This is a genomic window from Cytobacillus oceanisediminis (assembly GCF_004366035.1).
In the GTDB taxonomy this organism is placed as follows: Bacteria; Bacillota; Bacilli; order Bacillales; family Cytobacillaceae; genus Cytobacillus; species Cytobacillus oceanisediminis_C.
Genome location: NZ_SOEE01000009.1, coordinates 1 through 57671 on the forward strand (window position 1 = coordinate 1; position 57671 = coordinate 57671).

Below are 57671 nucleotides of genomic sequence, written 5' to 3' on the forward strand. Positions count from 1 at the left end.
CCCACGCACCCGTACGTTCTACCCTGGCTACTGAAATAATAGGTCCTATAAAAAAAAGAGCAACCAGTAAAAACTGGTTAACTCAATAATACGAAGCACCCGTTTGTTGAAGAATTTCATTAAATTGAGGGTTTCCAAACAGGGTCTTTTACGTCTTTCTCATTAGGTTTTCTTACAAACTCAATACACCCATCCTCACAAGCTCCAAACACAAGATAATTTTTTTGTGCTTGCCTTAAAGAAGGGTTATTAGCACCACCGACATAATCTTGATCACTATATTGAACTCCATCATCTTCCCAAAAACAAATACTGCAAATATCATATGTTCCAGGCGGTTCTTCATCTAATGTTTTATAACCGCAACAAGGACAAGTATATTTCATACAAACACCCCAATACTTATATCATACCTGTTCTTCAACTATCCTGCCCCTTTTGTTGCATAAGAAAAAGCTGCCTGATTAGCAGCTGATCTTGGACGAAAGCACCCTTTAGTTGAATAAGGTAAATGCGACTAATAGCTATTGAGCTTCACACCTGATACTAGAAGAAAAATGACTTGACCATTATTCTCTCTTCTCGAAGTAGTGGATAGGGCGGATTTCAATCCTCCAGTTAAACTGCTCACCTGCATCCAATTGTGTGGTCGGATGTAAGGAGGCCACCCTAATTGCTTCCTTAATGTCAAGTGCCTCTATGATGAACACACTGCCTATCATCTCATTTGTTTTGGCAAAAGGCCCCTCAGTAACCTCGACCTTTCCGTTCATCCGCTTCAAGCATTTTACTTCTAAGTCAACACCAACATCCATAATTACTTGACCGCTCTTGTAAAGTTCCTTTAGGTGGGGTTGACATTCGCTCAGCACAGTTTCGATCTCCGCCTTGGGCAGGGCATCCATTTTCTCTGGGTTGAAGTAACCCAAACACAAGTATTTCATTTTAACGTCTCCTTTTTATAGAAGCAGTTTTTGATTCTAATGGTAATCTGTACTATTAAAAAAATTCGACTAGTCTTTATAAAATCCTTCTTGAACTATCCTGCCCTATAGTTGAATAAAAAGAACGGCTATAATGGCAGCCGTTCTTTAAGTAATGCGCCCGTTAGTTGAATAACTGATAAGCCTTTACAATAAGACATAAGATAATTAAGCTCCAAATCAAAACTATTAGTGAACCAACTATCCAATTTTTCGGCTTACCATTTTTCATCATTTCTTCTGCTTTAACTTTACAGTCAGACATTACATTTTTTGGTATCATCTTTAATGCAAACATAATTCCCAACGGAACAATAATTACATCGTCTAAATAACCAAGAATAGGTATGAAGTCAAGTATTAAATCAATAGGGCTGAACGCATATACAACAACACAAGCTGTAAATGCCTTAGCATACCAAGGTGCTCTTTCATCTTTGTAAGCAAAATAAAGAATGAATACTTGTCGCTTTAAATTCTTCGCCCAAGCCTTTATTTTCTCCATTTTGTCTCCTTTTTACTGTTAAGATTATCTTTTCTATCATAACAACTTTAGTAAACAATACTTCCCCGTGTACAACAGTAAAACCATTCCGCCTATTACCTCCGATGCCTAAAATACTTGACGCAATTCAATCTGACCTTCCCCATGTCCTTGAGGGTCCGGCATCCGCATGGTCCATTCGATGGCATCTTCCCTCGACTTCACATCAATCAGAATGAACCCGGCAATCAAATCTTGCGATTCTGTAAATGGGCCTTCGGTAACCACCGGCCTTTCCCCTGGATTCGGAAAAGAAATGCGAATTCCATTTGAACTTGGATAGAGCCCTTTAGCCATAACCCGCACGCCTGCCTTGACTAATTCCTCATTGTACTTCGTCATGGCTTCCATAAGCTCAGGGCCCGGGAGCTGATCGGCTTCCGAATTCTTCGAGGCTTTGACAATCAGCATAAATAACATATAAATTTTCTCCTTCTTGTTTAGAGGCAAATCACTATTTTATTTCTTCTTCAACTATCCACTTCGTTAGTCCAATAAGGAATTCAACAATAAAGGCGGTTAATCCTTCTTGGATCAACGCACCCTTTAGTTTAAGTAGAAACCCTCACAATCTTTTCTTTACCTAACAATATCTAATCTCTTAAATGTGTTGGGGCATTACAAAAAGACGTCCTCTTATTAAAGAACAGCGCCCGAATACGGAATTTGAATAAAATATTACTTTGTCTGCCTATTTTACCTAAAGCTTTTTATGGGCAAAAAGCGATTAAGCGTCTTTTAGGTACTTAACATGTTTTTTCTTATGGCAACAATTGTTATCAATCATTCCCTAATTGTTCTCATTCTTACCATTTGAATAAATATTCATATGAAACAAACAATATAAGTAATTAAGCTGAAAAATCAGGAGGGATCACATGCTAAATGTATGGGAAACAGTTATGGATACCATGAAATCGATGACAGATCAAGATGAAGATCAACCTCTTCATGTAGGAGAAGTGATGGCATGCTGGATTTATTTAGCAGGCCTTGAATTAGCAAAGGTTTCTGTTCAAGCAGGTATAAACACCACTACGGATAACGAACTAAAAGCAATACTTGAAGAAGACATGAAACTAGGGAACAGTCAGAGAGAACGACTTCATGATTTTATGATTAAGGAAGGAATTACATTACCTTCTGCCCCTGAAGATATGCCAAAATCAGACCCTAACAGTGTTCCGCTCGGTGTTAAATTAACGGATGATGTAATTGCAAACGAATTATCTTTAAAAATTATTAGCTTAATTATGCGTGCTGCTAGTGCTGCTTCAGAATCGATTCGTTCAGATGTAGGTATATTGTTTATTCAGTTTCAAGCAGAAAAATTAGCTTTCGCGACTAGATTAAAACATTTAATGCGCAAGCGCGGATGGATTAAAGTCCCACCTTTTTACGTCCCACCTGGTTCTCAACAACCTTTAGGCTAAAATTCTATAGTGATATCTACATGAGTGATAAAGGTAGAAATTAGGAAAAACAAAAACAATCAAAGGAAATTTTAGGTTTACATAAACACAACTTTAAAGGTAGAAAAACGCCAAACCCATATGGATTGGCGTTTTATTTTTTCTTATTTTATGTAGAATTTTAAAAAACGTTGACGAGTCCCTTTTTCTGATTTTTTATAATACTTTTTACTACAAAAAAAGTAAGGATTTTTTTCAACCACTTAACTCATTACAACTACTTTCTAAATTATCCTAAATAATATGTACCTGGCACAAAAGACAAAAAAGGTACAATATAAGCCTTACCTCGATTTTTAATTTTAGAGCCCCCTTTAGTGTGTCAATTCTCCATAAATTCAACCCAAATATCCTTTATTAGAGTTATTCCACAAAATGGCCCTTTAATTAAAGAATACTTCATAAGCAGAAGATCATTTATACAACATAAAAGTTATTATTAACTCTTTACGCAAATAAAAGACGCTTTCTTTATTTCAAGAAAGCGTCTTCTTTTCAGAAATAATCTTCCGTATTCTCGCCGTATTGCTAAGATCCTAAAAACAATATGTTATTAAGTTACGTGCCTGTTTGTTTAAGTACATTTATTCGCATTCTATACGTTTTTGTACTAAATGATCTGCACAGGACTTGCGACACCTTCCCCTGCCAAGATGTAAATTCAAAAGATTATAACTGCATGAAATTGTTTTACAATAAATGATTTATACCGAGGATATTCACGGCAGCTTGTTTTATTCTGCCGCCATCCCATCACCGTTTTTTTCTTTTACTATAGTCCAGAGAACACATGGGAGACTGAGGGAAAGAACGTATACAAAAAAAATCTATTAATCTCTAAATTTCCCCGCTCCCCCTTATATGTCGTTACGGAAGTTGCCAAGCTACATTATAGTCATCGTATCCACCATAGTACTGCCAGATTTCTGCCTGTTCGTCAGTACCCGGGAAATCCAGCCAATCTGGATTGCTCGTTGTTAAATCTGAAGGAATGGCAACTGGGTAATAAGCAACCCAATACGCACCCGGAGTGATTGGTGAGAAGGTCCCCATTGTGATTTCCCAGCTCCATGGAGACGAATAGGTACCAGGTTGTACACCTTCTCCATGTTGATTTAGATATTCAACAAATGCGTTATATATCGATTGATTATTTGCATAGTCATATTGATTCATCCCCGTTAATGCGGGTTCTACATCAATAAAGATAACAGGTCTGACTTTCGAACCATAGACACTTTTCATAACTTCATAGGTTTCCAGTGCTAATTTTGCCTGTTGTTCCCCCCATAAAGTTGGAGAAATTCCTTCTGGCGACATTTGCATCCCGGATAAAAACCAATAACCATAAAGGTAGCTGGCATCATCTGCTCTTACACTACTAAAATAAATTCCACCGCCAGTGCTTGCGTCAAATTGCACCTTGCTGCCATAACCTAATTTGCCAATATAAAAATCTTCACCTTCAGGATTCGCTGATGTAGCGGAATCCGATCCGAATGCATACTCCGTCATAACATCCGGTTCATTCGAATCTTCCACTGGGTCATTGGAAAAAATGGCTGATTTTTTGGCTGCATGTATGACCGCTGTTTCACTTGCATGCTCACTTGCCTGCGATTTTCCCTTTTTGTTTTCTACCTTATGTTGATTCTCTGCTTTTCCTTCTGCTTTAGAGTGTGCAGGGACCTCAGGTCTTGCAGAATCTGCAGGAGCTGATTTTTCACTTGCATGCTCACTTGCCTGTGATTCAATCTTTTTATTTTCTACCTTATCTTGATTCTTTGTTTTCACTTTTTCTTTGGGCTGTGCAGGAACCTCAGGTTTTGCAGGGGCTACTGGAGTTGCTTTTTTGCTGGCAGTTTCGGGACTGTTTGCTTGTACAGCTCTAACAGGTTCCCCTTTTGTTTTATCAGGTCCAGCCGCTGCAGTGAAATGGCCTCCTGACAACAATCCAAATGACATTACTGTAGTGACTATAAAAGATTTTACAATTTTTTTTGTGTTAAGGTATTTTTTCATTCCAATTTTTCTCCTCTTCAATATCGTTACATGTCGCTAAATACGTAGTAAACGTTAAGAAAAAGGAGCTGCTTTTGGAGGTGGTGAAGGTGGAGCGTTCATCCATTGAGAATAGTACTGAATCTCGCGGGAATGATAGATTTTGCCAAGGTTCAAACCGAAATCCCAGTCAAACCAATGTGCATCAAAGCTTATTGTGCCTGCACCCGGTTTGAATGGCTCATGTGATTCCCCTCCAGACGTTTGCATGCGTTGTGGAGGATTAGTTACGATCTCAATATCCCCAGGGTGATTCCTATTTTCAGGTGGCGTCTTGTTTTCTTGGTCTTTTAACGGTTTCTGCGACCCTTTAAGAGAACCACTCGTCTTTATTGAAACGAAAGATCCAGTTTCTTCAATAAAGTCTTCTGACTTAGCATTTAAACTTGGAGTCTGGATGTTGGTTTCTGATGCCTCAGACTTTGATTGGTTTGAGGAGAGTGACTCAGATGACATAGGGACCACTGGAAGCTTGTTCGTGACATCCAATGGCATCGCTCTTCCTGTTTTTCCTGCATCTTTCACCTTTGCAGCCGTTTCTGCAGATTCACTAGCCTTTACATTCTTATCTAAAGACGGAGGCACTACCTTTTCAACCCGCCTATTGGTCTTGTCTGGTGATTTTGAAACAGGCTTTACTGGTACGGTTTGATGGGTACCAGGATTCGTCACTGGTTTTTGACCTATTCCACCTTGACTTTTACTTAGGTTTTTGGGTGTAACGGAAGCTGCTTTTTCCGTAGCCTTTGGTTTTTCGATAGTATCTAAAACGTGAGTATGTACTGCAGAGTTTTGAGGTTCCGTTTGATCGGCTGCTCTGTTTTTCTCTGCAAATGCATTATTTGGCAGGAAAGCGGCTGCCCCTAAAAATAAACCCATCAAAATAAAGTGTCGGGTATGCATGATTTCACCTCCTTTCAAAAAGCAGAGAGTGATCACTTCTATAGACAGCATTCGACATTTTTAGTTAATTTTTGTCGGTTGTTTTGTTCCTTCAACAAAGAAAGAGTTCTTTAAACCTAAGCTTGATCTATAATAAATAAGGCGAATTTCCTTGAACAAAAAAGGAGGATTTATTTATAAGTTATGACATTAGTTGTCTATCAAAATGAAAAAAAACGATCTTCAAATTTGAAAATCGACTCAAAATATTTAACCTAGACACCCGATCGTATTATAAAGTCAACCAGAAATAAAAATATTTCTGGTTGACCATTATTTAAATCGATATATGATAACCATAGCCGGGGTAGAATGTAAGCACCCTTGGGACTTGATCCCGTCAACTAAACCGTTCACCCCCTACTTGTAGAAACTGAGGCTGGTTGGGACGTTGATCTCGTTGAACACACTCTTGAAGGTCTGGAAAAACTGCATTCCTTTCTCTCAGAAGTTGAGAGAATATCTGGGGTAAAACCTCCATTAGTCATGGAGTCAACCAGTCACTATCATACTCCGGTAGTCCATTTTTTTGAGGAAAGAGGATACTTGATCATTATTGTTAACCCTTATTGGGCAAAGAGTTCAAGTTTAAGAAAGGTAAAGACAGATATAATTGATGCCAATCATCTCTGCGAGATGTATTACAAAGAGGATTTGGAACCTTATAAAAAAAGCGGTATCCAGCTCTTGAACCTTCGAAACCTGACTAGACAGCACGAAAATATTACGGGGATTTATGTGCAAACAAAACTGCAATCCAAGCCGTCTTGGATCAGGTGTTTCCAATATATAGAGGAGTGTTTGGGGACTTATATTCTGTTGTCTCTCTACTCACCTTACTTGAATTCCCTACATCTCAAAGTATCTTAGAAGCAGGTGAAGAGACAGTTACTAACACAATAAAATAGTTATGTCCAAGGCGCTCCATCAAGTGGGCTAAGACAAAAGCAATAGCCCTTTTAGCTGCCGCAAGCCAAAATCCCTTTAGGGAAAATCTCTACCAAAGCCACATTTTAAGCGTGGAAATGTATATAAAAATGCTTCTGGAATACCAAAAGCATCTATCCAAATTTGAAGAAGAGATAGATGCCTTAGCAAAAGATATTGAAGAATATAAAATCATCCATTCAATCCCTAAGATCGGAGAAAAGACCGCTGCAACGATCATTTCCGAAATTGCCGAGATTGAACGGTTTGATCACCCTAAAAAGCTTGTCGCATTCGCTGGTATTGACCCGAGTATCTTTGAATCAGGTAAATTCAGAGGAACCGTAAACAGGATTACCAAAAAAGGTTCAAGCCGACTCTTAAGCATACACTGTATATGGCCGTTAGGTGTGCTATTCGGGATTCCAGGAAAAGCAAAACGACGGAGGAACTAATCCCTCGCAATAAAAGGTTGAGAGAATTCTATAAAAAAACGGGAAGAAGGAAAACCCTTTAAAGTAGCAATAATAGCTGCCAATAAGTTTTTACAATGGATTTATGCCCTTTTGAAAAGCAGAACGACTTCCCAAGATCTAGCTTAGTTACCCAAATGGACTAATAAAAGCAAAACCTCCCAAACATCTAGGTTAGGAAGGTTCTTTGGCATGCTTATTTTTAGCATACCATAATATAAAATCCTATTTCATTGAAAAATGTTGACAAACTATTAGCTGGTTTAGTTTAAGTGCAAAATTTCACAAATACTATAAGATTTTCAGTTATTACAGAAATGCTGCCCCTTTAGTACAATAAAAACAGCCACCTGTGATGTCAGCTGGATCTAAAAGTCGCACCCTATAGTTTTAAGTACACATCTTCACAAACTCAAAAACTGTCGCTCTATAGATAACAAAATGATACATACAGAAATACTTATAATTAAAATACATATGCTTTCTTGTGATTTTAATTAAGTTAAATTTAAATGTCTGACATAGCTACTTGTAAATTTTAAAAAAGCTCTCTATCTAACCCGTAATGCATTAGATTTTTTTTGTTGGTTATACAAATTTAAACCATTTTTCTTAAAAACCTCTTTAATACAACGTTCCGAAAGATACACTATACACTTCAAGAATCTAAATAAGAGGTTTTGTTGCCTTACTATGGACCAATTTATGACTTATTAAATAAATAACTAGAAAGAAAGGGAAGGACCAAACGGAATTCCACCCTGGGTATTTGTAAAACCCTAGCCATAAAAATAAGGGTTCAGCTAGGAAGGCTGTCATAGCTGCAAAAATTAGACCTTTAATAATTGGACTAACCTTCGGCTTAACCTGTAGAAAAAACATGACAGTTACTGGCATAAGTGCAAAATCCCATGCAATATAATCTGGCATAAGTGGAATCAGTTTATTATAGTATTTCCATAAGCCCAATGTTACCCCGATGTAGTCTAACCATGAAGATACTAGCATTGCCCAAAGCCCACCTAATAGTAGACGAGTTTGACTATCCTTATCTCTAAATATAAACCATACAATCCACGGAACCACCGTTAACAATAAACTTGTAAACCAGCCAATAGAAAGCACAATATGTTCCGCCCATATTTGACTTAACCTTGAATGGGCATCGTCCACCATTTTGTATTGTTGGTCAATTAATTCTCGAATATCTGAAGGAACTATCATTACATAACCTCCCTTCCCCTTATAGGTAGCGAAACCTATGAAATAAAAAAAGAGACGAATTAATATTTGTCTCTTTTTTCATTACCTTATTTAATCAAACTGCCCCGTTTGTTCAAAAAGAAAAAGCCACCTGAGATGGCAGCTGGATCTTAAAGTATTGCACCCGCTAGTTTAAGTATAGTTATTCACAAACTTATCTTTATTTCAGGGATGCTGCCCCGTTTATTCAACAACAAAAAATATAAAGCTACATTTCATCTATCCGTTTGTATTAAGTGCCAACAAGTGTTTTAGGTTGTCATCAATAAATTTATTATCGGCACTGTTGATTCCGCGACCGGCAAAATGTCCCCAAATAGACTCAATAGGATTAAAAACAGCATTAGGTATAAGCTTAGCTTCATATTTGTTATCTTCAGCGGTACAGAAGAGATCCGTGCTTCCTGGCATGATGCAGGCAAGCGCCTTAATGCTTTTGAGCGCCTTCTGGAATTCTCCGTTATATGAGGGGTTTGCACTAATATCTGCATACTGTCCTGTCCATAACATAGCCAGGACATTGTGCGGATCCATTTTCATAAAGCTATCTTCCCAGACGCCGGCCACAAAATCATCTATAGAGTCAAATCCCATATCTCGATAAAGTTCCTCCCTGTAATAGGCCTGTGATAAGCCCCATCCCGCATAGACACGCCCAACAGTGCGCATGTCTGCAGAGGTCAACTGGTTTAATTTACAAGAATCTAACCCAACTGCAGCCATGAGTGCAGCTTTCATTCCGTCCAGGACCACATACGTTTGCGGCCAAGTCTTTGCACCTCCACAAAAAGGTGCAATTCGTTCTACCATGTCGGGATAACTCGCCCCCCATTGGAATGATTGAATTCCTCCCATTGACCATCCAACCACCAGTGCAATCTTTTGAATACCGAATTTTTCGGTCACCAGCCGATATTGGAATTTAACGTTGTCATAGATGGTTACCTGAGGGAAATTAGCCTTGTCGAATGGAGCAGGTGTGTTACTAGGTGACGAAGATAATCCATTTCCCAGCAGATTTGGTACGATAATGAAATATTTCTGAGGATCTAGTGCCATGCCGTTTCTAATCAACCATTCATTCTGAATATGCTGGTCACCAAAAGCAGTTGGATAGACAATCACATTATCTTTCTTTTCATTCAATTTCCCATAAGTCTTATATGCAAGAAAAGCGTTCGGTAATGTCACTCCTGATTGTAAGGTTATGTCACCCAAATCAAAAATCTCATATTCCATTGGATTGTCTCTCCCTTCAAGATGAAACACAAACATTTAGATTGTATTTCTTGTTACTAGTTTAAAGCTATGCTACCATCAAAAAAAGTGAATGGAATTCAAAGTAATATTCAATAAGATTGAAAGTAAGATGGGGGTAGTATGATGGAATTACGGCAACTGAACACGTTTCGTATGGTTGCATCTACATTAAATTTTACTCGAGCTGCGGAAGTGCTGAACTACGTCCCCTCAAACGTTACGATGCAAATAAAAGCATTGGAGGAAGAGCTTGGTGTTCGTCTTTTTGATCGCTTGGGCAAGCAACTCGTTCTCACAACTGCGGGTAAACGCTTTTTAACTCATATACAAAGTGCTCTAGACAAATTGGACGAAGCCCGCAGTGTCGTTCATGACAATGACAATGAAAATCTAAGGGGCACCCTAACGATAAGTGCCAACGAGGTTCTTTGCGCCTATCGGCTTCCAGTTGTCTTTCAGCTATTTCGTTCGCGTCATCCAGGAGTTCGTCTCATCTTCCGCTCTGTTCCAAATCAGGAACTCAAGCAATCGCTATTTGAGGGAGCCGCGGATATCGTCTTTATGCTGGACGAAACCATTCTCTCAACGGGGCTTACTGTGGAACCGTTACTTGAAGAAACTTTCCGATTTTTCGTCGCTCCAGACCATCCTCTCGCGAAACTAACTGTACTGCAGCTTGAAGACTTTCACGGTGAAGTGTTCCTAGTCAATGAAAAAGGTTGTACCTACCGAACCATGTTTGACCGGTCATTTGAGAAAAAGGGCATTGATGATATTACTTATTTAGAGTTTCAAAATGCCGAAGCCATTAAACAATGTGCAATTACGGGAATAGGTATTGCCTTTCTTCCGGAAATAACAGTGAGAGCAGAAGTTGATCGGGGTGAACTGGTTGCTCTTCCATGGCAAATTCCCGACTTGCACGTTTATACACATATTGCATGGCATAAAGACAAGTGGCTTTCACCAATCATATTATCTTTCATAGAAGCAGCAAAGGAAATTATAGCTATAGAGAAGGAAAATAAAACGATTTAGCCTATTCAGCGATTTATTGCATAATTCTATAGATTATCTAATTGATACTTTTATAAGGAAATTATTTTCTTTTCAATCAGTTGTATGGCATCTTGGTGTGATAACTAAGGTGCCTTATTTATGCCTCTATAAACAATGAGGTGTTTTTTGTGTTTTTTCAATAAAAGAAGATTCTCACAGCCATTTACTAAGGTTTCGTGAAGAGTTTCACATAAACCATTCTGCCCCATTAGTTCAATTAAAAAAAAGCCGCTATTGGCAGCTTGATCTTAAAGTAATGCACCTGTTAGTTGAAGAAGGAGTTTTATTTAATTCTCTTGTTGCTTTTTCTTATACATCTCTTAGTACATCTGGTCCAGGGATATTATTTACTATCTTTATTAGTTCATCTCCACATTTATCGCTGTAAAGTCACCTTTTCCGTCTTTTGCCATTTCCAAATAAGCGGCGGTCATCATTTCAATGGTTTTTAGCATCTGATTCATCTAAGGCAATGATTTTTTCTTTTGTTTTTCTAAATCCAACATAAATTATCTCCTTAGTTCTGATTGAAAGTATAGTTCGCTATAAGGGGTAGCGTCAGGAAAATACAGATTTACAACGTTAAGGAAGTTTCAATATTAAGATAATTTGTTGAAGTTTGCCGCTGAAACGTATTGATCCTGATCCATTGCTGGGAGTGGTGCACTTTCATTTCGTGCAATGGCAAGCATTCGATACGACATTACACGTTCCGAGTCGGTCATATGCCCAATCACTTCTTTTAAAGTCCATTTCCCTGGTGCGTACGCCTTCCTTGCTGACTCCTCTGATACGCTGCTTAAGAGGGTAATGGTCTTAGTTCGTTGCTTACCAAGTATTTCTTCAATATCTCCATCTGGCACAAGACTAACATATCTATCATGCTCTGGATTTTCAATAAATAATGGTCGTGGACGCACAAGAATCCTCCTCATCGGAATAGTTAATGATGATTCTAGGCTAATATTCGACTGTCAAGAAGATATTTCCTTTATTTTATTTAATTTCATTACCGCAAAAAAATTGCAAATTAAACAACTTTATTCTCTCTTTACAACTGATTTATGCAGTTAACATAATACGGATAATAATGGATTAATTCTCTATTTATTCCACTAACCTGCCCCTTTTGTTAAATAAGAAAAAGCTGCCTGGTTTGGCAGCTGGTTTTTAATAATAGTACCTATTGTTATATATGCTCTCCCGCTGATGTTAGTTTCAATTCCTCAGAAAGTTCCGGAATGATTAGCTGTTTGAATTTATAAAATATCCTGTATTCGCCTTAACCCACTCTTCGAAAGTAGACGGCTTATGTCCTGTAACTTCCTCAACGGTCGACAATACCTTATGAGCGGATGGAGGCGGGTTAAGGTGCCAGTTAATCACATAGTCAATGGCATCCTCCTCAACACCCATCTTCCTCATTTGCTCACGTTCTTCTTCTTCGGAACTTTCAACAAATCGGATTTCCCGTCCGATAACCTTGCTAATAATCCCAACTTTATCTTTAACTGACAAACTCTCAGGCCCTGTTAAGGTATATATTTTCCCTGCATGACTGTCCTCAGTCAGTGCGACTGCTGCGACCCTTCCAATATCAGCTTCATGAACAGGAGCAATTGGTGATCCCCCAAACAGATCTCGAACCAGCCCCTCTGAGCGTATGGAGTTTGCCCATTTTCGTGCATTTGCCATAAATTCAAAGGCTTGAAGTTGAGTCCACTCCAGGGAACTTGCCTCAACTGCACTTTCAAATGGGCCCTTTTCGCCGTTCCATAAAACAGTAACCCTGCGTACTCCAGTTTTCTCAGCAAGCTTAATGATTTCCGGTCCCGTTTGTAACGGAGTATATTCGGCGCCAGTAGTAATCAAATGCATACCGCTTACGTCAACCAGAGCAGAACCGAGCGTACCTGGTTCGCTTAAGTCCCCCGAAACAACCTCCACACCTGCAGGCAGATTGGCCTTTAGCGGATTACGTGTCAATGCCCTCACTTTTTCTCCCTTTCGAATAAGTTGATCTACGACATGCCGCCCTACGGTTCCCGTCGCTCCTGCAACTAATATGGTCATTCCTTTCCATCCTCCCATTCTTGTTTCATCCCACTAATTTTCTCAGCCAAATTTAACCTTGTAAAAGCAGCTATTTTTGTTGGTTTGGCCTTATTTATTTTCTTCTCAAATATTTTCGAAAATAAATCCCTTTAAACATTTATATAACCTTCTTTATTTATTTTTACATTAATACGAAATTATTACCTCCAGGTATAGTTTGAAATCCCCTACAACTATAGATGTAGAATTATAAGGAGCCTAACTTCCTTATTAAATAAACCTGCCCCTTTTGTACAATAAAAAAAAGCCACCTGAGATGGTAGCTGGATCTTAAAGTATTGCACCCTTTAGTTTAGGATAATTCACAATCTGTTCATAAATGATTTAATATTCTCTCCTATTTCCCGTTAGGAGGACTAATATTAAATTACTTTATGCCACTTACTAGAAAAGTCATAGACACAATGCAAACAAACTCTACAACGACATACGATGCAAACAAAAACCATTCAATTTAGGATGGTTTTTGTTTTTGAAGTTCTTTTTGAGCTAACCTGCCCCTTTAGTTGAACATAAAAAGCCGCCTGGATCGGCAGCTGATATTGAACATAAGCACCCTTTAGTTTAAGTGAAAGTATTCACAATATTAAACAAAATAAAGAGCGACCTGCAGAATGCAAATCGCTGTATTCGTCTATCGCTTACCATTACACACTTCTATTTCTTAATGCTTCCCTGTCAACATTTTGTGGTGGTTGTTCCATCCACCTGTTTTCAATCATCAATTTAACGCCATCATTTGCATATTGGAGTATTTCAGCCACTAGTCTGGTGTAATGTCCTCCTAAATCCTTTCTAAGGCTTGCCCCAATCGCTGCACCATAACCCGCTACACTAATGGCAGTTAGACTATTGGTTTGAAACATCATTAACTTATCTGAAAATGGGGCATCAAGGGATTGAGAAATGGTTGAATCCCAAGTGCTTGGCAATGGCACTCCATCTTCTATTAGAACCTCCCTAAACACTGTTTCGTGCTTTGCAGCTATCTCCGTACCTCTCTCCATATAGTTTCTCACTTCAGGTGATTTAGCTGTTTGGGAAAAGCCTGAAACAAAGGTTCTGCCAATGGAGTTAGTTTCTGTATTTTTCGAAATATGGGCTAGTTCAATAGCAGTCAAAGGCCGGTGCTTGCCCAATAATCCTGATAAAAATGATTCACTTTGAAGGTATTCAGCTTTTTCCATTGGGGCTATGGTAGGTGAACGGACAAATGCCCCCTTCTTTAAAAGTAAATCACAAGCCTCATTGTAAAGTTCCATAAACATTTTTGAAGTTTTCGAAAACAAATCTCTGGCATCTTTCCGTGCCAATACTTCGAGCAAAGCTGCAGCAGCCGCTGTTCCAGCAGCAGCCATGTATTTTATGTATCTCAAGGTAAACAAATCTGAATATAATCGACCCGCTTTTATGTTTACATCTTCTTGTGTGAAACCAATAGGTATTGCATGATTCTCATTTTCAAAGATTTGTTTGACTTCGTTTACAACAAAATTACAATTTGTTAAAGCTGTTTGAATAAGGTCTATAGCATCTGAATCTTCATTAACAGCGGCAAAATGCTGAACTATACAGTAAGCCATTGAATTTTGCATATAAGCATGCCATAATGCTGCCACTTCTGAAGAAACAAGCTTTGCGTTATGCTCCATTTTTACTCAACTCCTTTATTTTTGCACATATTATGTTCAAAAATAAAGGATATTATTTATTTGATACATGCTTAAATGGTCTATAACCCTTGTTCCGCAAACCTGCCCCGTTTGTTGAACAAAAAAGTCGCAGATTTGGCAGCGGATCTTGACCATAAGCATCCTTTAGCTTACGGAGTAACTTGCACAACTTTCTTATATTTCACTAAAAAAGGAGTGAACAAAGAACCAATAATTGCAATGGCGATACATAAAACAATTGTAATAAAAACATTATTAAAGGGGGATAAAAACAAGCCATAAATCCACATTGGTATTATTGTGAAAGAGACGCAAATAAACCTTGAAGGAAATGTTATCTTATATTCTGTGCCGCATCTGTCGCAGTTTATTGTGATATAAAACCAATTAGCCCTAAAAATTTTAATCCACTTAAATGGAATGTTGCAAGTATCGCATTTTTGTATTGTAATCACCCCTAAATTACTTTTTAGAAATATATATTCGTAAGTCTTATTACAATGTCATACCTTATTTCACTAACCTGCCCCGTTAGATAAGTAAGAAAAAAAGCCGCCATTTAGCAGCTGGATGTTAAAGTAATGCATCCTATAGTTTAAGTGCATTTCTTTACAAACTTGCTTATTTCAACTATATTTATCAGGAATATTTACAATAAAAAAGCGTTAAACCCGCTTGGATTAACGCTATTACTATACATTTAGTTCAAAATTTTTATTAAACCCATTCTTTCCCATATTCACGAATGAATTGAAGTTCCTTTTGATAATGTTCAAAATGTCCTTCATCGATCATTTTTTGAAACGCCATATCGCCATCTACTGCTTTCCTTTGCATGGTTTTACATAAACCTTCTACTCGGAGCAACACCATCTCTAAAAAACCATTTCCTATCCCCTTTATACCATAGGATTCGAAAAATAATTTAATCCTTTGTTTTATACTGTCGGCATCCTTTAATGGATCATAATAAACTGCCTCACCTGTTTCAGTATGATAAAGTCTACTTAAAGGAACGCAAGTGTATAGAGTATAGGCTATATCCCAAAGTCTTGGACCAGGAGCAGCAAGATCAAAATCAATAATCCCTACTGGCTTTTCATGATTAAAAATAATGTTATAGATTGCAAAATCATTGTGACATAGCACCTCTATTGGCTGAGGCGTGTTATCTATTGGCTGCCAATTCTCGTCGATTGGAAAATTACTCACTGCATCATGATAGAGACGAAGCATTTTCGCTATCTCTATTAAAGCATCATTAGACCACATATATTTCTTTAAAGGATAATTACCAGCTTCTCCTTCAATAAATGTTAATATCTCTCTATCTTTTTCATCAATACCTAAAAACTTCGGTGCATAGTCGAATCCTTCACTTTCTAAATGCTGATATAACTTATGGACTTTTACACTATTAGGTTTTAATTCTCGTCGAACAGTATCTCCCGAACGATATACTTTTGAGACATTTCCTCCTGTTAGCACTTCTTCGTTTCCGTACTGACTTTTCATTAGAATTCCCCCTATTTAGGGACGTTATGACTGTGTCAATTGAGATGTATTTTTACCCATAAATAAAAACAGATAAATAAGGATATCTGCTTGGCAATGGGAATTTAATTGTCCACACCATGTATCCCTTGAATGATTTCAGATAGACAAATAAACGCATCCTTAACGATCAAGGACCGCACCCTGTCTCTATCCAATTAAATAATCATTTCAAGGTATTCCACATGTGTAATCTAGATTCCCCTTTCTTTTACATCTCTTTAAATTATACAATACCAAATATTAGTAATTCAATAAAGGTAATGTGATCTGCCCCGTTTGTTCAAAAGAAAGGCACCCTGTTACATTAAGGAGCTACCAATTCAACTTTAATCCTATCAGGGTCTTCAAAATATACTGCGTAATGATTATATCCTCCAGCAAATGGATGTTTGTTTTTATAAAGGATATTTATCCCTTTTGATTCCAAAATTTTCGTAATTTTATTAACGTGAACGCGTGATTCAGCATAAAATGCTAAATGATTCATACCTACTCGGCATCTATGATATTGGATATCAAGGAAACGTTCCTCTGCCTGCACAAACACAATATAGGTTTCACCTAGTCTCCAGCTTTGCCCTCTATCCCATTTTTGAAAAGAACTATACCCTAATTCCTGAAGAAACCATCCCCAAAATTCTAACGATTTTTCCAAATTTGATACGTACAACTCGATATGGTGAAGCAATCCTTTTGACAAATTAATCCCTCCAATATCAATCAAAAAAATCTCACAAAAATAAGCTACCGTGTTGGCAGCTAATCAAAAAATTTAAATTAAGATACTTAACTTATATTTCAACTTCTTTTTCAAATATCCCTGTTCAACAAGCCCCTTAAATACAATAAGAGCTGCATAATAAAGGATAAGCCTTATAAGCTTATCCCTGTTACTTCCTTATCTATTAATGAAGGTAATTCTAAGATGGATTTTAAATTAGGACTTTCTTTATAAGGTAGCATATCAATGCTTCCTATTTTGGTAGCAACATCATACTCTCCAATAACAGTGTCTAATAATATAAAGGCAGCATTTTCCCATTCTTCAAAATCAGAGTCATAGCCTCTGAGATATAGAACAATGTCTAAAGTATCACCATTTTTTCTGTAAGTGAAATAAACATCATCAGGCCCTAAACTTATATCCTCATATTCTATAGTGGATATATCATCAACAGCACTTTTTTGGCGAAAGGCAATTATTTTAAATCCTTCAAGTTGGGGTGCATTTTCAACAAGGTCAATGACGTCTGGAAAGGCAGACAAGATGCCATCAGCGCTTATTATAAACTCTCTCTTTCCTTCAATAAAATCTGCACTAAATTCAAATGCTAAATCTTCATTTATCTTAGATAACTGTTTGCTTAGTTTGTTGAACAATGAATTTAAATTTTCTTCTCTTAACCGATAATAGTCTTGTGAATTCTTTTCAAACCAAATCCAGAAGTCAGCAACTGTATAGTTTTTTCCAAATAATTTTTTGAACATGGTGTCCATCCTTTATAAGTAATTTAAATATTTTTACTCAAAGAAAAGTTAAATTAAAATAAAAATTTTGGAAACATAAGATAGATATTCCTTTAACTAAAAAAGACAGGATTTCTCCGGCCCACCCACTTTAAATAACCATACACTACCTTCAAACTCACAGTTTACTCATAAGAAATTTTCTGTGCCACTAAAAGAATTCCTTTTTTTCGAGACGTACCCTTTCACTAACCTCCCTCTATAAAAGAAGAAAAAGCCGCCATGTTAGGCAGCAACTAAGGAACCCGTACGCCCAGTTATGGATTTCATCTATAAAGGACAATATTGATTTACTATTTTTAAAAGACGCTCTGAGTTCTCAGACGGTACAATCTCCGACAACCTTGCCGCCGCAACAATTGGTGCCCATTGTAACACTTCATCTTTTACCAAACCACTTTTCTCACAGTAAAGCTGCAAATACATCTCAGCAAATTCATGTGAAAATTGAGAATATAAAAGATAGGTACGGTAAACGTCAGCACAAATATCCCCTGCACTGGAATCCACCCAATCAATTATAGCCACGTTGTTATCCAACATAATTAAATTAAACAAATGATAGTCTCCATGACAGAGCCTACTCTTAAATGTCATCCTATCTAACCTTTGTATTAAAGTTGACTTTTGCTTATTATCCAAAATATTAGCTGATACAATCTGACGGCTTAATTTTTCAGTCATGTTTTCAATCGAGTGAGCCTCAACCTTATGAATTTTTTGTTGAATGTCAACAGAAATATTCATGTAATATTCTGCTTGCTCCATGTTTTCGGAAAGAATATCACCTATTGATCTACCCTTGATATATTCCATTATTATAGCTTGTTTTCCATCTATTTTCGTAAGATCTATTATTTTGGGTACGGAAAGTCCACACGAATAAGCATATTTTTGCTTTTCGCATTCAATATGAGATTCCGTTTCGGACAAGTAGTCATTAAATACTTTATAAATCCTGTTTTTATAGAGATAGATTTTTGCTGTATTTCCTTTTGCTATTGGAGTACCTAAATTCATTTGTATCTCTCCTTAAATCCCTAAATTACAACAACTGGAATATTATATTCCCCTCCCCTATCTTTAGAATCCTTGTAAGCTTGGAGTTATACACAAGGGATTTTTGTGATAAATAGAGAATTACCCTTATTATAAAAGGCTATAAAGAGAAAGGTGTTTTATGGTAAAGACTTTATATATTATAATTCTTTTATTAGTTTCAATCGTTGGATGTAGTAATCAGGAAGGGGAACAAGTTAATATTGAGTTTGAAAATAAACTAATTGTCGAAAAACATACTGGAACAGAGTGTCAATATGTACAAATCAAGGAGATAACAGAAAGAGAAACAGTTGATATTGTTTATAAGATTTTCAAGAATGCAAGATGGGAAGGTGCTAGTGACAAGAGCACATATCCTGACTTTAGGATTAACGATAATTATGCAATTTGGATACTTTTACCTGATAATCGAATTAAAATGAGAATTGAAAGTTTAGATAAAAACACTTTTCTATTTGGAGGTCTAAATCATTTAAAGTCCCATTCAATATTTATCTGATTTTCTCGGCCAACTCTAAAATAATTCCCTCTGGACCACGAACGTAGCATAGCTTATAACTTTCTTCATATTGCTGTATCTCACTAAAGATTTCCGTGCCCTTCGTTTTCAATTTTGCAACAATAGCTTCAATATCTTCAACAGCAAAGCAAATATGTCGGATGCCCAGCGTATTTGCAAAAGGCCGCTGAATACCTTTTTCATCTGACGGCGTATAAAATTTGACTAGCTCTATCCATGCCTGGCCACCTGGCATCCCCAATCCTACACAGGCTGTTTTAACATCATTAAGCCCAACTATTCTATCCAACTGTTTTCCATCCAATTCCCATTCCGCTTGCACTTCAAGTCCTAAATCAAGAAAAAACGCTTTAGCCTCTGAAAGATCATTTACGTTTATACTCACATGATCTATTCTATTGATCTTCATATCTCATACCTCCTATATTCCTGTTATTTTCAATACCTATATTCGTGTAAGGTTTGTTTCAAATTCTAATTCGCTTAAAACAGAAAATATCCTTCTTCAACAAACCTGCCTCGTTAGTTAGGTAAGAAAAAAAGCCGCCTGAAATGGCAGCTAGCTTTTAGAGTAATGCACCCTATAGTGTAAGTACATTTTTTCACAATGTTGTTCTTTATTTCAGGAATGCTGCCCCTTCACTTGAAGAAGAATGATAATTTAAGGATCTGTATCCAAAACTAAAGAAAGAAAAGTATATTACTTACATTAAATACGGGGAAAATCATCTCTTAATAAAATATTATCTTTTTAATCTCAAATTTCTTATTAATTCTTCAATATTCTCATATGTATCTCTTTCAAAATCTTCTAATTGAACTATTCCACTATTGTTCTCAATTACCAACAACAAACCATTTCCCTCAATCCCAATAGGTATCTTCTCTAAACTATCCCCTTGATTTTCTTTATATCCTTTCAAAGATTCCTTGAATGAACTTATCTCATTATTAGGTATGACAGGTTCTAATCTAATATAGTGTTCTTGATAAAATCCATCTAAGTCTGCAAACCAATATGAGTTAAAATAATCAACAATTGTTTTATGCAATTTTATGTCAAATTCACCTTCTAAACTTGTAAAATCTTGTGAAACAGTCATTTCTACAGGTTTCCATGTGATATATTCTTCCTTATCGACTTAACCTTCATAAATTATTAGGTTATCTTCACTACTGATAGGTGTTTTAAATAAAAAATCCAAACCTTCCTTAGCTACCTCTTTCCTCAACTTAAAGTATTCTTGCATTGCTTCTTTTATTTTCAATGTTATCATCCTTTACTTTTTTAGAAATTTTCCAAGTAATTCTGCATATTGACTATCATTTCCCCAAATACCTGCAGCTTTTTCTGCGTTATGAATTCCACCTGTCCCAGGATGTAACTTTGAAGGGACTGCAACTGCCTGTCCCCCCACCTACATGGTGATGGATTAAAGTATCATTGTATAATTCCTTTATATCATATTGCGGGAAATGTTCTCTAAACGCTTTATCATTAATAGGAGAAAAACCCAAGTTGATTTTTTGTTTATTTGCTTTACTTAAACTCTCTGGATGTTTATTCATTATTTCTTTCCAATAAAAGTCTTTATCACGTAGCCAACCTTCTGCATTTGTTCTTGATTTCCTCTTACCTACATATGGCATTTCAACGGTAATTCTAGGGTCAGCAGTATATTTTTCTTCTAGTTTTTTTAAATTAGCATTTCTATAAGTTCTTATAGGCTGGTTAGTACTACCTATTCCCTTAACCCCAAACACATCTTCAGTCACCATCTTGATTTTCGTCAACGGATCAAAAAGAACATTATAAGGGACCGGCCCTCAAGCTAGTCCCCCTCCTGCCATGGCTGGTGTCTGAACCGGCGTGTAAATCGGTAGTGCCTTCTCTCCTTTACCAGCCTGGCGAACTGTCTTGGCAATGGTTCCAGCCTTCCCAATCCCCTTATCCCCCAAGAATACCAATTCCCAAGGAAGTCAGGCCATAGGTAAAGAAAGCTGTCCGGCTTTTGGCATCACCATTTATGACATCCCGCTCCCAGGCGGTGGTGACAGCGGACCATATATATTTCGGCATATCCAAAGCCTGGCGTACTTTTCCTATACGGTCATTAATAATGCCTAAATAAAATTCCTGGTGCTTCCTTTGGTTTTCAAGAAGTTGGTCACGGTTAAACAGCACTTCATTGCCCAAAAACAGCGGACTGAACGGTCCCATGATGGTTCTTCCCAGCTCATAGGTTGACTTCAAGCCTTCCCATGTATCTCCTACAGCTTTGCCAGTCCCTTCAATGGCACCTTCAGCTATATCCTGAAGAATACTTTGCTCATTCTCTGGGTTGGGATTCGATATATCCTCGTGGAAATCCTTCCAGTTGAGAGATTTAGGCTGATATTGGGCCAGAGATAAGCTGCCGCTTTGGAACATGCCCGCCATTTTTTGGATGTACTGGTTCATGAGGGATAGATCTTGCAGTAGAGGCTCCAATGCAGCCGTTTCCTGATGGTCTAAGTCCTCCAGTTTCTCAACGGTTTCTCGGCTTGAATCCTGAGCTCGCTTTGATGCCTGGATAAAACGGCCATCCTTCAGCCGCGGAAGCACAACAATATCGCTTACGGACTTCATAATCTCATTTGCTTCCTGTGTTAGATCTGCGGTAATCTGCAATGTGCTTCTCAGCCCCCTGTTTGAGCTCATGCTCAAGGAATTCCTGACGGATAAAGCCTGAAGGGGAGGGTTCAAGATTCAGCAATGAACCTATGAAACTTTTTAAATAGGATTGATACTCGTCAATCCGGGATTCAAGGAATTGCAGAAAAGGCTGGTGGCATTCCTGGTAATATGCACGTATAGCCTGGCCGCCCTGCCCTTTAAAAGCATCTTCAAGAGACACCAGCTCAGCTCCTGGATTGATACCTGAACTTGATTTACCTGATCTTTAAGGATCGATAATTGAGTGCTCGTCTCGTTGATTCCTGCAAGCAAGGAATCTGCTTCTAATACCTTCAACAGAATCAGCTCCGCATTGTAAATTCCATTTTCTTCTATTTTATCTTAAAGGACTAGGGTAATTAGTTGAATAGGAATTTTGGCATGACATAGTGTAAAAAGTTCCTTAAAAATTGTTTATTCCTTTAAATATGCTGTAGTCATCATTGATCCCGACTTAAGATAAATACATAGTTGCATAACCCTCTCTTTATTTTTTAGGCTGTTTTCGTAAACATTGTTGCTTACCATCAGGTTATAACAAAGAAAACTCGCATTAGAAAATTGCGAGTTTTTGTTATTTAAGGATTTGTTAATTCAACTAAACCACCCTATTGTTGAATAAGCAATGTTTACTTCATAATCATAAAAAGCATATCTGATAGGAATTCTTATTGTTTGTTATACCTTTCTTTCTGAGACCACATTCGACTATTAAAAGTAACTTGTAATATGCAAAGAATGTGCTCCAACAATTACTTTAAGAATCTTTGTTATAAAACATGCCGTTTTTCTTTATAGACATATTGACAGGAATTAATTTATATCATAAATTATACATATAAAAACTATGCATAGATTTACTATGCATTTGGAAGGTGGACTGTTTATGAAGATTAGCAAAGAATTGCTAAAGGGTAGTACCACTACTCTTATTTTGAGTTTGCTTAATTCTAAACCAATGTACGGCTATGAAATTATCAAAGAACTAGAATCGAAATCTAATGGAATTTTTAGTTTTAAGGAAGGCACGATCTATCCCATCCTTCACAGCCTTGAGGAAAAAGAATTAATTGTATCTTACTGGGGCGAAGGGACCGGAAAGAGAAAAAGGAAATATTACAAGATTAATAACCAGGGCAAAGAAACTATTGTAGAAAAAAAAGAAGAATGGTCCGTTTTCAAGAATGCTGTTGACGAAGTTTTAAGTGGGGAGAAAATCGTATGGGATTAGATAATAAGTTTGAAATGTATATTAGAGATTTGTGTAAACGGATAAAAAATAAGGATGTACATGCCCATATAAAACTGGAAATTAACGATCACCTTCATACGCTCAAAGAGGAGGCCATGAGTACAGGACTTTCAGAAGAAGAGGCTATAGATCAAGCATTGGCACGTATGGGAGATGCAGTAGTTTTGGGAAAGCAGCTTAACAAAACACACAAAGCCCCTATGGATGTGAAAACCTTGTTGCCAGTGCTGACAGCTTCTCTATTTGGGCTACTGGTTATGTATTATTTGCAATTCCATTCGGCTTTTACAGAGCTTCAAGAACTGAAAGTTTTCAATAATAGTCTTAGCTTCTACTCGTTGGGTGTCGTGCTCATGCTAAGCCTATTTATGTTTGATTACAGAAGATTGATGAAATACTCCAAGCACTTCTATGCGGCAACAATCCTCATACTTTTATTGACCGTTCTCATTGGTGTTAGAGTCGATGATGTGCCATTTTTAAATGTAGGCTTTGCCACTATTAATTTCACCGAAATCACTCCATTCCTTTTGGTCATTGCCCTTGCTGGAATCTTTCATTCCTGGGATTGGGATGATAATCGAAAGTCTTGGTTTGGATTAGGTATTATGTCAATACCAATTTTACTAATAGCGACTACAGGAGCCTTCGCAGCTACTATTATTAGCATCATTGTATGCGCTGTAATCATGCATACGTCAAGGTCCAGCCTTAAGCAAACTATAACATTCGTAGTTGTTGCTTCTATATGGCCCATCTGGAATCTGCTGTCTCTTTCTCAAAGATATTCCATGGTAAACTCCTATACAGATCTTAAAATAGGTGAGGCTTATTTTATAGGAAGTGCCCTTCAGGTGACCCCAAGTTTCATTTCTGAGGTCCATACAGATTTTATCTTGGCGTACATCATCTATTCGTTTGGGTGGCTAGCCGCAATCACGGCTTTAGCTCTGGTTATATTTTTTATTTGTAGAATATCGATTACCGCCAAAAGTGTGAATCCCCCTTATGGAAAATTGCTAATTACAGGATTGGCAGCAGTCTTTTCAGCTCAGTTTATACTAAGCCTACTGATGAATCTCGGTTTATCTCCACTGAGTGGTGTACCCGTACCATTCATGAGTTATGGAGGTTCACATTTATTGCTGGAGATGATATCCGCAGGACTGATTCTAAGCGTATATAGAAGACGAAAAACCAAGGAGACAGTTTCCTTGACTCACGGTCCGCAAAGTAATTAAAAGCAACCCATAATGGATTCAATGCTGCAAGAAGCCATTACTAAAAATCTCAGACTATTTGCCAGTCTGAGATTTTTTAATGGATTACTTTATTAGTGATAAAAAAGTGCCAGATCCTTTATACTCAAACTGTTCTTACCGATGCGGTCTTTAATTACCTCTTCCACGAACTGCTACATCTTTTAATAAATTCATTAAAAAATGCGTTTATCCTTCTTGAATTAACGCCCCCGTTTGTTTAAGTGCATTGCTTCACGATCTTCTGAAATTAAGAAGTTTTTAATATCTGTTCTTTATTTGCTTCCAAGTGTTTGATAATTTCTTGAATTTGGGGATCATAGCTGCGAATTGTTTCTTCATTCGGTACGGAATTTCCCTGAAGAAACTCTTTCCATTCCATTTCAAGATGCTCTAATTTTTTTCCATAGACCGTATGTATTACATCAGTTAAATTCGGGCGGTCATATATTTTCAGAAACTCTTCCATGCCATATTGATTAATAAGAAAGTCTGAGAATGAAGCCGATTCAATATATCCCAGCCACCTTAAAGAATAGGAGTCTTTATTTAATTTTGAATGGGTGAAAATTTGATTCTCTCTTAGCAGCGTTTCCAGAGGAATACTGATTTCTTGGGTCATTAAATATTTCATAATATCGTGCACATCTTCCTGAAAATTGGGGAACGCTCCTTTGTCCGAATAAGAATCCTGCATAAAGATCGCAAGACCTTCCTGTGTGACATGCCCTTCAGTGTAGCCAAATATTACATGGGCAAGTTCGTGAATAAGAGGATAATTTCCTTCTTTCACCCAGTAAAGATGGATGGTGTTGTCGCTCGCATAGCTTACCTTCTTCTCATCATACAGATGTATATATATTTTCGATGGAGAAGAATTGGGTACAATTCCTTTTTGCAGTGCATTGAAAAAAGAAAGAGTTTCCTCTTTTATTTGCTTTAAAGTAGCTTTGGAAAAACTGCCTTTATTGAAAATATTTATTTCTATTTCTCCATCTTCCGTTTTAAATTTCTGAAAGTCATTCTCTTGTGAAGGAGGTTCTTTTATCGGATGCAGTTGAATCTGTTTTATGGTCGCTACAACCAGCAAGAAATAACAATATCAAAAATACAAAAGAACCAAATTTTATATATCTGCTCAACATCCTTCTCTCCCGCTTTCTTTAGAAAATATAGCTACATGAAATTTCTATCCTCATAATCTTTATGTAAATATGCAACTATACTTTTTACTAATTATACGGTTTAACTTTTAATCGGTTTCAATTTTCCAGCAATTTTAGGTATTCTTTACAGCGTCCAACATTAATTCAAGATGTTTTAATCTACAACATTATTTTAAATCCTTAAAGCCTTCTTCAACTAAACTGCCCTATAGTTCAATAAAGAAAGCCACCTGGATGGCAGCTGGATCTAAAAGTAACGCACCCCTTAGTTGAAGAAGAAGTTTTATTTAATTCTCTTGTTGCATTTTCTTATAGGGGTAGCATCAGGAAAATGCGGGTTACAACGATAAGGAAATTCCAAATTAAAAGCCCAACTTCTCTGCAAAACAAAATAGAGAAAGTGAGCTTTTCAGTTACTTCATTATTTTTATTTGAACTAATATAAAACTGCTAAGTTGATTTTTTAGCTCAGCTATTTATTGAATTCATTAACTGGAAGAAGTATTCAGGTTTATGAGTCTTATTTAGGTTATACCATGAATGTAATGTTTCGGGTGCAAATACATCTAATTTTTTCAGTACTTCCATCGTAAATTCTAGTGGTGCTACTCCTGATGCTGTAATCAAATTTTCACCAGATACCGCCGGTCTCATCTCATAAAATTTTTCTCCTTTATAATTAGGACAGACCATTTTAATATACTCTAAGTCATTGCTTGTGTGTTTTCTAGAATCTAAGTATCCCACATTCGCAAGGGCCTCAGTTGCACCACAAATTGCAGCAACAATAGTGCCGAGCTTTAGGGCTTCGCCAATTTTCTTCATGATTGGTTGATGAATAACTTCTCGCCAAGTAGTTCCTCCAGGCAAAACTAAAAGATCTTCACTCTCAAGAGTACACTCATCAAGTGAAATATCTGGTTTTATGCTCAGTCCCCCCATCGTAGTAATCATTTCTTTATTAGCTCCTACTGTAACTACTTTTAAAGGTACTATATCTCTTTTGAAATATCTTCCTGTGTTTAGTTCGGCAATTAAATATCCATATTCCCAGTCTGACATTGTGTTAAATACATATAGATAAACTTTTTTTGTTTGCATCCAATAACACTCCCAATCACAATTTATATAGCAATTATAAGATAACTTCCCTGACAGCTAACGTCAGGGAAGTTATCTTACTTGATGAAATTTTATTAATTCCGACAGAACTTCAATAAGTCTTTTCTTTAGACTTATTGGCTCGATAATTTGAATAGATTTACCGTACGGTAAAAGTAAATAAGGTATATATGTATGTACTATATCTTTTTCAAGAAGGAAAACTGCTTGATTTGAATTTCGTTCATGTAAATAATGTCCTAAAAACCAATGTTGGCAAACATCATTCAGCGTACTTTTATTTCCATTAATAACCAAATAAGTAATCCCTTCCTTATCCTCTATAGTTGGAAGGAGGTTTTTCATAAAAAAGTCACGTGCTGAAAAATTTTCTGGCCGGTTAAACTTATTTTCGGTTAGCATTAGACTTTCAATTCGATCTACTCTAAAACTACGGATATCATTCCTAAGATGACAAAATCCAATCACATACCACTTATTTTTCCAATAGATAATTCTGTACGGATCGACCAATCTATAATTTAATTGCTTTTCGCCACTATTATGGTAAAGAATTTTTACTGAGTACCCGTCAGCTACGGCCTGCTCCAACTCCTTCAAAAAAGGTTCTATAGAGAGTGAACTTAATCGACTTATTACTTCAAGACTAGTTAAATATTGGTTTATCTTTGTTTCCTGCTCTTGATTTGAGTATTTACTTAGTTTTGAAATGGCCCTCTTTAGTGCTTCACCTCCATAATATCCGGCTTCTTCTGCAAAAACAGCAGCGTGAAATAGTGAAGTTTGCTCCTCAAAATCAAAAAAAAGAGGAGCCTCAATAAAATTGTTCAATAAAGTGTATCCACCGTTATGTCCTGGTTCTGAAATTATAGGTACGCCACTTGTTGAAATTGTATCAATATAACGATACACAGTCCTTATATTCATCTCTAACTTTTCTGAAATTTGTTTTGCAGTAATTTTTTCACCTGAACGAAGCATCCATAGAATTGCTAACATATTGTCAATTTTAGGCATATAATTCCACCTCTATATGTAATTTATTTTCTAACAACTTATACAATTCCTTCATAAGGTCCTACTACACAGTTTGCACCTATCCAGAAAAGAAAAACTTCTTTAACTATCCTGCATCTTATGTTTAATAAGGATATTCTACAAAAAGATCGTTTCTTCTTCCTGGGTCAACGAACCTTTGCTTCATGTGTATTCATTTGTTTTTTAGTTTTCTAAGAGCTTTATCCAGTATTAGACCTAATAGAAACCAAAATAATACAGTCAAAACATAAATTACACTCATTGGAATATCAGAAGGAGAGTAAAGTTTACTACAAACCAATGTGTTTCAATTAACCAAAACGGTGGGCTTGTTAAGAACATAAGCAAGTTTTTATCATCAAAGCCTAATAGGTTAAAAAGACAAATAGAAATAGACAATATCAAATCCAAAAACTAAAATATCTATATATCTTCATTATTCACTCCACCTTAACTTTATTAGTGTAAATTTACACTAATTATAACACATGGAATAATATAGGAATAAAATTCTTACAGAAGTCTATTTTCTTATTAAACTAACCTGCATCTTTTTTTAAATAAGAAAAAAGCTGCCTGATTAGCAGCTGGTAATGAAAATAAGCTACTTATAGATGAATATGCTAAACTTCAAAAAATCAGTTTATATAAAACAAACCCACCTATTAATACAACAATTAATACTCCTGTACCTTTCCAGCCCATACCACCAGTTAAATCATTTAAATTCCCATTACTTCCTCTATTTAATGAATCTTGTAAGGAACCAGTTGGATTATTTTTTAATTCACTTTGTCTTATTCGTTCTCTTTTTTCTTCAGGTGTTTCATCGTGATTATTCAAATTAAACACCCCCTACGAATAGTTTGTAATGTGAATATATTCTATATTTCATCTTCTATACCTTTTTAAACAAACCTGCCTCTTTTGTTAAATAAGAAAAAGCCGCCTGGTTCGACAGCTGATCTTGATTAAACACTTTGTTTAAGGTACATTTCTTCACGAAGTTCTTCTTTTATTACAGGAATGCTGAATCGTTTGTTCAACGAAAAAATCCTCCTAGAAGCAACCAATTGGTAGAACATTTATTATTACAAAAATAATTTACCTATAAGTATAAATATTATTGATATAGAAAAAAAGCAAATGAAGAAATATCCAAAATATCTTAACGGTTTAGGTAATTTCTTTAAATTTACATCTGTTGGATAACCCTCAATGTTACTCATATGTTCCAATGCATCATTAATAGGTTTCTTATCAGACATTTTTCGTCCTCCCGGATTCCAAATTTCCCTTTATTTTCTTATTAAACAAATTTACACCTATTCCTTCTTAAGCTAACCTGCCCCGTAACTTCAATAAAAAAATAGATGCCTCAATGCAGCCTTGGTCCTATACTCTTGCATATACTACTTGAAGAAACTTACTGTTCATGCAGATCATACACTCAGCACATTTTATTCAAGTAATATTGCCTCATCCCCAACACTTACCTCACCACATTGTTCAACTTTTGCCCAAACACCAAACATTGCAGCATGATTAGTTACCAAGGTTTTCAATATTCGAGCATCCTGCTGTAGTTCCGCCTGAGGATTGTTGACCATAATGCATCTTTGAAGTGGGGCAACAATTTTCAGGGTAACACTTTTTCCTACTTGAATTAGTCGATCCACCCATTCATCCTCAAGATAACCTGTTGCTTCTGTTTCGATTAACATGTTTGCTCGGAATCGGCGAGGGTCTACTATTTCTCCTAAATCCTTACTTAACATTTTTAACGCTGAGGTTGTGATGATACTTATTGGCCCTTCATCGAAATGTGATATTGACTCTTCCTTTGCCAATGTTACTGGAAACCCTAACAACTCACTTAATGCTTTGTTTACCCCTTCCTGATCACCTCTATATTCTGTTCCATCGGGCATAGTTAATAGAGGGGTGTTCCTCTCATATCTTGCTTTATAGTTAAATAAACTTTCCATCTGTTGAAAGCGTCGTGTAGTTTTACCACTGCCAAATTTTCCATTCTCATTTTTTATTGCCCACAAACGGTCTCCAAGTATGCCTCGGCTATCAACTAGGGCAGAGGATAAAGACTCCCCCAAAATTGATTTCACAGGAAACCTATTGATTTCTTTGACTCTTCCTATACGATCCTTCTTTTGATTCAAAGTTTATCCCCCCGTATTTGTCCCAAACTGCAAGTTAGTACGATTTACTCTCCTGCATTTTATTTTATATCTCTTTAAACTATTCCTTGTCCTTCACCAACTAACCTGCCCCTTTAGCGCAAAAAGAAAAAGCCGCCTTGTTTGGCAGCTGATTTTGAGCATAAGCACTTTTTTGCTTAAGTACAAGTATTCACAAAGTCGTTAAAAAGATAAAAAATGGTAGCTTCGCAGCATTACATTTTTCTATCTATATTCTCAAAAAACATTGCTGCCGTGGCCGTTCTTTCTTAATGGGTTTCCTTTGTCTTAGGAATTAGGAGAGGAGTTTTCCGCTAAAGAATCTGAACTTCCACTTTTCAGAATTTCATTGATTTCGCCAGCATCGCCTTTGGCATTTATTATTTCAAATATCTGATTCAGCCCTTCGCTAGTTTCCTGCTCATTGTTTTTCATTCGAATCCCTCCTTATTGAATTCATTCATTATAGGTTTTCCAACTCTCTCTCCTATATCCAGAGCAAACACTACTTTTTAACTCACTTCACCATAAAAACCCATAATTGTTATGGAAGGTTTATATAAAGTTTTAATAACTTTATTGCTTCTTCACTGCATATATTGATTAGCTTAGTGATATCTTTTGTATCAATAATTTATGCCAATCCCCAAACAGTCTCCATTCCATTTAAAATTGCTTTTGTCCATTTACATTAATAATCCTGTGAAATATCACCCATAAGAAGAATAATAGATGGTATATCCATGTTGAAAGTGGAAGATCCCTATGTAGTCAGAGAATCGCTCTATTCCAACACTTATTAACGCCCATATCAAAATGAATAACGGAGAAAAGTTTGGCTTTATATTAAAGAAGTCATATATATAAAAGAATAGATAGCTGAATGGTGCATACATCACATGAGATAAAAAATCCATCAATTGAAAGGAAGAATTATCATTTAAATCATAATAACTAACTGGCAGCACACTTAAAATGTGATCGAAAAAGAAACCAGTAAACACGCCACATAAGAGTATAGTAACATCCTTTAAAAGTTGGCAGATACATGTAGTATTCCCAGAACCCATAACAACATTTATAAATATAAAGAAACCGAGAAAGAAACAACTCTATTCCCTCCTTTACTAACCTGCCCCATTAGTTAGACAAGAAAAATAGCCGCCTGTTGGCAGCTTGATGTTAAAGTTAATTCCTTGTCTTGTAAGTTGTTATGATTTACGTTTGTGTTTCTCAAAAACTATTTTTTTGTTAAGTATTCTAACTTCTCCAACCATAAGCAATCTCATATCCTCTGCAATATACTTCGCTAACTCCTCATCAGTTATGTCGTCACCATCAATATCAAGACGAAAATCCTGTCCTTGTAATCCACCGCCATTAGTAAACTCGATTTCAAAGTCAAATATCACTCTTTTATCCATTTTTAATTCACCTCATATTAGTCTCGGGTCGATATTATATATATTCCTGTTTAATGAAACCATTCCCTTCTTGAACTGCCTGCTCCATTTGTACAATAAAAAAAGGCCGCCAAATGGCAGCTGGATCCCTATATATAATGGATAATATTTTTCATAGCCATATGCGCAAGCATTTTCCAGCAATCCTTTCTCTCCAAGATTCCCTATCCGCCTCGTACATATTAGGGGAACCTTTTTAACTAAACTGCATCATTTATTTTATACGAAGAAAGCCCTTCTCAGGCGAGAGTGGCATCAAAAATTGCAGTAATCAGGATGATTTCTCTCTATCAGCTGCTGTTGGAGCTTGTTCAAACCATCCTTTCTCAATCATAATTCTTGCTGCATTCTCAACAAAATATGAATTTTTCATAATTGCCTTCAAATAAACCATTCCTATATCGTGCCGGCCATTTACAGCCACAGAATTTCCGAAGGATCTAATTTTCATTGAAAACATATCCATCTTATGAAAGAGCATTAACTTATCAGAAAAAGGTGAAAAAGTGGAATTAGTTATTAAGTCATCCAGAAAAGATGGCGATGGCAAATTTTCATCATGCAGTTTTTGCATATAATCTTCAATATTATTTGTGGTCAGATCTTTTCCTCGTTCGAACAATTTGCGTATTTTTTCATCCTTTGCTACTTGTGCGAATGCCATAATGAGTGCTTTACTTGTTACATTATTTTCAATGTTATCGTAAAGATGTGTGATTTCCAGAGCATGCAATGGGCGTTTATTTCCAAGGTAGCCGTTTAAAAAATCCTTATGAACAAATTTCACTTTTTCTGGAACGGGAATTAATGGGGGTTTAATTATTAATCCTTTATACATCAATATTTTTTTAATTTGCTCCATCAAATCCATGGTGGAATCCATACAATGCCTAAAAAATTTTTTTACGTCCTCTCTATACACAAGAGGTATTGCAATACTATAAATACTCAATCCAGCTTTCGATGCATACTTCAAGTAGTGGACATAGAATTCATCCAGAAATAGTCTGGGAGCACCTAAATTTACATCCTCTTCCGTAAAACCTTTAGGGATAGGATACCCCTCTTTCTCGAAAATACCTTTAATGGTTTTCATGAATTCTTCTGATAGTTGTAAAGCATTTTCCAATAAGGTTTTAATATATTTATCATCAACATGCTGGAGAAAGTATTTTAAAATACAGGATGCCATGCTGTTTCCCATATAAGTAGCCCAAAGCTTACCCATTTCTGCTGATGTTAGTTTCTCGGAGGCATTTGTTTTATAAGAACTTAATTTAATGGGTTTAATCTTTTTCATGTTAATACCTTCTTTTTTACTTAATATTTACTTCCCTTAAATTCATATACTTAAAAATATCCTTCTCAAATGGCTAAAAAGGTGATTTGCAAATTCAATCAAAAATCCGGCAGCTGCACCTATCAGTCCCCAATAGGCAGGGTCTCACGCCAACTTAAACCCTATACTGGCACCGACCACTGAAAATGCAGTCGCTAGTGCTGCTCCAATATTGATCAGTGATGTCCCATCTGACCGATGGAGATTATAAAGGAGCAGTATGCTGAACAATCCATTATCCAAAACGAGCCTTATAAAAGATTAATTAAAAGAAACACAATCATAAAATTCAGGTACTATAAATACATTGCTGCTATCCTCATTCAACAATCTGGCTCTTTTCATGAAGAAAGACGCTTTCCATAAACCTGAAAAGCGCCCACCACCGAAGATCCTTGCCTTTCATTAATACCCCTTCAAAAAATCCACCCTATTAGGTAAAGCATCATTATTTTCGATTCTTTTTAATGTATCCCAAAAGCATGAGATCGCTTCTTTCAGCTCTGTCACAGCTGATATATGAGGAGTGATGATGATATCGTCTCTTCCCCATAGCTCGGAAGTCTCTGGCAGAGGTTCTGTTTCAAGAACATCTAACACAGCGTAACGGACTTTTTTGGAATTGAGCGCTTCAATAAGCGCTTCCTCGTCCACTGTATGGCCCCTGCCGACATTGATAAAGGCAGCTCCGTTTAAATGACTGAAAAATGCACGATTAAATAGCTTACTCGTTTCTTTTGTCAAAGGCAATGTGCTGATAATCCAATCTGCCTGTGCAGCCAGCGTGCTTGCAGAGCTGGTTTTCGCCACCTTTTCGAAATACTCCTTTGGTTTCCCGCTTTGCGAGATGCCATAGACGGTGGACCCAAAACTTGAAAATACTTTTGCAGCCTCCTGCCCAATCTCCCCTGTACCATAGATAACAATCGTTTGATCCTTCATCATTTGCGGAGTTTTTGGAGCCCATTTCTTCTCCCTTTGTTTTCCTTCAAAATAGTAGTGATCTTGAAGATCTCTTAATACATAGCTTAAACAATACTCACTTATTCTTTGTCCAAACGAGCAAATAGTTCTGGTTAGAAGAATCTCTTGTTCCTTCCATCCCTCAATTTCCAAATAATTGTTTACACCCGCATTAAAGGAATGTACCCATTTCAAATCGGCCAAGCGGAAGCCACGACACGGCTTGAAACCGACATAGGCATCTGCCCATGACAAATCCTCTTCTGTAATATCATCAGCCCGCTTAAAACGAAAGCTCTGAGGTGTTTTAGCTGGCAGCAGTTCCTGGAATTCCTTTTCATAGCTTCCTGCAACCAATATATTATGTATGTTCATTCGACTTCCCCCATCCTCAATGGTATGTGCTCCCTTGCAATTTTAAATCATTGACTAAAAGATATTGCAGTCAACAACATAGCGTTCGGATTATCTAAATACTCCTTTACTAGTTCTGTTGAAAGAAAAAAGAAGAAGCCTACAGGCCTAAAATGACAATCCAGTTGTGCCCTTCTGTCACACCTAAAACATGGCTTGGCACTGCAGTGAACTGCTCTTGTTCTTCCGGAGCTCAAAAGAATTTTATATTTCCAAATTTTCATTCGGCTATTTTAACTCAATGTTATCAACTTTTTCATAAACATCTTGGTTTTTTTATTACATTTTAACATGTGAACTTGCCGTCGTATTTTATCTTTAGGCAAGAAATCTTAGACGACATTCCCCTGCCTAATTTAGTACTAATAGCCAGTTCTAATCATATTCTTATAAAAGAAAAAAATGAAGGGGTGCAAAGTCAGTTGATAAAAGTTAAGGTTGGTTTACGGCCCATTGCCAGTAAGATAAATTTACCTACTGTTTTGAAAACAGTTATACTTCCAGGTGATTCCAAGGAAAGACTATTTATTGCAACCCAGGTAGGAGAGATCTTTTACATAAGAAACTCAAGCTTAAGGACTTTTTTAGATATTCGCCACAGAATCCTAAAACTGGGTGCCTCTGGTGGCGGATATGATGAACGGGGATTGCTTGGACTAGCGTTTCATCCCGAATTTTATTATAACGGTCTGTTTTATCTTCATTATTCAGCTGCCGGGGCACAAGGACCAGGTGCACTTTCTGAATCGTATAATCCTGACCCGTGTGATCCTGGAACTTTAAACCTAAAATGGATGAATAGAGAAACACAATATGACCATATTGATACAATAGAAGAATGGATTTTACAATCGAGTGGCGGGCCCCAAAAACGAAGGACTTTACTTAACTTAAGAAGGCCATTTTCAAATCATAATGGGGTCAATAGTTTAAACTTTTCGCCAGAAACAGGAAAACTAGTTTTAACAACCGGAGATGGCGGATCAGGCTATGATCCATTTAATTTAAGCCAGGATGATCTGGAGATTGCCGGTAAAATAATTGAAATTGATGTAGATAAGAATACTTACATTATGAATCCCCCCATTGTCACACGGTTTAATGAACTCCCCGCAGCGATTCAGGAGACCCTCACGGTAATGGCTAAGGGGGTTCGCAATATTCCAGGCATTTCATTTCAACAGTTTTATAATCAGTATATTAAATATGCAGGGAATGTCGGCCAGGATTTGGTCGAGTCGATTTATTCATTTGTACATTATAAACCCATACCGGTTACTCAGCTTATTCAAGCATCTGTGATGAATTCTGAACCTGACAAGGAAGGATTTATAAACTTTGGCTGGCGAGGCTGGGAAGGTGATTTTCCTGCTTCGATTATAAGAGACTGCACTAATAATCAGAATTTGGATGAGAAGACAATGGCTTATTACAATGAAGCAGCGGCACTTTCAGCGAGTCGTCTTCAGCCTTTAACTAATTACTTTCATAAAGATCACAGACCCGATAAGTTTGAAGGAACTGCACTTACAGGAGTGCAAGCCTATATGGGGAAAGGAATCCCTGCTTTAACAGGAAGCGTTGTGTTTACCGATCTTGCCCGGAAAGATTCGCAGCCTCAGGTTAGAGGGGCTTTAGCTTATACCATCATGAGACCTAATGGTAAACAAAATGATTTTAGTGTGATCCAAACCGATTATGATTTTGGGTCCCAGTCAGCCTATTATGTTAATTTGGGGACGAATCTGAAACAGACCAGATTATATTTAGGGGTTTATGGCTCTATGAAAGTGACTGATTTAAATCAAGGCACTGTCTTTGAAATAGTTCCATGAATCATAACGATAGAATTCTGCTTAATCCTGATAAATCTCTTATAAGGATTGAAAAGAAATGAAAACCATGTGATAGAGAATCACTAAATGTTCATCATTTTTAATCTTTTAATAATGATTAAAGCCATTTCAACCCATAGCCAGCTATAAAGGAAAACAAATAAAAAGATACCTCCCGCTGTAAGAAATGAAAAGGAAGCAGAGACGGCTGGACCTAAAACTGGAAAGTGAAAAATAAATAGTAACCCCATAATTCCTAGCATTAAAAGGATTGCACCAGCAGCAATGATACTTAATCTCTTCCTGAAAAAGGAAAAAGATGCCCCAATACCAAGCCCTAACAATCCTGTTGTAAAAGGAAATATAATTAGTTCAGATGGCTGCAGGATCAATAACAACATAATTGTCAGAGAGTAGGACATTACTCCAAATGGAATGGAAAAAACAGAACATAACAGAATAGGTGCAGTGGCAAGCGGACTTAACAAATATCCTATACCTGGTAAAAGGCCGCCAGCAGCCTGTAAAATAGCAGCAATACAGGTGAAAATAGACACCAAAATGAGCTTCATTGTTTTTTTATATTTACTAAATACTTTCTGAAATAGATAAACCTCTTCCGAGATAGTCTTAAAAAAATACACCTGTTCACCTCCTTCTATAATGGATATATGTTACCTTACATTATATTTACACTTTTTAGAGGCGGAACAATTTTTTATAATCCATTTGCAGAGGAAAGTTAGCTGTATGGCTCCAACTGGTAATAATAGGGGATTTTCCTTTAGCCATAAAAAACAAGGGCCTTATTGGCCCCTGTTATTATTTGACTATTACTTTTCCAACCATTCCTTCCTGGAAATGGTACCGGCATATCAGCTCATATGTACCTGGCTGTTTCGGTTTCACGGAAATATTCATTTCTTTTCCTGGCTGAATCTCAGCATCAATTCCGAGCTTTTCCACTGTAAAGGTGTGCTCTTTCTTGCCTTTATTTTTCAATATTAACGTTGTGGATGTTCCATTCGGAATAGTGATAACCTTCGGATTAAAGTAATCATCGTTCAGCTCGACCTCAATCGATTTGACCTTAGTTGAAACACCGGATTCGGCAAATACGCCGAGTGAGCCCGGAGATGACAAAACCACAAGCATTGCAAGCACAAAGGCCAATCCAGTTACCCGCTTTTTCACAGACATTCGCAATCCCTCCTTTCCTAAACCTATTTTTATCTGATTCACAAAATTTTATCACCATAAATCATGATCCAAACTACTTTCTAAAACTTTGAATTGACAAAGATTGCTGCCCCTTGTCATTAACCGCAAGGGCTCTCTTTATGTGCTGGGTGAAGGCTGCTCAAGAATGTCCTGTGAATTTTCAATTTGAACGAACATGTTCGCGGCTGGCATTTGTACTTGATTCTTATAGAATAAAGACATTAGTTCAAATCTAACCTGCCTGGACGTTTCAAAATACTCTTCGGGTTTAACCAGGCCTACAATACAAAATTCGTACCCGACATGTTTAAGGTTTGGATTTAAGTCTGTAATCCCAATATATTGAAATGGTTCAACAGCCTCGCCCCCTAGCCTATACAGGCTATGAACTAATTTTTCATTGCAGATCACACTTGCTTTCTCTAACAATTCCTTAATTCTTGCTGGATCTTCCTGATAACTTACCGTAATCCGCTCAATAACCCGCATCCAGCCTTTATTAAAATTTTGTATCGCTCTAATCTCTCCATGCGGGATAGTAAGGAGTTTTCCCGACCATTCACGAATTTGCATAAAGCGAATACTTATCTCCTCAATGGTACCTGAACTTGTCCCGTTAAAAGTAACAAAATCACCGACACGAAACTCTTTATCCGTTAATCTTGCGAACCCCAAAATAACGTCTTTTAACATCTGCTGTGCAGCAAAACCGATGACAACACCGGCAATCCCTGCACCTGCAAGAATGCCTTTTATATCTACAAATTGACTAATTAGATAAATAACAAGGCTAATCGCAATTCCATACCTAAAAATGGATCGTGCTACACCTTGTATCGTCTTTTCTACCTCTTCATCAAAAAAATTAGACTTCCTAAAAAACCAATCAATCATACGGTTTATGACAAATGAAAAGGTGATGAGCACTAAAGCAAATAGTGTAAATCTTAAAAGTAAAAACTTCCTTATATAATCAAAAAACTCCTCAGTAAAAGTTAATAGGTCCATCCATCCACTCCTTAGAAAGGAAAATTTCAAGGATTATCTGTTACCTTCTCCTTAAATATCGTTTCCTTAACTATGTATTTTCATTATCATTCCCAGGTCATCTTCAACAAAATGGCCCAAATAAAAAAACACGTCCTGTGGAAACTTGACCGTAATGTCAATAAAACAATTAAGTAACTTACTGTTAGCACAATAGAAAATCCGCCTAAGATCCGCAGCTGGATCTGATTTTTATTGTCATTGTAAATAATGTATTAATTAATATCTGCATATAATACTGACAAAGAAAAAAGCTGCCTGATCAGCAGCAGATCTTGAAATAAAAACCTGTCAGTGAAGTTTTTATTCATTAAATGATAGCCCTTCTTCTTTTAAGGAAGTTCTCATAATAGGTAAGGAAGCTGGACCAATGCCATGAATTTTTAATATTTCTTTTTCAGTGTACTTTGATAGTTTATTCAAAGTGTCTATTCCTTGGTGAACCAATGCATTCCTTGCAGGAGCACTGAGTTTCGAAAGGAAGCCACTTTCAGGCTTATTCTCTTTATCACAGGTAGGACAGCTTTTACACTCACTACTTTTGTAAAACTTATGTCCCTTTTCACAAACCCTTAAACTTTTATCTGCTGTCAAAATAATTCCTCCAAACAAATTCTGATCCAATATCATATATTATTAATTTCATATTAGTTTTATAAACTCGACAAAAACTATGTATTGTGCTTTTCAACAAACCTGCCCCTTTTGTTTAATAAGAAAAGACCACCAAAATTGGCAGCCCTATCTTAAATAAATGCACCCTTTATTTTAACTGCAATTCTTCACAAACTCAAATTTCTCCACAAAAGTGAATATGCAACAAAACCTGGAAAAGGCGATTTGTTATAAAAGTATTATACCCATTAAGTAGAAACCGTCTAAATTAATATCTCTTTAAATTATTAATTCATATGAGAGGAAAGACCCCGACCTATAAGGTTTGCAGAAACTGGCTTTTTCCCTAATTCCCTTGCCCAAATTGATAATTGTCCTATATGATGAATTTCGTGAGCAATGGCATGTCTCATGATTTCGCCCCAAGTATCCGTCACAATTCTTCCATCTGGCAAAGTATCGTAAAATAATTGATTTTCCATGCTAGCATCCCATTTGTTCACAAAGTTTTCCACTTCTAAATGAAATTCATCGTCTAATTTTCGAACCTTGTTCAAGCTTTTATAACTATCGAAACTCTCCTGAAAGTCAGTTTTACCCTGTAAAACACGTATCCAGCTCCATTCGACATCAACAATATGGAAAAGTGTATGCAATATACTTCCCATTCCACCCGTTCGGTCCTGCAGAAGTTCTTCTTCACTTAACTCTTCACACCAACGATACCAGTCTTCTCTTACCATCCAGTTATATCTAAAAAAAGTTTGCAAAAGTGCCCCTCCCCATTTAGAAAACAAGTTAATATATTATAAAAGCAATACCAAACATTGTTAATATTACTATTTCTATAAACATAGGTTGAATTCCTTGTTCAACTATCCTGCCCCTTTTGTAGAATAAGAAAAAGCTACCTGATTCGGCAGCTGATCTTGAATATAAGCACCCTTAAGTTGAATAACCACCTTCTCCGGTAGTGCAAATTTTAAAGTAAATTAAGTTATAGGTTTATGTTTTACCGGTGATGAAAGGTTAATTAATGAAGAGGGTTGTCCATAAACCATTGAATCGTCTATAAAGTCCTCAAGAGTGTGAACTGTTTCTGTTACAACCTTTACTAAATAACTAAATTGTCCAGCTAGCCTATGACACTCTATTACACTTGGATGGGCAATGCAAAAATCTCTAAACTCCCTACATTTCTTTGTGTCATATAGTATAAAAGCAGTAACATGCTTGTTTATTTTTTCCGGATTAATAATAGCTCGATACCCTTTAATAACTTCCTTTTCCTCTAATTTTTTTAACCTCTCATTTGTTGCCGGTGTTGATAGCCCAATTTTTTTCCCTAACTCTGTCACCGACATGCGCGCATTCTTTTGCAATTCAATCAAAATTCTTTTGTCAATTTCATCCATCCTAAAGCTCCCTTCATTTTTAAAGTGTAACTTTATAAAAAGATTAATTTATTAAATATATTAATAAAAATACAATAATAAATCTATGTAAAAAGTGAAAGTGAATTATTACAATTAAGTTATTAAATCTATGGGAGGTAATGACATTGATAAAGCTGCATAATAACGTCCCGTTAATTGTAATCGATGTCCAAAGCGCTTTTGATGATTCCAGTTGGGGAAAGAGAAACAATCCATGTGCTGAAAGAAATATCGAAAAGCTAATAGAGCATTGGAATTTAAATCAAAGATTAGTCATCTATGTTAAACACTTGTCAAAAAATAAAGACTCTCTTTTTTATTCTAAAAGCGAAACAAGTGAATTCAAGGAAATGATTAACCCGCTGCCAAAGGATATTATTATTACCAAAAGTGTTAATAGTGCGTTTATTGGTACTAACCTTGAAGAAATATTAAGGAAAAACAATTACCCTAATATTGTTATAACAGGCTTGACTACTAACCACTGTGTGGAAACAACAACTCGTATGGCTGGGAATCTCGGCTTTAATCCTTTTTTAGTTTCAGATGCGACTGCAACTTTTGATAGGCAGAGTTTAAATGGGGAAACATTAAATGCCGAGAAAATACATGAGATGACTTTAGCAAATTTGCATGAAGAATTTGCGACTATTAAAAAAACAGAAGAAATATTAGCAATGTTATAAAATTAAATTGGAAAATCTTGTTGTATAGTAAGTAAAAAAGAACTTAAAAAGGAGAGATTAATAAGTGGCTTTAGAAATGAGAAAGTCTTGTGAAGCTTGTGAAAACAACATATCAATAGAAACCAATGCTTATATTTGTACTCACGAATGTACTTTTTGTGAACCTTGCACAGAAAAAATGAATTATATTTGTCCCAATAGCGGAGGGGAATTAGTTACACGCCCTAAACCTAGTGGTTCGTGTCCTATTACTACTTCAAGATAAAGCAGCTTAGGAAAATCAAATTAGCTTGTACAAATGAACACAAGCATGAATGTATTTTGGCTGCTCAGAGTTCATTAACATTATCAAAGCCTCTTGTAAGTAAAATAGTCCCAACCTGTTAATTTGGTCGGGACTATTTTTTTAAAATACTAACATAAAAGTATGTGTAATTTTATAATTAACCCTGTCTCTTACTTCCAAACTAAATATCCTTCTTAAGTACTTGCCGTTAGCTTAAGTACATTCTTTAACAAAGTTATTTAAAAGTAATGATTCTTGTTACGCAGTAATGGTCTAATGTGATATTACAGCATAGACTCTTATTGAATAAACCTGCCTCAGATCTTCAACTCACAATCTTCCCCGTTATTGAACAATGAGGAGGCGATGCTCTATTAAAACATCGCCTCCTCACTTTAACTATCTATTTAGAAATAAGATATTTTTCTTTGAAGATTGGACTAAGTTCACTCCATACATCAAATTTATTACCATCTATATCATAAAAAATAAAATTTCTTCCAGAGTGACCTCTGTCCTCGATCTCTCCAACTCTAATTTCACTTTGCTTAAATTCTTTATGAATTGCTTGTAAGGCATTTAACCCATTAACTTCGAATGTTAACGAAAAACGCTCATTACCGTGAATATCAAAGAAATTGGAGCTTTGATTTTCATTAGACTTCACAAGAAAAATACTTTGATTAGCAAAGTTTAAAATAGCTTTGTCTTGATCTTTGTAGCTTAACTCTGCTCCTAGTTTATTTACATACCAATCAGAAGAAAGCTCTACATTAGTTACTGGTATATATGTTGTGCCTATCCTTAATAATTTCTCACCCATTTTTTGTCCCCTCCTAAAATTACAAAATATTCTAAATTTAAACATTCAACAAAAAATCCTTACTTCCTTCATTAAAGTAAGGATTTTATATTGATTTATGAAACTGTTATTGAACAAAACTCCCTTAATAAAAAAAGCGAAAACGGCTGTTTACTCTTTTTTTCTTAGATTTTCATAGTTAATTACCTGCCGGTAAGTCCTTAATTGTTGGGGATTTATCACTTGAAAGGATATATTTGGACCCTTAAAGAAATAAGAGTTATAATCCACTAACCAACCTATTACAGAAAATGGTGGATAAGTAAAATTATGATTGCACTGGTGGATGTCCACATTTCTCATGGAGGTCAACCCTCCCATGCCTCACAGAGTCTTCGCTCTCAAATTCCTTCGTCCAACCTTTCCATGAGGTGGATGTCGGCCATGCTGCCCCACAGGGTCTTAGCCCGTAATTTAGTTGCTTTGCCGACTAATCCGTGCTTCAAATGTCTCCAAAACTATAAACCAAAAACTATTACTAATCTAAATGAAACCAGAACTAAGCGGCCAGTTTTGCCTTCTTTGATCCTGCCAAGTGAGGGATGTCTTTTAACATCTTTTCTTCACTAAATTCAAATTGCTTTTTACTTATACTGAAGAAAATACGAATCAATTTATTACACAAAGCGATAAGGGACTGCATCTTCTTTAGCGGGTTGTCCGGCCGTTGTGTAAAGTACGCATGCAGGGCCTTAAAAGCTGAATTTTTGGCAACTAGAATCATGCAAACCCTAAACAACAGAGCCCTTAGCTTCTTCCGACCTCTCTTGGAGATAGTGGTTTTTCCTTTGTGCTTTCCAGACGTATTTTCCTTCAGACTCAAGCCAGCCAATTTAATTATTTGTCGGGGGTGAGTGTACTCACGTAGGTCACCTACTTCCGCAAAGAAACCAGCGACTGTATCTCTTCCAACACCCTTGATAGCTAACATTTGGGCTACACCTGGGATTTCATCAAGCAGGGAATCTATTTTTCCGTCCAATTCTTCGAATTCCTTCTGAATCAATTCATATTTAGCCAGAAGAGTTTTCAGCTCCATTTTTGCCATCTCAGAGCCTTGGCGAAGTCCGATGGACTGACTCGCTGCTTGCTTTAACTCCCTAATCTTATTAGCACCTACACTTCTTTTTACGGATTTTCTTAAATGGATAAGCAATTCATCTTCTGTGAAATTTGCTATTTCATGCGGTAGAGCATAAAGCCGTAAGAATTGTAATGCAGCCTTACCCTCCCACTTCTTAAAGACCTTAAGGAATTCCGGAAAATACCGGTCAATCCAATTATGCACCTGGCCCTGGACCGTTTGAAGGTCCTCGGTTAAAAGATCGCGTATTTTCTTTGCCACACGGAGTTCGGCATAAACACCTTGCGGTATGGTAGGTTCGGCGTATCTTCCGTCCTTGACCAGTTGGGCAATGACCTTGGCATCTTTTACATCATTTTTAGTTGGAGAATTATCATCAAGTTCCTTGCTTTTCTTGACGTGCAAGGGATTTACAGCTACAAACTTTATCTCGTTCTCTTTTAAAATGTGAGCCAGGTTAAACCAATAATGACCTGTTGGCTCCATACCGACAATCACTTTCTCCATACTATGTGTTTTCTTCGTTTCCGAAATCCAATGAAGAAAATGCTCAAAACCTTCTTTTGTATTTTCAAAATAACAAGGGGATCCAAACTCCGTTCCCCTGAAATCCTGGGCACGTGCCACATGCTTGAATTTCGCGATATCCACCCCTATAATCAGGGTGTAAGGAGTAATTTGAGCAATCTTCTTATTCTGGGTTATAATTCATTTTAAAGCCTCCTGGTATTTGAGTAATGTCCTTTTCGCTTCCCGGCTTCAGGACTCTCTCATTCTACCAAGAGGTTATTTTCTTGTTCAAACTCCATTTTCCTTCATTACAGGAATGCTGCCCCTTTTGCTGAATTTTGAAAAAACTGCTCGTTTTTTCAACTAGCATCTCCGAAAAAGTAAAGACAATTTTATTGAGTTTCTAAAATATCTTCTCCAAAGCCGTATAATTCTTCAATATACAATCGTCTATTTAGTATATTGACAGTAGGAGGAATTTTTCATGAAACCAATTGATCACATTACCAAGGATATTGTAGATGAAACCAGGAAGGCAAGAAGTGAATTTTTTGAAATAATCTCTGACTATTCAACTGATTTATGGAATTATTGTAAATATCTCACCGGCTCCCCTTGGGATGGTGAAGATCTATATCAAGAATCGATTATAAAAGCGTTTGGCCTTCTCCCTCAACGGTGGAGTGAAATAACCGACAAAAAACACTATTTATTTAGGGTTGCAACAAACACTTGGATCGACCTATGCAGAAAGCTAAAGCGGGAAGTAGGATTATTAGATGAAGTATCTGAAGCTAACGAAGATTTCTCGAATCCTCTATTATTGGAAGAGGTCTTAATATCATTGGATGATATATTGACACCTAAACAACTTGCCGCATTTCTATTATTAAATATTTTTCAATTTAGTGCTGAAGAAGTAGCCGGTATCGTACAAAGCACTCCTGGAGGGGTCTATTCTTCAGTACAACGGGCGAAAAGAAAAATAGCTTCTTTTGATTTTACTCAAACAAAATCTGGTCTGTATAGCCAAGAAAAAAATGTAACGATTCAATCATACTTAGAAGCATTTAATAAGGGAGATTTAGACGGCATGTTAGAACTATTTAGTGTTCAAGCACAGAATGAAGCCTATTTGGGTTTTCAAGAATTTTCTAAAGATGAGATGATAAAAGGCTCTCTAAGGTTTGGTCTACCCGGTCATAGAGCTGATGAATTGATTCTATGGAATAAACCAGTTATCGTTGTGTTTGCTGATGGAGAACAAGGACCAGAAATTCACGATATTCAAGTACAAGAGATTGAAAATGGAAAAATAGTAAACCATAAAAGTTATTTCTTTAGAAAAGAATTTATTTTGGCTGCCGCTAAAGAGCTTGGAGTAAAAGCGCAGTTAAAAAAGCCACCGGTGGATTGGATCTAAGCATTAAGGGGTGACATTTGTTATCCCTTGTTTCATCTTAAATAAATGCTTCGTTTCTATTTAGCCTTAGAATCATTAACCTTTTAATTTATAGAGCATGCTTTATTATTCAACTAATCTTCCCAGTTAGCATAATAGAAAAAAGCTGCCTTATGACCAGTCTGCAATTATTCAACAAAGATAGCTAGATTCTCCAATGTTGATTTTAAACCGATGTCATGATCTTCTTTGCGTATTCCTTTAGGAACATTTTCACAAATAACAGTGACTCTTGTGCCTTCTGTGATGGATTCAAAAAGCCACTTCTGTGTCATTTCACCAGCGAATTCTGGAGATTCAGATTCAAATATTATTAATTGTACAATCCATTTGTCAGGAACCAACTCTAAAAACTTCCCTTGGTATACATCAGTGTTTTCCGAGGTTTTTCCAGATGATGGTTTGCCTTCTTCATAGGTAAGGGTCATTTTGTAAGTTCCACCTTCACGAGGGTCAAAATTGTCAATATGACCTGACATACCTTTAGGCGGGAGCCATGAAACTAATGATTTCGGATTTAGGAATGCCTGATAGATAGTTTTTGGTTCTGCCATAATGATTCTCGAAGCTGTATCTCTTCTATTGTCACAAGCTGCATTTTTCATAATAAAGCCAAGCCTCCTTAGACCTTTAGTTTAGACCCTTTTTCAGGTTAAACACATGTAAATAAGATTATTTCCTTTTCCTATGAAACGAGTATTACAGCTTAACTTACTTTTAAGTTAACCTGGGTTTCTACAAACACTTCCACTTGTGTTTGTATAATTCCTTCTTTCACTAATCTGCCCCTTTACAGGTATTAGGTATGGAACAGTCATTTCATTGGTCCCTCTTCCATAAGCTGCATATAAGAGTGTCACTCTGCAAATAATAGTTTTTAATTACCAATCGAAGTGGAACGTGATTGTAAACCTAATTTTTTCATTGGTAAAATCCTCTTTAGAATTAAGTTAAGGAGATCGTTATCTCATATGACTAAACTTAAACAGTTATTATGATTTGAATCGGGACACTCCTTATTCAGCCTGACGGTGGGGGAACAAATGAAAAAGCTTATCTTAATATGCCTGTCTTTGCTACTTTCAGGCTGTGTGAAAAAAGAAATAATTGATGATATTAATATTGAAGTAGGGGTCGGCTACGATGCAGCAGAGGAGGAAAAAGATAAGTATAGGGGAACAGTTTTATTTCAGGAATTTCAGCCTGATAAAAGCGTAATTAATAGGACATTTTCTGGAAATGGAAAACTTCGGCAGGACCTTATTCTAGATATATCTAAACAATCATCAGAACCAGTAGTCACTGGCGGATTAGCCCTTGCTATAATGGGAACTGAAATATCCAGAAAAGGGATTTATGATATTGTAGATTCTTTTCAGAGAGATGCAAGTATAGGGTCACGAGTATTTGTTGCTACAGCGGAGGGAACAGCAGAAGACTTGCTTAAAGGCGAATATGGAACCCTAGGAAATTCAACCTATATCCATAATCTTATACAGCATAATATTGACCATCGGGATGTGCCCAAAACCAACTTGCACATTCTTATCCGTGATTATTTTCAGAAAGGTAAGGATCCCTTTCTGCCCCGCCTAAAGAAAGTTGGGAATGATAAAGTTGGAATAAGCGGAATTAGCCTTTTCCAAAACGATAAAGAAGTAGACATCCTCCCTGTGAAAGATATGTTCTTTTTTAAATTGCTGGTAGATAAGTATAGTGAAGGAAACTTCGATGTAAAGCTAAAAAAGGGAGATAACGCTGCTGTAAAGAGCATAAGGTCAAGCCATAAAATCAGGTTGACTGATAACTACGCTTCCATATCCATTAAAATTGAAGGCATTATACGTGAGTATACGGGAGAAGATTTAGCCCCTAACGTTGGTGATATTGAAAAAAATCTGGAGAGGAAAATTGAAAAGGAATGCTTAAGGCTATTAAAACAATTTCAGGATCTCGGAATTGACCCGGTTGGGCTGGGTCAAAAGAAAAAAACCATGAATCGGAACTTTGACTTTAAAAAATGGTTAGATGAATACAAAACTTTAAGCTTTGAGGTTAAATGTGATGTAGTAATTAAAGAAACAGGAGTTATTGAATAGGAGCGGATATTAGGTCCGTCCTAGCTTTCTTTTCGAAAAACTCATCAAAGTGACTTGCTGTTGCTTTATCCGCCTCTTCCAATCCTGGCATAACATATTCATGCTAGTTGAAATATCAGCATATCCTAATCTTTCGCTAATTACTTTTGCGTGAACTCTTCTTTTATGAGTAATGTTGCTGAAGTATGCCTAAGATCATGAAAGCAAATATGTTTAAAGGCATGTTTTTTGGTAAATCTTTGCCACCATTGGCCGATACTGCCTGACGGATAGGTTTTCTGAATTCTTTTCCAAAGATAAACTCTAGTTTCTTTAACATCTCAAGTAATTCTCTCGGACACTAACTGTTCAGTCTTTCCCTATTTTGATTGCTTTTATCTGTACGCCTTTGCCTTTGATCTCTGTAATAGGTTGCTCGATTCAAATAGTTCCTTTTTCAAGGTCAACATGTTTCCACTCAAGTCCAGCAAATTCACCTTCTCTAGCTCTTGTAAAACTGCCAAGAAGATGAGTGTTTTCAAGAATAACTTATCATCAAATATCTGCATTAACTGGCCAAGTTCTTCCTTTGAATAAACTTTAATGCCTCCTGGTATTCCTTTATTACAGGAATGCTGCCCCGTTTGTTGAATAAGAAAACGATAGAAGGCAACCCTTTGCACCTGCACAGTCACTTCTTCCAGGTCCTAAGCAAGAATGGAAACCCTGTTAACAGGCAATTGACTAATTCACTGTCACGATCTTCATCACGCATCAGCTGGAATGGTTAAATAAGACGGATTTAAGCCAAGATTTACACCTGACCCAAATGCCAATTATAAACCTGAATAGCAGGATCTCATTTATATTTTTTCAGGCACTGATGAGGTTTCCTTCATCGGAAAGAAGCAGGATGTATCACCTAATGGTTCAGCAAAGTATTAAAAGATAGCCTCCTTATGTCTGTAAGGAGGCTGTTAACTAAAACACCAATTAAAGAGGAACGATTTCAAAATGTTCAACTGCAGGAAACGGATCATAAAAATGGTGCAGCTGTCTTTTCCATTCTTGATACTCTTTCGATTGTCTAAACCCAACTGTATGGGCCTCTAATGATTCCCACTTTACAAGCAATAAATATTTTCCCTTAACTTCCATACATCTCTGGAGCTCGTGAGATATGTACCCTTTCATGGAAGCAATAATTTTTGATGCTTCACAAAAGGCTTGTTCATATTCCTCCTCCATCCCTTCTTTTACTTGCAGCATGACTGCTTCTAAAATCATGTAAAATATCCCCTTTCCTAGATTGTTCATATACAAGATAGCTCCCGATTACTAATTAATGATTACAAGAAAATGTTTTGGGCAGCTGGTCTTGCAAAAAAACACCCGTAAGCATTTCCTCACAATTTAATTAATTTTCACACTTTATTTATTAAAGGAATGCCGCCCTCTAAGTATAATAAAAAGCGATTCCTCCATTATGAAAACTCACCCCTTATGTTAATAAAAATGAAAATTTCAATTTTCACTAAACCATTTGCGTAATTGATTTATATCGGCTTGATGATACCTGCTATGGTCTGCTATATGCCATATCCCACATTGGATAACCTGTCCCGGCTATTCAAAAAGGCAAGCTGCCATTTGGACGCAGATCGAAACCTTATACCAAATACGGGTCCGGGATGATTCGTATTGGGACATTTTCCAGCGCAAAAACTCATTCGCTCCCTACATGATCAGAGTTTTTTTGAAGAAATTACCTTGAAGATTGATTTTGAACTTTTGCTTGGTGATTAAACTCCTTCAATAAGAGAGTTCACTGCTAACAGACCCCTTTGAGAGGCGAGTCTCAAAAGGGGCAGATTCTATATGCAGCAAAGTAAACACATCAGACCTGGTTAGATAATGTTTTTCTTTTAACTGATTGCATTTTTAATTTGCTTGGATTTCTCATCCACGCTTTACCCCTCCTTTCAAATATAATTGTCATTTCTAAAATTGCAAATTATTGATTTACTAATAAAAAAAAGCAACATCCCAACCAAAGTTGAAATGTTGCCAGTTTAATAAATATTGTTTATCCGGTTTCCTGAACATCCTTTTTGCTTTGCTTTTCCTTCCGATTCATTCTAATCTGACCTAGTCCGAGCTCTTTTGCTTCCTGTTTTAAAGATTTTAGTAAGCTGACTACCATTAACACCAAAATGACTGAAAATGGAAGAGCTGCGATGATCATGGTGTTTTGAAGAGCCTGCAGGCCACCAGAATAAAGGAGAGCAATCGCAATAATCGAGAGAAGAACTCCCCAAGTTACTTTTATCGGTGTACTTGGATTTTGCGATCCATTCGTTGTCATCATCCCTAAAACGAATGTACCAGAGTCAGCTGATGTCACAAAGAACGTAACAATGATCAAAATGGCTAACAGGGATATTGCCATGCTGAATGGAAACCCTTCTAACACGCCAAAAAGAGATTCCTCGGGAGCCAATGACGAAATTGAAAGCATCCCTGCAGATTCAGTGAAAATGGCCGTACCCCCAAAGGTTGTAAACCATATGAATCCAATTAGTGACGGAACGAGAAGAACACCTACAACAAACTCACGAATCGTTCGGCCTTTTGAGACCCTGGCAATAAACACACCAACAAAGGGAGACCAGGCAATCCACCATGCCCAATAAAAGATAGTCCACCCATTAATCCAGCTGCGTCCCTCTTCGTTCAGGGGGGCAATCCGAAAACTCATGTTAATGAAGTTTTGCATATAAGCCCCAACCGTATCGGTAAATAAGTTAAGGATAAAAAGTGTAGGTCCCAAAATAAACACAATCAGGAAAAGGAGAGCCGCAAGCCCCATATTCATATTGCTTAGCACTTTAATCCCCTTGCTTAGACCTGTTAAAGCAGAAATCATAAATAAGACTGTCACAATGAGAATAATAATGGTTTGGTTTGTCATCGTACTAGGCACATCAAAAAGGTAGGAAAGCCCCCCGTTGATTTGCATGGCACCAAATCCCAAAGAGGTAGAAACCCCTAAAACCGTTGCAATAACCGCAATGACATCAATTGCCTTTCCTACAGCCCCGTCCGAGTGTTTCCCAATCAGCGGCCTTAAGGTTCGGCTAATTAAACTCAGTTCCCCTTTTCTAAAAGTAAAATAAGCCAAAGCCATCGCAATCGAACCATAGATAGCCCATGCATGGATCCCATAGTGAAAGAAAGTAAACCTCATCGCATCCTTAATCCCCTGATCAGTACCCTCTTGGCCAGTAGGCGAACTAATCATGTAATGGCTGATAGGTTCATAGGTGCCATAAAAAATTAACCCAATTCCGATTCCTGCACTAAAAAGCATCGCAAGCCAAGTTGGACGTGAAAACTCAGGCTTATCCTCCTGCTTCCCGAGCTTTATCCGGCCAACTGGACTTACTAATAAATAAAAACAGACGAACACAAATAACGAAACAATCACAAGGTAATACCACCCAAACGATTCCGTAATCACGCCTTGTGTACTGCTCGTGATCTTTTCTAACGATGCTGGCATTGTAATGCCCATAAGAACAAGACCAGCCATTATTGCTAGTGATACATAAAAAACAGTTGAAGCATTTTTCATATAAAGTTTTAACTCCCATCATTGATTTATTCGCAGAGGGTTACTTCGATTGGTGAACAAATCAAATGCAAAACAAGTGATTCAAGTATTTTTTGTGAAGTAATACGAAAAGACCCCTTTGAAAATTGCGAAAATTCATTTATTATAAACTGATCATTCTTACTAACGTAAAATCACCATTGTCCATCTTTTGGGTATGGGAAAAGTAGATAGATAAATACGGCAGAGGTATTTTGGTTATGAATTATTTTACGGGCTTGTTGGGGAATAATTAAATTTTAACAAAATGTACTGAACCAATCACATACGAAAAAGAGGCTTAAATAGGATTCTAGTCTTTCATTCCCTGCTTAGAAAGATTCTACTAGACATATTCTTAAAATAGCTCCCGGATCCTCTAGTACAGTCAATATTACAGGTGAAAACTTGATACGCGGTATAAAATCCTAATCTCACACGCTTAATTCTCATTTTCTCTTTCAAGATTTTCAAAGGTGAGTTTATTTGGAGCTCAATAAATAATTTTGAAGTGAGTACCAATCGCTTTGTCTGATTTCAGCAGATAAGTAAATATGGATATTGGATTTCCTCTATTATTTTCAACTTCCGCTTATTAACTATGATTAAGAAACGCCCGCTTTCATTAGGAAATTGGGCTTTTCTTTTTATATCATTATTTAACAATATACTCGGCACCTTACCTCTAATGATGGCCAGGTTATTGGGTGAGGAACATTTGGTTATTCCGACATTTTCCAAAAACCGCTTTCGTAGTGTGAGTTTAGATTGACTGCTGGTTATAGAGTATTATTTCGTCTTGCAGATATTAAAGTAAACCAAATTGGGGCACAACATCTTCTTTCCGTCAGACAGTCAGCATTGAATCTTTTTGTAATTCCCGGTGCAATACTTCTCCCATACGCTTAACCCCTTCAACAATTTTCTTTTTGGACATATTGGAGTAATTTAAACGCAATGTATTTGTTTGTGTTCCATTTGGAAAAAAGGGAGCGCCAGGTACACAAGCAACATTGTTATTCAGGCACTCTGTAAATATATGCGCTGAATCAATGCCCTCTGGAAGCTCAACCCAAATAAATAATCCGCCTTCCGGCTTACTGTAAGATATATTATTGGGGAAAAATTCTTCAATGCAGGATAACATTGCTGTGCACCTTTCTTTATAAACAGCTTTTATTTTATGAATGTGCTCTTCCATATCGTAAAGTTCCATATACTTTGCCGTAATTCTTTGAGCAAAGCTATCAGTGTGCAAGTCAGCTGTTTGCTTAAAAGCAACATACTTATCAATAAAAAATGGGTCTGCACAAATCCAGCCAAGCCGAAGACCGGGAGCGAAAATCTTCGAGAAAGTGCTTAAATAAATGACTCTGCCTTCTGTGTCAAAATGTTTTACTGGAGGGATTTCCTCTCCGGCAAATCTTACAGCACCGTAGGGATTATCCTCTACAATCAGCACATCATATTGATTAGCAAGCTCAATCATTCTTTTTCGCCTTTCAAGTTTTAAGGTGCGGCCAGTAGGGTTTTGGAAATCAGGGATCGTATAAATAAATTTTGCATGGGGATGCTCTTGCAGCCTTTTCTCCAGCTCTTCCATCAACATTCCATCTTCATCCATTGCTACTTCAATAAATTGGGCCTTATATGACTTGAATACATTAATGGCGGCAAGATAGGTCGGGCTTTCACAAATAATCGCATCTCCCTCATTGATAAATAATCTTCCCGTAAGGTCGATTGCCTGCTGGGATCCGGATGTAATAAGAACATTTTCAAAGCTGGAGTCAATCCCAGCCATTTTCATTCTCTGACAAATAGCTTCTCTCAAAGGAATATAGCCTTCAGTTGTACTATATTGAAGGGCAGCCGCACCATCTTCATTCAATACAGCATTGCATGCATCCTTTAGAGGGTCTATAGGAAACAGCTCCGGGGCTGGCAGTCCTCCCGCAAAAGAGATTACTTCTGGTCTTTCTGTTATTTTTAATATTTCACGTGTCTCAGAAGATGTTACAAAGCGAGCTCTCTCAGCAAATTTATGTTCCATTTATAAACATTCCTTTTTAATTTTTTGGAGTTAATTATCATACAGAAAATTCAGTCACTTATGCTTATACTTTTCTCTTTTTGATGGATACCTGCCCAAAAAACGAGGGGGATCAGCAGTAATGAAAGGGCAGCACCAGAAATTGAAAGGGCTGCATAGCTGGAGTATGCTACAACTATTCCGGATACACCTCCTCCTAATGCTCCTGATAAAGCAATCCATACATCGATAGAACCCTGCGTTTTAGCCCGAGTAGAAGCGTGAGTTGAATCTACAAGAATGGCGGTGCCGCTAATTAAGCCAAAATTCCAGCCAAGCCCGAGTAAAACAAGGGCTATATTGAGTGCGGCCATTGAATCAGCAGGTCCGGCTGCAGCCAGAATGCCAGAGGCAAGCAGGGTAATAGCTGAAGCAATAACCATAACAGCACGGCCAATTTTGTCAACAAGGAAACCAGTTACTAACGAAGGCAAAAACATCGCACCTATATGAAATCCAATGACAAGCCCCACTTTATTCAAAGCATGTCCATGGTGTCCCATATGTATGGGTGTCATCGTCATAATGGCCATCATCACAAATTGAGTTAAAACCATTACGGCAGCTCCTGCAAAAATACCTCGCCTGTTTATCGATGCCAAATTCAAATTTTTCTCTAAATGGCTGGTTTTACTTTGTTCATCTGATATTGCTTTTGCCACAATAAATGGATCAGGACGAAGGAACATAAATAGAACCAATCCAGCAAGTATATACGCTGCAGCAGCTAATATAAATGGACCCGCTAAAGCAGGAATTCCTATGGATATGGCAAACTCCCCCATTACATCCACAAGATTTGGGCCGGCGACAGCACCGAACGTAGTGGAAACCATGGCCATGCTAATAGCCTTTGCCCTTTGTGCCGGGTTTGCCAGGTCTGTTCCAGCGTAGCGCGCCTGTAAGTTTGTAGCCGTTCCAGCCCCGTAGATGAGCAGTGAAATAAATAATAGCAGAATGCTGTTAGTTAAAGATGAAACCACTACTCCAATGGCACCGATGCCTCCAGCCAAAAATCCTGCCGCAAGTCCAGGACGGCGTCCAAACCGCTGGGAAAGCCGCCCCACCAGCAGCGCAGCCCCCGCTGACCCTAAAGTAAACAATGCCGTCGGAATTCCCGTAACACTATCTGTACCCAGCATATTTTGAGCTAGAAGTGCCCCTACTGTTATCCCGGCTGCAAGTCCTGCTCCGCCAAAAATCTGGGATATGACAATGACAATTAATGTTCTTTTGTATAGTTGCTGCTGTTTTTCAGAAGAATTGATGCAGCTTTGCAGCCAGGCAGAATGGGAGTCTAACACTTTTTCACTATTTTTAAACAGCAACATCTAACCTCCTTTCTAGAAAGTTCTATTTTCATAATATTCCAACTAGATTTAAATCATCTTAACACGCGCAAAAAAGCCATACAATATTATAATTGTATGGCAAACAATATTAGATAAGACTGTCTAACAGACGTTTAAGGATAATCAATCCTCTCTCAAGATCTTCAAGCGTTTCCGGGGCACAAACAGAAACTCTTACGGCCCTCTCCGGACAACTGTTTCCAACTACAAACCGTTCTGCTGCAAATACCTGTACTCCTTGCTGTTTAGCTAACGCTTCAAATTCTGCCCCTGTAATCTTGCCTGGCAATAGCAGCCAGCGAAAGATGCCTGTTTCAGCACCTAAGCACGTAAAGCCTGCCAGATATCTGTTTACGAGCTGGTTTCTGCGAATCGTCTGCTCCTGATGGCCTTCAATTAAGGCTTCAAATTGATTGGATACAATTGTACGCGCTGCCAGTTCTGCCAGTAAAGGAGAAACGGATACATTTAAATTATAAAGTGCCCTTGAAATTGGCTCCTTGAATTGACTGGGCACTGCAGCATAGGCCATCCGCAGACCCGGTGCAAACGATTTGGATAAACTTGCAATATAGATGACCTGTTCTGGTGCAAATGATGCGACTGCCGGCAGTGGTTCATTGCTGAGAAGATGGTATGACGCATCTTCGATAATGAACTGATTATACTTTTTGGCAATAGCTGCGATCATTTTTCGATTCTCAACCGACATAAAGGAAGCTGTCGGATTATGATAATCCGGAATCAAGTAAATGCCTTTAATATTTTCAGTTTTACATGCATATTCAAAAGATGCTGGACACATTTCATAGTTCTCTGTTTTTATTGGCACCAGCTGCACACTAAGCATTGCTGCAGCCGTTTTTAAGCCAGGGTATGTATGCTGGTCAACTCCAATGCGCTCTCCCGGCTTACAAAGACTTGCCAATGCAGCAGCAATAGCATTTTGACCGCCATTTGCAAATAAAATGTGATCAACGGTTGTTTCTAACCCGCCCCTGCGGATTAGCTTTACCGCTGCATCCTTTTGCCAATGGCTTTCGCCTCCCCGGCCATAACCAAACCATTTTTCATAATCTGTCTCCTGCAGCATACTTTTCAGCTGTAGCATCAGCGGCTCGAAAGAAGCATTATCCGGAAGTGTTGCCCCCATTTCAATTAAGTGCCTCGGCTTTGTATCTTCAAGTAAATACGCATTCGATAGAGCATCATAGGACACAAATGTGCCGCTTCCAACCGTTGCACTTAACAACCCCTTTAACTCACAAACTTTAAATGCTTTTGAAATGGTGCTCAAATTTAAATCTAAATAATCGGCCAATTCCCGCTGTGGAGGAAGTTTCGTTCCGGGTAATAACACTCCATTTAGAATATCCTGTTCCAATTGCCCTGCCAGTGCTTGATAAATGGGCTTTTCTGTTTTATCAATGGATGGCTTCCAGGTCATAGGATAATTTTCAAAAGAATTAATCGGCATGATACGCACCCTTTTTATACAAGTTTTCAATGAAACTGTTTCTTTAATTATAACCCTTGTTCCACAACCTGCCCATTTCGTTGAACTAAGAAAAAATTTAGTTTTTATTCTTCAAATACTTCTCCCAATCACTTAAATACATCTTTGGTTTATCTTCAGGCTCAGATGATAATTTACAGATAAACTCCAATGAATTTCCATCTGGGTCATGAAAATAGACCATAGCATGTGTCTGGTCTGGCATTATAATGGGTTCAAGAGGTTTAAAGCCGAATTCTTCACGCATTTCGATGCCGCGCTTTTCGAGCCACGTTTTGGCATTCTTTAGATCTTCTAAATCTACTCTAAAAGCAATATGTCTGATGGACGGATGATAAGTAATATGTGCCTGGTCACATTCCCATAACCCAAGCCAGCTTTCATTCTTAACGATCCAAAAAAATGCAGTTTTTTCATAATTTATTGCTAATTCCAATCCCAAGCCCCTGTAAAACTCAATTGACCTGCTGGTATTACTTACCGGCAAATGTGCTTCGTACAGTCCTTTAATCATTTTTTCACCCCTGTCCATCATGTTCTTAGCATCAATATACCAGTAACAGATCCATATTCCGTCCACAATATGGATGAAATTCTATACTGCTTTATATGTATTTGCCTTCCTCTCTTTAGGTATTCCAAAACAAAAAAAGCTGCCCCGCATGATTGTGCGGGCCAGCTCATACTTATTCGATTACTTCCACACGCACGCTTTTTCGCCCCCATTGAAGGGCATCACTGCGGTTAGGAATGAACACATCGATTGAACTTCCATTTATGCCGCCGCCTATGTCCGCTGCTATCGCAACTCCATAGCCTTCTACTTTTACAATGGAGCCAAGCGGAATGACACTGGGATCGACAGCAATCACTTTCGCATCAGGGTACTTATTTAAATCCAGACCCATCCGTGTCACACCTGAACAGCCCTCACAATCTGCCGTGTACGCTGTGCTTTCCACAGTCAATGTTTTACCGGCAGCTGAACCAGGCTTGGCCTTTCGATCCAGCTCTGCTCTTGTTCTAGGGCCGGCAATTCCGTCTGCAGTCAGTCCTTGCTGTTTTTGAAAGCTCTTGACGGCGCTCACTGTGCCATTTCCATAAATACCATCTAAATTAGATTTATAGTGACCTGTTTGTTTCAGTTGATATTGAATTTGGATGACTTGCTTCCCAATGTCTCCATATCTCAGCACTTTTAACGCATGGCCTGTTTGCTTTCCTGCAATTCCATCAACCTTCAGATTGCGCTTACGCTGAAAATCCTTGACGGCTTCCACCGTGATAGATCCATAGTATCCTGTCGACGTATGGTACGGGAAAACCCCTTTTGTCATCAGGTAATCCTGCAATTCGGCCACATCTGACCCTGATGATCCATTGGCAAGTGTCCGTTCCCCAAGCGCTGCTTCTGTATATGAAGGAGCGGCAAGCATAAGAACTCCAGCAGCAAGAACCATCAGCATGTTTCTAAATCTCTTTAACATAAAAAATCCTCCCCAATTTCTTTTTACATAAAAGAATTCGAGAGGAATTGACATTATTCGTGTATAGAAAGCAGAATCACAACGT

General features: G+C 37.2%; 57 protein-coding genes and 4 pseudogenes. 13 read left to right on the top strand and 48 right to left on the bottom strand.

Going from position 1 to position 57671, the window contains the following annotated elements:
* Positions 1 to 119: 119 nt before the first annotated feature.
* The 4 genes from DFO72_RS21060 to DFO72_RS21075 all read right to left on the bottom strand — a co-directional run bounded on the left by DFO72_RS21060 (position 120) and on the right by DFO72_RS21075 (position 1947).
* Positions 120 to 386, bottom strand: coding sequence for a CPCC family cysteine-rich protein (locus DFO72_RS21060; RefSeq protein WP_113885791.1), 267 nt, complete (start codon positions 384 to 386; stop codon positions 120 to 122).
* A gap of 183 nt (positions 387 to 569) precedes the next feature.
* Positions 570 to 944 carry a YciI family protein gene (locus tag DFO72_RS21065; protein ID WP_113885792.1) on the bottom strand — a complete coding sequence of 125 codons (375 nt, stop codon included), beginning with the start codon at positions 942 to 944 and terminating at the stop codon, positions 570 to 572.
* Between the two features lie 163 nt (positions 945 to 1107).
* Positions 1108 to 1488, bottom strand: coding sequence for a YkvA family protein (locus DFO72_RS21070; RefSeq protein WP_113885793.1), 381 nt, complete (start codon positions 1486 to 1488; stop codon positions 1108 to 1110).
* 108 nt (positions 1489 to 1596) lie between these two features.
* Positions 1597 to 1947 carry a YciI family protein gene (locus tag DFO72_RS21075; RefSeq protein ID WP_113885794.1) on the bottom strand — a complete coding sequence of 117 codons (351 nt, stop codon included), beginning with the start codon at positions 1945 to 1947 and terminating at the stop codon, positions 1597 to 1599.
* Positions 1948 to 2405: 458 nt separating this feature from the next.
* Here DFO72_RS21075 and DFO72_RS21080 point away from each other — a divergent pair, with 458 nt between their 5' ends.
* Positions 2406 to 2960, top strand: coding sequence for a DUF3231 family protein (locus DFO72_RS21080; protein ID WP_113885795.1), 555 nt, complete (start codon positions 2406 to 2408; stop codon positions 2958 to 2960).
* 906 nt (positions 2961 to 3866) lie between these two features.
* Here the strand turns inward: DFO72_RS21080 and DFO72_RS21085 are convergent.
* Together DFO72_RS21085 and DFO72_RS21090 are read right to left on the bottom strand one after the other, a co-directional pair.
* On the bottom strand, positions 3867 to 5021 hold the full coding sequence (locus DFO72_RS21085; protein ID WP_113885796.1) for a hypothetical protein: 1155 nt from the start codon (positions 5019 to 5021) through the stop codon (positions 3867 to 3869).
* A 54-nt stretch (positions 5022 to 5075) separates the two neighbouring features.
* The gene (locus DFO72_RS21090) at positions 5076 to 5963 is read right to left on the bottom strand and encodes a hypothetical protein (RefSeq protein ID WP_113885797.1); all 888 of its coding nucleotides are present in this window, start codon (positions 5961 to 5963) and stop codon (positions 5076 to 5078) included.
* Between the two features lie 438 nt (positions 5964 to 6401).
* On the opposite strand from DFO72_RS21090, the pseudogene DFO72_RS21095 reads away from it, so the two are divergent.
* A pseudogene (locus tag DFO72_RS21095) lies at positions 6402 to 7531 on the top strand (IS110 family transposase); the annotation flags it as partial.
* Between the two features lie 537 nt (positions 7532 to 8068).
* Here the strand turns inward: DFO72_RS21095 and DFO72_RS21100 are convergent.
* Positions 8069 to 8626: a CBO0543 family protein gene (locus DFO72_RS21100; RefSeq protein WP_113885798.1), complete on the bottom strand. Its 558-nt coding sequence runs from the start codon at positions 8624 to 8626 to the stop codon at positions 8069 to 8071.
* Between the two features lie 258 nt (positions 8627 to 8884).
* Entirely contained in the window at positions 8885 to 9904 is a 1020-nt protein-coding gene (locus DFO72_RS21105) for an alpha/beta fold hydrolase (RefSeq protein WP_113885799.1), read from the bottom strand.
* Positions 9905 to 10048: 144 nt separating this feature from the next.
* On the opposite strand from DFO72_RS21105, the gene DFO72_RS21110 reads away from it, so the two are divergent.
* Entirely contained in the window at positions 10049 to 10963 is a 915-nt protein-coding gene (locus tag DFO72_RS21110) for a LysR family transcriptional regulator (protein ID WP_113885800.1), read from the top strand.
* 620 nt (positions 10964 to 11583) lie between these two features.
* Here DFO72_RS21110 and DFO72_RS21115 read toward each other — a convergent pair.
* A complete protein-coding gene (locus DFO72_RS21115) occupies positions 11584 to 11904 on the bottom strand; it encodes a DinB family protein (RefSeq protein ID WP_243856229.1) in 321 nt (106 codons plus the stop codon).
* A 325-nt stretch (positions 11905 to 12229) separates the two neighbouring features.
* Positions 12230 to 13057 (bottom strand): NmrA family NAD(P)-binding protein, encoded by an 828-nt coding sequence (locus DFO72_RS21120; protein ID WP_113884302.1) that lies wholly within the window; start codon positions 13055 to 13057, stop codon positions 12230 to 12232.
* A gap of 389 nt (positions 13058 to 13446) precedes the next feature.
* Here DFO72_RS21120 and DFO72_RS30745 point away from each other — a divergent pair.
* A pseudogene (locus DFO72_RS30745) lies at positions 13447 to 13557 on the top strand (YitT family protein); the annotation flags it as partial.
* 189 nt (positions 13558 to 13746) lie between these two features.
* Here the strand turns inward: DFO72_RS30745 and DFO72_RS21125 are convergent.
* From DFO72_RS21125 to DFO72_RS21150, 6 genes are all read right to left on the bottom strand, one after another.
* Positions 13747 to 14751, bottom strand: coding sequence for a DUF3231 family protein (locus tag DFO72_RS21125; protein WP_113884101.1), 1005 nt, complete (start codon positions 14749 to 14751; stop codon positions 13747 to 13749).
* Between the two features lie 170 nt (positions 14752 to 14921).
* Positions 14922 to 15227, bottom strand: a complete 306-nt coding sequence (locus DFO72_RS30750; RefSeq protein ID WP_166672533.1) for a TIGR04104 family putative zinc finger protein — start codon at positions 15225 to 15227, stop codon at positions 14922 to 14924.
* Positions 15228 to 15489: 262 nt separating this feature from the next.
* Complete coding sequence (locus DFO72_RS21135) at positions 15490 to 16287, bottom strand: phosphotransferase (RefSeq protein ID WP_113884103.1); 798 nt, start codon at positions 16285 to 16287, stop codon at positions 15490 to 15492.
* A 346-nt stretch (positions 16288 to 16633) separates the two neighbouring features.
* Positions 16634 to 17029, bottom strand: a complete 396-nt coding sequence (locus DFO72_RS21140) for a VOC family protein (protein WP_113884104.1) — start codon at positions 17027 to 17029, stop codon at positions 16634 to 16636.
* Between the two features lie 173 nt (positions 17030 to 17202).
* Positions 17203 to 17817 carry a hypothetical protein gene (locus DFO72_RS21145; protein ID WP_113884105.1) on the bottom strand — a complete coding sequence of 205 codons (615 nt, stop codon included), beginning with the start codon at positions 17815 to 17817 and terminating at the stop codon, positions 17203 to 17205.
* A gap of 309 nt (positions 17818 to 18126) precedes the next feature.
* On the bottom strand, positions 18127 to 18876 hold the full coding sequence (locus tag DFO72_RS21150) for a phosphotransferase family protein (protein WP_113884106.1): 750 nt from the start codon (positions 18874 to 18876) through the stop codon (positions 18127 to 18129).
* A 160-nt stretch (positions 18877 to 19036) separates the two neighbouring features.
* Between DFO72_RS21150 and DFO72_RS21155 the strand changes: the two genes are divergently transcribed.
* Positions 19037 to 19417 carry a hypothetical protein gene (locus DFO72_RS21155; RefSeq protein ID WP_113884107.1) on the top strand — a complete coding sequence of 127 codons (381 nt, stop codon included), beginning with the start codon at positions 19037 to 19039 and terminating at the stop codon, positions 19415 to 19417.
* Here the strand turns inward: DFO72_RS21155 and DFO72_RS21160 are convergent.
* From DFO72_RS21160 to DFO72_RS30065, 6 genes and pseudogenes are all read right to left on the bottom strand, one after another.
* Positions 19410 to 19847: a VOC family protein gene (locus tag DFO72_RS21160; RefSeq protein ID WP_113884108.1), complete on the bottom strand. Its 438-nt coding sequence runs from the start codon at positions 19845 to 19847 to the stop codon at positions 19410 to 19412. The genes DFO72_RS21155 and DFO72_RS21160 overlap by 8 nt on opposite strands.
* 334 nt (positions 19848 to 20181) lie before the next feature.
* A pseudogene (locus DFO72_RS21165) lies at positions 20182 to 20688 on the bottom strand (SecY-interacting protein Syd).
* A 106-nt stretch (positions 20689 to 20794) separates the two neighbouring features.
* The gene (locus DFO72_RS21170; RefSeq protein ID WP_243856230.1) at positions 20795 to 21217 is read right to left on the bottom strand and encodes a hypothetical protein; all 423 of its coding nucleotides are present in this window, start codon (positions 21215 to 21217) and stop codon (positions 20795 to 20797) included.
* A 48-nt stretch (positions 21218 to 21265) separates the two neighbouring features.
* Positions 21266 to 21397, bottom strand: a complete 132-nt coding sequence (locus DFO72_RS30450; RefSeq protein ID WP_258549829.1) for a hypothetical protein — start codon at positions 21395 to 21397, stop codon at positions 21266 to 21268.
* Complete coding sequence (locus tag DFO72_RS30060; protein ID WP_181782377.1) at positions 21387 to 22109, bottom strand: T7SS effector LXG polymorphic toxin; 723 nt, start codon at positions 22107 to 22109, stop codon at positions 21387 to 21389. Before DFO72_RS30060 ends, DFO72_RS30450 begins: the two co-directional genes overlap by 11 nt.
* Positions 22072 to 22335 carry a T7SS effector LXG polymorphic toxin gene (locus DFO72_RS30065; RefSeq protein WP_181782379.1) on the bottom strand — a complete coding sequence of 88 codons (264 nt, stop codon included), beginning with the start codon at positions 22333 to 22335 and terminating at the stop codon, positions 22072 to 22074. The genes DFO72_RS30060 and DFO72_RS30065 overlap by 38 nt, the downstream gene beginning before the upstream one ends.
* Before the next feature lie 705 nt (positions 22336 to 23040).
* On the opposite strand from DFO72_RS30065, the gene DFO72_RS21180 reads away from it, so the two are divergent.
* Both DFO72_RS21180 and DFO72_RS21185 read left to right on the top strand, forming a co-directional pair.
* Complete coding sequence (locus DFO72_RS21180; protein ID WP_113884109.1) at positions 23041 to 23385, top strand: PadR family transcriptional regulator; 345 nt, start codon at positions 23041 to 23043, stop codon at positions 23383 to 23385.
* Positions 23376 to 24647: an FtsW/RodA/SpoVE family cell cycle protein gene (locus DFO72_RS21185; protein WP_113884110.1), complete on the top strand. Its 1272-nt coding sequence runs from the start codon at positions 23376 to 23378 to the stop codon at positions 24645 to 24647. The genes DFO72_RS21180 and DFO72_RS21185 overlap by 10 nt, the downstream gene beginning before the upstream one ends.
* Positions 24648 to 24915: 268 nt before the next feature.
* Here the strand turns inward: DFO72_RS21185 and DFO72_RS21190 are convergent, their stop codons facing one another.
* The 10 genes from DFO72_RS21190 to DFO72_RS21235 all read right to left on the bottom strand — a co-directional run bounded on the left by DFO72_RS21190 (position 24916) and on the right by DFO72_RS21235 (position 34326).
* Complete coding sequence (locus DFO72_RS21190) at positions 24916 to 25755, bottom strand: hypothetical protein (protein WP_243856231.1); 840 nt, start codon at positions 25753 to 25755, stop codon at positions 24916 to 24918.
* A gap of 544 nt (positions 25756 to 26299) precedes the next feature.
* Positions 26300 to 26932, bottom strand: coding sequence for a type 1 glutamine amidotransferase family protein (locus DFO72_RS21195; RefSeq protein ID WP_113884111.1), 633 nt, complete (start codon positions 26930 to 26932; stop codon positions 26300 to 26302).
* A 72-nt stretch (positions 26933 to 27004) separates the two neighbouring features.
* Positions 27005 to 27970, bottom strand: a complete 966-nt coding sequence (locus DFO72_RS21200) for a helix-turn-helix transcriptional regulator (protein WP_113884112.1) — start codon at positions 27968 to 27970, stop codon at positions 27005 to 27007.
* Positions 27971 to 28621: 651 nt separating this feature from the next.
* Entirely contained in the window at positions 28622 to 28834 is a 213-nt protein-coding gene (locus DFO72_RS21205; RefSeq protein ID WP_113884113.1) for a DUF6366 family protein, read from the bottom strand.
* A 248-nt stretch (positions 28835 to 29082) separates the two neighbouring features.
* Positions 29083 to 29259: an amino acid transporter gene (locus tag DFO72_RS21210; protein ID WP_113884114.1), complete on the bottom strand. Its 177-nt coding sequence runs from the start codon at positions 29257 to 29259 to the stop codon at positions 29083 to 29085.
* A 192-nt stretch (positions 29260 to 29451) separates the two neighbouring features.
* The gene (locus tag DFO72_RS21215; RefSeq protein ID WP_113884115.1) at positions 29452 to 30168 is read right to left on the bottom strand and encodes an MOSC domain-containing protein; all 717 of its coding nucleotides are present in this window, start codon (positions 30166 to 30168) and stop codon (positions 29452 to 29454) included.
* Between the two features lie 306 nt (positions 30169 to 30474).
* On the bottom strand, positions 30475 to 30621 hold the full coding sequence (locus DFO72_RS29630; RefSeq protein ID WP_166672534.1) for a hypothetical protein: 147 nt from the start codon (positions 30619 to 30621) through the stop codon (positions 30475 to 30477).
* Positions 30622 to 31397: 776 nt separating this feature from the next.
* Positions 31398 to 31610: a cyclase gene (locus DFO72_RS21225; RefSeq protein WP_113884116.1), complete on the bottom strand. Its 213-nt coding sequence runs from the start codon at positions 31608 to 31610 to the stop codon at positions 31398 to 31400.
* Positions 31611 to 31920: 310 nt separating this feature from the next.
* On the bottom strand, positions 31921 to 32949 hold the full coding sequence (locus DFO72_RS21230) for a DUF3231 family protein (protein WP_113884117.1): 1029 nt from the start codon (positions 32947 to 32949) through the stop codon (positions 31921 to 31923).
* Positions 32950 to 33393: 444 nt separating this feature from the next.
* Entirely contained in the window at positions 33394 to 34326 is a 933-nt protein-coding gene (locus DFO72_RS21235) for a D-2-hydroxyacid dehydrogenase (RefSeq protein WP_113884118.1), read from the bottom strand.
* Positions 34327 to 34787: 461 nt separating this feature from the next.
* Here DFO72_RS21235 and DFO72_RS21240 point away from each other — a divergent pair, with 461 nt between their 5' ends.
* Positions 34788 to 36200: a PQQ-dependent sugar dehydrogenase gene (locus DFO72_RS21240; protein WP_113884119.1), complete on the top strand. Its 1413-nt coding sequence runs from the start codon at positions 34788 to 34790 to the stop codon at positions 36198 to 36200.
* A gap of 83 nt (positions 36201 to 36283) precedes the next feature.
* On the opposite strand, the gene DFO72_RS21245 is transcribed toward DFO72_RS21240, so the two are convergent.
* The 6 genes from DFO72_RS21245 to DFO72_RS21270 form a co-directional block, all read right to left on the bottom strand.
* A complete protein-coding gene (locus tag DFO72_RS21245) occupies positions 36284 to 36844 on the bottom strand; it encodes a hypothetical protein (protein ID WP_113884120.1) in 561 nt (186 codons plus the stop codon).
* Between the two features lie 178 nt (positions 36845 to 37022).
* The gene (locus tag DFO72_RS21250) at positions 37023 to 37400 is read right to left on the bottom strand and encodes a cupredoxin domain-containing protein (protein ID WP_113884121.1); all 378 of its coding nucleotides are present in this window, start codon (positions 37398 to 37400) and stop codon (positions 37023 to 37025) included.
* Between the two features lie 138 nt (positions 37401 to 37538).
* Positions 37539 to 38429: a mechanosensitive ion channel family protein gene (locus tag DFO72_RS21255; protein ID WP_113884122.1), complete on the bottom strand. Its 891-nt coding sequence runs from the start codon at positions 38427 to 38429 to the stop codon at positions 37539 to 37541.
* 342 nt (positions 38430 to 38771) lie between these two features.
* Positions 38772 to 39098: an RNA polymerase alpha subunit C-terminal domain-containing protein gene (locus DFO72_RS21260; RefSeq protein WP_395858195.1), complete on the bottom strand. Its 327-nt coding sequence runs from the start codon at positions 39096 to 39098 to the stop codon at positions 38772 to 38774.
* Between the two features lie 272 nt (positions 39099 to 39370).
* Positions 39371 to 39853 (bottom strand): DinB family protein, encoded by a 483-nt coding sequence (locus DFO72_RS21265; RefSeq protein WP_113884124.1) that lies wholly within the window; start codon positions 39851 to 39853, stop codon positions 39371 to 39373.
* A gap of 222 nt (positions 39854 to 40075) precedes the next feature.
* Positions 40076 to 40498 carry an Lrp/AsnC family transcriptional regulator gene (locus DFO72_RS21270; RefSeq protein WP_113884125.1) on the bottom strand — a complete coding sequence of 141 codons (423 nt, stop codon included), beginning with the start codon at positions 40496 to 40498 and terminating at the stop codon, positions 40076 to 40078.
* Positions 40499 to 40653: 155 nt separating this feature from the next.
* Here DFO72_RS21270 and DFO72_RS21275 point away from each other — a divergent pair, with 155 nt between their 5' ends.
* On the top strand, positions 40654 to 41205 hold the full coding sequence (locus DFO72_RS21275) for a cysteine hydrolase family protein (protein WP_113884303.1): 552 nt from the start codon (positions 40654 to 40656) through the stop codon (positions 41203 to 41205).
* Between the two features lie 64 nt (positions 41206 to 41269).
* A complete protein-coding gene (locus DFO72_RS21280) occupies positions 41270 to 41470 on the top strand; it encodes a DUF1272 domain-containing protein (RefSeq protein WP_113884126.1) in 201 nt (66 codons plus the stop codon).
* Between the two features lie 424 nt (positions 41471 to 41894).
* Here DFO72_RS21280 and DFO72_RS21285 read toward each other — a convergent pair whose 3' ends face one another.
* Both DFO72_RS21285 and DFO72_RS21290 read right to left on the bottom strand, forming a co-directional pair.
* A complete protein-coding gene (locus DFO72_RS21285; protein WP_113884127.1) occupies positions 41895 to 42314 on the bottom strand; it encodes a VOC family protein in 420 nt (139 codons plus the stop codon).
* 538 nt (positions 42315 to 42852) lie between these two features.
* Positions 42853 to 44145: an IS110 family transposase gene (locus DFO72_RS21290; protein WP_113884129.1), complete on the bottom strand. Its 1293-nt coding sequence runs from the start codon at positions 44143 to 44145 to the stop codon at positions 42853 to 42855.
* Between the two features lie 286 nt (positions 44146 to 44431).
* On the opposite strand from DFO72_RS21290, the gene DFO72_RS21295 reads away from it, so the two are divergent.
* Positions 44432 to 45370: an RNA polymerase sigma factor gene (locus DFO72_RS21295; protein ID WP_113884130.1), complete on the top strand. Its 939-nt coding sequence runs from the start codon at positions 44432 to 44434 to the stop codon at positions 45368 to 45370.
* Between the two features lie 167 nt (positions 45371 to 45537).
* Here the strand turns inward: DFO72_RS21295 and DFO72_RS21300 are convergent, their stop codons facing one another.
* Positions 45538 to 46014: an SRPBCC domain-containing protein gene (locus DFO72_RS21300; RefSeq protein WP_113884131.1), complete on the bottom strand. Its 477-nt coding sequence runs from the start codon at positions 46012 to 46014 to the stop codon at positions 45538 to 45540.
* A gap of 438 nt (positions 46015 to 46452) precedes the next feature.
* Between DFO72_RS21300 and DFO72_RS21305 the strand changes: the two genes are divergently transcribed.
* Positions 46453 to 47508 carry a Ger(x)C family spore germination protein gene (locus tag DFO72_RS21305; protein WP_113884132.1) on the top strand — a complete coding sequence of 352 codons (1056 nt, stop codon included), beginning with the start codon at positions 46453 to 46455 and terminating at the stop codon, positions 47506 to 47508.
* Between the two features lie 620 nt (positions 47509 to 48128).
* Positions 48129 to 48282 (top strand): annotated as a pseudogene (locus tag DFO72_RS30070) (multicopper oxidase family protein); the annotation flags it as partial.
* A 198-nt stretch (positions 48283 to 48480) separates the two neighbouring features.
* Here the strand turns inward: DFO72_RS30070 and DFO72_RS21315 are convergent.
* From DFO72_RS21315 to DFO72_RS21350, 7 genes are all read right to left on the bottom strand, one after another.
* The gene (locus DFO72_RS21315) at positions 48481 to 48774 is read right to left on the bottom strand and encodes an antibiotic biosynthesis monooxygenase family protein (protein WP_113884133.1); all 294 of its coding nucleotides are present in this window, start codon (positions 48772 to 48774) and stop codon (positions 48481 to 48483) included.
* A 799-nt stretch (positions 48775 to 49573) separates the two neighbouring features.
* Positions 49574 to 51121 (bottom strand): glycine betaine uptake BCCT transporter, encoded by a 1548-nt coding sequence (locus DFO72_RS21325; RefSeq protein WP_113884134.1) that lies wholly within the window; start codon positions 51119 to 51121, stop codon positions 49574 to 49576.
* Between the two features lie 865 nt (positions 51122 to 51986).
* Positions 51987 to 53192 (bottom strand): PLP-dependent aminotransferase family protein, encoded by a 1206-nt coding sequence (locus DFO72_RS21330; protein WP_113884135.1) that lies wholly within the window; start codon positions 53190 to 53192, stop codon positions 51987 to 51989.
* Between the two features lie 50 nt (positions 53193 to 53242).
* Positions 53243 to 54562, bottom strand: coding sequence for an MFS transporter (locus DFO72_RS21335; protein ID WP_395858196.1), 1320 nt, complete (start codon positions 54560 to 54562; stop codon positions 53243 to 53245).
* A gap of 109 nt (positions 54563 to 54671) precedes the next feature.
* Positions 54672 to 56060: a PLP-dependent aminotransferase family protein gene (locus tag DFO72_RS21340; protein ID WP_113884136.1), complete on the bottom strand. Its 1389-nt coding sequence runs from the start codon at positions 56058 to 56060 to the stop codon at positions 54672 to 54674.
* Positions 56061 to 56157: 97 nt separating this feature from the next.
* The gene (locus tag DFO72_RS21345) at positions 56158 to 56613 is read right to left on the bottom strand and encodes a VOC family protein (RefSeq protein ID WP_113884137.1); all 456 of its coding nucleotides are present in this window, start codon (positions 56611 to 56613) and stop codon (positions 56158 to 56160) included.
* A 172-nt stretch (positions 56614 to 56785) separates the two neighbouring features.
* Positions 56786 to 57586, bottom strand: a complete 801-nt coding sequence (locus DFO72_RS21350; RefSeq protein ID WP_113884138.1) for a peptidoglycan-binding protein — start codon at positions 57584 to 57586, stop codon at positions 56786 to 56788.
* Positions 57587 to 57671: the final 85 nt, after the last annotated feature.

Bases quoted from the DNA above. Each gene is read 5' to 3' on its own strand.
- DFO72_RS21225 (WP_113884116.1), bottom strand. From the start codon at position 31,610: ATGGATAAAAGAGTGATATTTGACTTTGAAATCGAGTTTACTAATGGC.
- DFO72_RS21090 (WP_113885797.1), bottom strand. From the start codon at position 5,963: ATGCATACCCGACACTTTATTTTGATGGGTTTATTTTTAGGGGCAGCC.
- DFO72_RS21230 (WP_113884117.1), bottom strand. From the start codon at position 32,949: ATGAAAAAGATTAAACCCATTAAATTAAGTTCTTATAAAACAAATGCC.
- DFO72_RS21325 (WP_113884134.1), bottom strand. From the start codon at position 51,121: ATGAAAAATGCTTCAACTGTTTTTTATGTATCACTAGCAATAATGGCT.
- DFO72_RS21330 (WP_113884135.1), bottom strand. From the start codon at position 53,192: ATGGAACATAAATTTGCTGAGAGAGCTCGCTTTGTAACATCTTCTGAG.
- DFO72_RS21085 (WP_113885796.1), bottom strand. From the start codon at position 5,021: ATGAAAAAATACCTTAACACAAAAAAAATTGTAAAATCTTTTATAGTC.
- DFO72_RS21150 (WP_113884106.1), bottom strand. From the start codon at position 18,876: ATGAATTTAGGTACTCCAATAGCAAAAGGAAATACAGCAAAAATCTAT.
- DFO72_RS21335 (WP_395858196.1), bottom strand. From the start codon at position 54,562: ATGTTGCTGTTTAAAAATAGTGAAAAAGTGTTAGACTCCCATTCTGCC.
- DFO72_RS21070 (WP_113885793.1), bottom strand. From the start codon at position 1,488: ATGGAGAAAATAAAGGCTTGGGCGAAGAATTTAAAGCGACAAGTATTC.
- DFO72_RS21345 (WP_113884137.1), bottom strand. From the start codon at position 56,613: ATGATTAAAGGACTGTACGAAGCACATTTGCCGGTAAGTAATACCAGC.
- DFO72_RS21260 (WP_395858195.1), bottom strand. From the start codon at position 39,098: ATGATATTGGATCAGAATTTGTTTGGAGGAATTATTTTGACAGCAGAT.
- DFO72_RS21060 (WP_113885791.1), bottom strand. From the start codon at position 386: ATGAAATATACTTGTCCTTGTTGCGGTTATAAAACATTAGATGAAGAA.
- DFO72_RS21270 (WP_113884125.1), bottom strand. From the start codon at position 40,498: ATGGATGAAATTGACAAAAGAATTTTGATTGAATTGCAAAAGAATGCG.
- DFO72_RS29630 (WP_166672534.1), bottom strand. From the start codon at position 30,621: ATGAAAAACAATGAGCAGGAAACTAGCGAAGGGCTGAATCAGATATTT.
- DFO72_RS21340 (WP_113884136.1), bottom strand. From the start codon at position 56,060: ATGCCGATTAATTCTTTTGAAAATTATCCTATGACCTGGAAGCCATCC.
- DFO72_RS21145 (WP_113884105.1), bottom strand. From the start codon at position 17,817: ATGTTCAAAAAATTATTTGGAAAAAACTATACAGTTGCTGACTTCTGG.
- DFO72_RS21235 (WP_113884118.1), bottom strand. From the start codon at position 34,326: ATGAACATACATAATATATTGGTTGCAGGAAGCTATGAAAAGGAATTC.
- DFO72_RS21120 (WP_113884302.1), bottom strand. From the start codon at position 13,057: ATGACCATATTAGTTGCAGGAGCGACGGGAACCGTAGGGCGGCATGTC.
- DFO72_RS21135 (WP_113884103.1), bottom strand. From the start codon at position 16,287: ATGAAAAGTCAGTACGGAAACGAAGAAGTGCTAACAGGAGGAAATGTC.
- DFO72_RS21195 (WP_113884111.1), bottom strand. From the start codon at position 26,932: ATGCAAACAAAAAAAGTTTATCTATATGTATTTAACACAATGTCAGAC.
- DFO72_RS21210 (WP_113884114.1), bottom strand. From the start codon at position 29,259: ATGTCTGATAAGAAACCTATTAATGATGCATTGGAACATATGAGTAAC.
- DFO72_RS21255 (WP_113884122.1), bottom strand. From the start codon at position 38,429: ATGGACCTATTAACTTTTACTGAGGAGTTTTTTGATTATATAAGGAAG.
- DFO72_RS21080 (WP_113885795.1), top strand. From the start codon at position 2,406: ATGCTAAATGTATGGGAAACAGTTATGGATACCATGAAATCGATGACA.
- DFO72_RS21285 (WP_113884127.1), bottom strand. From the start codon at position 42,314: ATGGGTGAGAAATTATTAAGGATAGGCACAACATATATACCAGTAACT.
- DFO72_RS21305 (WP_113884132.1), top strand. From the start codon at position 46,453: ATGAAAAAGCTTATCTTAATATGCCTGTCTTTGCTACTTTCAGGCTGT.
- DFO72_RS21075 (WP_113885794.1), bottom strand. From the start codon at position 1,947: ATGTTATTTATGCTGATTGTCAAAGCCTCGAAGAATTCGGAAGCCGAT.
- DFO72_RS21170 (WP_243856230.1), bottom strand. From the start codon at position 21,217: ATGGTGACTGAAGATGTGTTTGGGGTTAAGGGAATAGGTAGTACTAAC.
- DFO72_RS21160 (WP_113884108.1), bottom strand. From the start codon at position 19,847: ATGAAGATCAATAGAATAGATCATGTGAGTATAAACGTAAATGATCTT.
- DFO72_RS21200 (WP_113884112.1), bottom strand. From the start codon at position 27,970: ATGCCTAAAATTGACAATATGTTAGCAATTCTATGGATGCTTCGTTCA.
- DFO72_RS21295 (WP_113884130.1), top strand. From the start codon at position 44,432: ATGAAACCAATTGATCACATTACCAAGGATATTGTAGATGAAACCAGG.
- DFO72_RS21110 (WP_113885800.1), top strand. From the start codon at position 10,049: ATGGAATTACGGCAACTGAACACGTTTCGTATGGTTGCATCTACATTA.
- DFO72_RS21315 (WP_113884133.1), bottom strand. From the start codon at position 48,774: ATGATTTTAGAAGCAGTCATGCTGCAAGTAAAAGAAGGGATGGAGGAG.
- DFO72_RS21125 (WP_113884101.1), bottom strand. From the start codon at position 14,751: ATGGAGCATAACGCAAAGCTTGTTTCTTCAGAAGTGGCAGCATTATGG.
- DFO72_RS21250 (WP_113884121.1), bottom strand. From the start codon at position 37,400: ATGTCTGTGAAAAAGCGGGTAACTGGATTGGCCTTTGTGCTTGCAATG.
- DFO72_RS21100 (WP_113885798.1), bottom strand. From the start codon at position 8,626: ATGATAGTTCCTTCAGATATTCGAGAATTAATTGACCAACAATACAAA.
- DFO72_RS21185 (WP_113884110.1), top strand. From the start codon at position 23,376: ATGGGATTAGATAATAAGTTTGAAATGTATATTAGAGATTTGTGTAAA.
- DFO72_RS21300 (WP_113884131.1), bottom strand. From the start codon at position 46,014: ATGAAAAATGCAGCTTGTGACAATAGAAGAGATACAGCTTCGAGAATC.
- DFO72_RS21350 (WP_113884138.1), bottom strand. From the start codon at position 57,586: ATGTTAAAGAGATTTAGAAACATGCTGATGGTTCTTGCTGCTGGAGTT.
- DFO72_RS21155 (WP_113884107.1), top strand. From the start codon at position 19,037: ATGGTAAAGACTTTATATATTATAATTCTTTTATTAGTTTCAATCGTT.
- DFO72_RS21180 (WP_113884109.1), top strand. From the start codon at position 23,041: ATGAAGATTAGCAAAGAATTGCTAAAGGGTAGTACCACTACTCTTATT.
- DFO72_RS21065 (WP_113885792.1), bottom strand. From the start codon at position 944: ATGAAATACTTGTGTTTGGGTTACTTCAACCCAGAGAAAATGGATGCC.
- DFO72_RS21105 (WP_113885799.1), bottom strand. From the start codon at position 9,904: ATGGAATATGAGATTTTTGATTTGGGTGACATAACCTTACAATCAGGA.